At 27.3% G+C, this 57,671-nt stretch carries 58 protein-coding genes, 1 other RNA gene and 1 other annotated feature (1 of these 60 running past the window's edge); of the genes, 57 read left to right on the forward strand and 2 right to left on the reverse strand.

The window, feature by feature from the left end:
- The 16 genes from dnaA (at position 1) to SCULI_RS00075 (ending at position 18,585) form a co-directional block, all read left to right on the forward strand.
- Positions 1-1,329: a chromosomal replication initiator protein DnaA gene (gene dnaA / locus SCULI_RS00005; protein WP_025362591.1), complete on the forward strand. Its 1,329-nt coding sequence runs from the start codon at positions 1-3 to the stop codon at positions 1,327-1,329.
- A gap of 137 nt (positions 1,330-1,466) precedes the next feature.
- The gene (gene dnaN, locus SCULI_RS00010) at positions 1,467-2,591 is read left to right on the forward strand and encodes a DNA polymerase III subunit beta (protein ID WP_025362592.1); all 1,125 of its coding nucleotides are present in this window, start codon (positions 1,467-1,469) and stop codon (positions 2,589-2,591) included.
- A gap of 31 nt (positions 2,592-2,622) precedes the next feature.
- Positions 2,623-4,524 carry a DNA topoisomerase (ATP-hydrolyzing) subunit B gene (gene gyrB, locus SCULI_RS00015; protein WP_025362593.1) on the forward strand — a complete coding sequence of 634 codons (1,902 nt, stop codon included), beginning with the start codon at positions 2,623-2,625 and terminating at the stop codon, positions 4,522-4,524.
- Positions 4,525-4,559: 35 nt separating this feature from the next.
- On the forward strand, positions 4,560-6,995 hold the full coding sequence (gene gyrA, locus SCULI_RS00020; RefSeq protein WP_025362594.1) for a DNA topoisomerase (ATP-hydrolyzing) subunit A: 2,436 nt from the start codon (positions 4,560-4,562) through the stop codon (positions 6,993-6,995).
- A 2-nt stretch (positions 6,996-6,997) separates the two neighbouring features.
- Positions 6,998-8,263 (forward strand): serine--tRNA ligase, encoded by a 1,266-nt coding sequence (serS, locus tag SCULI_RS00025; RefSeq protein ID WP_025362595.1) that lies wholly within the window; start codon positions 6,998-7,000, stop codon positions 8,261-8,263.
- A gap of 115 nt (positions 8,264-8,378) precedes the next feature.
- Positions 8,379-8,476, forward strand: an RNA gene (gene ffs, locus SCULI_RS05585) — signal recognition particle sRNA small type.
- Between the two features lie 14 nt (positions 8,477-8,490).
- Complete coding sequence (locus SCULI_RS00030) at positions 8,491-8,907, forward strand: nucleoside deaminase (protein ID WP_025362596.1); 417 nt, start codon at positions 8,491-8,493, stop codon at positions 8,905-8,907.
- 19 nt (positions 8,908-8,926) lie between these two features.
- Positions 8,927-10,813 (forward strand): DNA polymerase III subunit gamma/tau, encoded by a 1,887-nt coding sequence (dnaX, locus tag SCULI_RS00035; protein WP_025362597.1) that lies wholly within the window; start codon positions 8,927-8,929, stop codon positions 10,811-10,813.
- 1 nt (position 10,814) lies between these two features.
- Entirely contained in the window at positions 10,815-11,399 is a 585-nt protein-coding gene (locus SCULI_RS00040) for a toprim domain-containing protein (RefSeq protein WP_025362598.1), read from the forward strand.
- Positions 11,400-11,403: 4 nt separating this feature from the next.
- Positions 11,404-12,042, forward strand: a complete 639-nt coding sequence (tmk, locus tag SCULI_RS00045; RefSeq protein WP_038647950.1) for a dTMP kinase — start codon at positions 11,404-11,406, stop codon at positions 12,040-12,042.
- Entirely contained in the window at positions 12,035-12,781 is a 747-nt protein-coding gene (locus SCULI_RS00050; RefSeq protein ID WP_025362600.1) for a hypothetical protein, read from the forward strand. The genes tmk and SCULI_RS00050 overlap by 8 nt, the downstream gene beginning before the upstream one ends.
- A complete protein-coding gene (locus tag SCULI_RS00055; protein WP_025362601.1) occupies positions 12,781-13,509 on the forward strand; it encodes a tRNA1(Val) (adenine(37)-N6)-methyltransferase in 729 nt (242 codons plus the stop codon). Before SCULI_RS00050 ends, SCULI_RS00055 begins: the two co-directional genes overlap by 1 nt.
- The gene (tilS, locus tag SCULI_RS00060; protein ID WP_025362602.1) at positions 13,510-14,670 is read left to right on the forward strand and encodes a tRNA lysidine(34) synthetase TilS; all 1,161 of its coding nucleotides are present in this window, start codon (positions 13,510-13,512) and stop codon (positions 14,668-14,670) included. It begins immediately after the preceding gene.
- Between the two features lie 32 nt (positions 14,671-14,702).
- Positions 14,703-16,589 (forward strand): ATP-dependent zinc metalloprotease FtsH, encoded by a 1,887-nt coding sequence (gene ftsH / locus SCULI_RS00065; RefSeq protein WP_025362603.1) that lies wholly within the window; start codon positions 14,703-14,705, stop codon positions 16,587-16,589.
- A 92-nt stretch (positions 16,590-16,681) separates the two neighbouring features.
- Positions 16,682-17,542 (forward strand): Hsp33 family molecular chaperone HslO, encoded by an 861-nt coding sequence (locus tag SCULI_RS00070; protein ID WP_025362604.1) that lies wholly within the window; start codon positions 16,682-16,684, stop codon positions 17,540-17,542.
- A gap of 56 nt (positions 17,543-17,598) precedes the next feature.
- A complete protein-coding gene (locus SCULI_RS00075; protein WP_038647953.1) occupies positions 17,599-18,585 on the forward strand; it encodes an ABC transporter ATP-binding protein in 987 nt (328 codons plus the stop codon).
- A gap of 53 nt (positions 18,586-18,638) precedes the next feature.
- Here the strand turns inward: SCULI_RS00075 and SCULI_RS00080 are convergent, their stop codons facing one another.
- The gene (locus tag SCULI_RS00080) at positions 18,639-19,436 is read right to left on the reverse strand and encodes an HAD-IIB family hydrolase (RefSeq protein ID WP_025362606.1); all 798 of its coding nucleotides are present in this window, start codon (positions 19,434-19,436) and stop codon (positions 18,639-18,641) included.
- A gap of 186 nt (positions 19,437-19,622) precedes the next feature.
- Between SCULI_RS00080 and SCULI_RS00085 the strand changes: the two genes are divergently transcribed.
- The 31 genes from SCULI_RS00085 to mreB all read left to right on the forward strand — a co-directional run bounded on the left by SCULI_RS00085 (position 19,623) and on the right by mreB (position 43,490).
- Positions 19,623-19,937, forward strand: coding sequence for a DUF1904 family protein (locus SCULI_RS00085; protein ID WP_025362607.1), 315 nt, complete (start codon positions 19,623-19,625; stop codon positions 19,935-19,937).
- A gap of 2 nt (positions 19,938-19,939) precedes the next feature.
- Positions 19,940-20,923, forward strand: coding sequence for a tRNA dihydrouridine synthase DusB (dusB, locus tag SCULI_RS00090; RefSeq protein WP_025362608.1), 984 nt, complete (start codon positions 19,940-19,942; stop codon positions 20,921-20,923).
- 2 nt (positions 20,924-20,925) lie between these two features.
- The gene (lysS, locus tag SCULI_RS00095; RefSeq protein WP_025362609.1) at positions 20,926-22,434 is read left to right on the forward strand and encodes a lysine--tRNA ligase; all 1,509 of its coding nucleotides are present in this window, start codon (positions 20,926-20,928) and stop codon (positions 22,432-22,434) included.
- A 3-nt stretch (positions 22,435-22,437) separates the two neighbouring features.
- On the forward strand, positions 22,438-23,442 hold the full coding sequence (locus tag SCULI_RS00100) for a class-II aminoacyl-tRNA synthetase family protein (RefSeq protein ID WP_025362610.1): 1,005 nt from the start codon (positions 22,438-22,440) through the stop codon (positions 23,440-23,442).
- A 48-nt stretch (positions 23,443-23,490) separates the two neighbouring features.
- Entirely contained in the window at positions 23,491-24,102 is a 612-nt protein-coding gene (locus SCULI_RS00105; protein ID WP_025362611.1) for an IspD/TarI family cytidylyltransferase, read from the forward strand.
- Between the two features lie 95 nt (positions 24,103-24,197).
- On the forward strand, positions 24,198-24,746 hold the full coding sequence (rpsF, locus tag SCULI_RS00110) for a 30S ribosomal protein S6 (RefSeq protein ID WP_025362612.1): 549 nt from the start codon (positions 24,198-24,200) through the stop codon (positions 24,744-24,746).
- Positions 24,747-24,767: 21 nt separating this feature from the next.
- A complete protein-coding gene (locus SCULI_RS00115; RefSeq protein WP_025362613.1) occupies positions 24,768-25,205 on the forward strand; it encodes a single-stranded DNA-binding protein in 438 nt (145 codons plus the stop codon).
- 15 nt (positions 25,206-25,220) lie between these two features.
- Complete coding sequence (gene rpsR, locus SCULI_RS00120) at positions 25,221-25,442, forward strand: 30S ribosomal protein S18 (RefSeq protein ID WP_038647956.1); 222 nt, start codon at positions 25,221-25,223, stop codon at positions 25,440-25,442.
- A gap of 71 nt (positions 25,443-25,513) precedes the next feature.
- Positions 25,514-25,960: a 50S ribosomal protein L9 gene (gene rplI / locus SCULI_RS00125; RefSeq protein WP_025362615.1), complete on the forward strand. Its 447-nt coding sequence runs from the start codon at positions 25,514-25,516 to the stop codon at positions 25,958-25,960.
- Positions 25,960-27,312, forward strand: a complete 1,353-nt coding sequence (gene dnaB / locus SCULI_RS00130; RefSeq protein ID WP_025362616.1) for a replicative DNA helicase — start codon at positions 25,960-25,962, stop codon at positions 27,310-27,312. Before rplI ends, dnaB begins: the two co-directional genes overlap by 1 nt.
- 61 nt (positions 27,313-27,373) lie before the next feature.
- Positions 27,374-28,633 (forward strand): lipoprotein, encoded by a 1,260-nt coding sequence (locus SCULI_RS00135; RefSeq protein ID WP_025362617.1) that lies wholly within the window; start codon positions 27,374-27,376, stop codon positions 28,631-28,633.
- A 58-nt stretch (positions 28,634-28,691) separates the two neighbouring features.
- Entirely contained in the window at positions 28,692-29,927 is a 1,236-nt protein-coding gene (locus SCULI_RS00140) for a hypothetical protein (protein WP_025362618.1), read from the forward strand.
- Between the two features lies 1 nt (position 29,928).
- Positions 29,929-30,597: a uracil-DNA glycosylase gene (locus SCULI_RS00145; RefSeq protein ID WP_025362619.1), complete on the forward strand. Its 669-nt coding sequence runs from the start codon at positions 29,929-29,931 to the stop codon at positions 30,595-30,597.
- 12 nt (positions 30,598-30,609) lie between these two features.
- Positions 30,610-31,530, forward strand: coding sequence for a hypothetical protein (locus SCULI_RS00150; protein WP_025362620.1), 921 nt, complete (start codon positions 30,610-30,612; stop codon positions 31,528-31,530).
- A gap of 16 nt (positions 31,531-31,546) precedes the next feature.
- Positions 31,547-32,878, forward strand: a complete 1,332-nt coding sequence (gene cysS / locus SCULI_RS00155; RefSeq protein WP_025362621.1) for a cysteine--tRNA ligase — start codon at positions 31,547-31,549, stop codon at positions 32,876-32,878.
- Positions 32,878-33,603 carry a 23S rRNA (guanosine(2251)-2'-O)-methyltransferase RlmB gene (rlmB, locus tag SCULI_RS00160; RefSeq protein WP_025362622.1) on the forward strand — a complete coding sequence of 242 codons (726 nt, stop codon included), beginning with the start codon at positions 32,878-32,880 and terminating at the stop codon, positions 33,601-33,603. Before cysS ends, rlmB begins: the two co-directional genes overlap by 1 nt.
- Entirely contained in the window at positions 33,596-34,216 is a 621-nt protein-coding gene (locus SCULI_RS00165; protein WP_025362623.1) for a hypothetical protein, read from the forward strand. The genes rlmB and SCULI_RS00165 overlap by 8 nt, the downstream gene beginning before the upstream one ends.
- Before the next feature lie 29 nt (positions 34,217-34,245).
- Positions 34,246-34,404, forward strand: a complete 159-nt coding sequence (gene rpmG, locus SCULI_RS00170) for a 50S ribosomal protein L33 (protein ID WP_038647960.1) — start codon at positions 34,246-34,248, stop codon at positions 34,402-34,404.
- Between the two features lie 2 nt (positions 34,405-34,406).
- Complete coding sequence (gene secE, locus SCULI_RS00175) at positions 34,407-34,823, forward strand: preprotein translocase subunit SecE (RefSeq protein ID WP_053230313.1); 417 nt, start codon at positions 34,407-34,409, stop codon at positions 34,821-34,823.
- A gap of 12 nt (positions 34,824-34,835) precedes the next feature.
- Positions 34,836-35,459, forward strand: a complete 624-nt coding sequence (gene nusG / locus SCULI_RS00180; RefSeq protein ID WP_038647963.1) for a transcription termination/antitermination protein NusG — start codon at positions 34,836-34,838, stop codon at positions 35,457-35,459.
- A 68-nt stretch (positions 35,460-35,527) separates the two neighbouring features.
- On the forward strand, positions 35,528-36,040 hold the full coding sequence (locus SCULI_RS00185) for a peptidylprolyl isomerase (protein WP_025362624.1): 513 nt from the start codon (positions 35,528-35,530) through the stop codon (positions 36,038-36,040).
- A 313-nt stretch (positions 36,041-36,353) separates the two neighbouring features.
- Positions 36,354-36,788, forward strand: coding sequence for a 50S ribosomal protein L11 (gene rplK / locus SCULI_RS00190; RefSeq protein WP_025362625.1), 435 nt, complete (start codon positions 36,354-36,356; stop codon positions 36,786-36,788).
- Between the two features lie 2 nt (positions 36,789-36,790).
- Positions 36,791-37,477 (forward strand): 50S ribosomal protein L1, encoded by a 687-nt coding sequence (gene rplA / locus SCULI_RS00195; protein ID WP_025362626.1) that lies wholly within the window; start codon positions 36,791-36,793, stop codon positions 37,475-37,477.
- Between the two features lie 71 nt (positions 37,478-37,548).
- Positions 37,549-38,340, forward strand: coding sequence for a Cof-type HAD-IIB family hydrolase (locus SCULI_RS00200; protein ID WP_025362627.1), 792 nt, complete (start codon positions 37,549-37,551; stop codon positions 38,338-38,340).
- Between the two features lie 103 nt (positions 38,341-38,443).
- Entirely contained in the window at positions 38,444-39,235 is a 792-nt protein-coding gene (locus SCULI_RS00205) for an HAD-IIB family hydrolase (protein ID WP_025362628.1), read from the forward strand.
- 23 nt (positions 39,236-39,258) lie between these two features.
- Positions 39,259-39,418: a sequence feature (ribosomal protein L10 leader region), on the forward strand.
- Between the two features lie 31 nt (positions 39,419-39,449).
- Positions 39,450-39,950, forward strand: coding sequence for a 50S ribosomal protein L10 (gene rplJ / locus SCULI_RS00210; RefSeq protein ID WP_025362629.1), 501 nt, complete (start codon positions 39,450-39,452; stop codon positions 39,948-39,950).
- 67 nt (positions 39,951-40,017) lie between these two features.
- The gene (gene rplL, locus SCULI_RS00215; RefSeq protein WP_025362630.1) at positions 40,018-40,383 is read left to right on the forward strand and encodes a 50S ribosomal protein L7/L12; all 366 of its coding nucleotides are present in this window, start codon (positions 40,018-40,020) and stop codon (positions 40,381-40,383) included.
- Between the two features lie 125 nt (positions 40,384-40,508).
- A complete protein-coding gene (locus SCULI_RS00220; RefSeq protein ID WP_025362631.1) occupies positions 40,509-40,880 on the forward strand; it encodes a MerR family transcriptional regulator in 372 nt (123 codons plus the stop codon).
- Positions 40,881-40,932: 52 nt separating this feature from the next.
- Positions 40,933-41,520 carry a CatB-related O-acetyltransferase gene (locus SCULI_RS00225; RefSeq protein WP_025362632.1) on the forward strand — a complete coding sequence of 196 codons (588 nt, stop codon included), beginning with the start codon at positions 40,933-40,935 and terminating at the stop codon, positions 41,518-41,520.
- Between the two features lie 11 nt (positions 41,521-41,531).
- The gene (locus SCULI_RS00230) at positions 41,532-42,374 is read left to right on the forward strand and encodes an SPE_1075/MLC_0560 family membrane protein (protein WP_025362633.1); all 843 of its coding nucleotides are present in this window, start codon (positions 41,532-41,534) and stop codon (positions 42,372-42,374) included.
- 87 nt (positions 42,375-42,461) lie between these two features.
- A complete protein-coding gene (gene mreB, locus SCULI_RS00235) occupies positions 42,462-43,490 on the forward strand; it encodes a rod shape-determining protein (RefSeq protein ID WP_025362634.1) in 1,029 nt (342 codons plus the stop codon).
- A gap of 40 nt (positions 43,491-43,530) precedes the next feature.
- On the opposite strand, the gene SCULI_RS00240 is transcribed toward mreB, so the two are convergent.
- On the reverse strand, positions 43,531-43,968 hold the full coding sequence (locus SCULI_RS00240; protein ID WP_025362635.1) for a helix-turn-helix domain-containing protein: 438 nt from the start codon (positions 43,966-43,968) through the stop codon (positions 43,531-43,533).
- A gap of 98 nt (positions 43,969-44,066) precedes the next feature.
- Between SCULI_RS00240 and SCULI_RS00245 the strand changes: the two genes are divergently transcribed.
- The 10 genes from SCULI_RS00245 to SCULI_RS05465 all read left to right on the forward strand — a co-directional run.
- The gene (locus SCULI_RS00245; protein ID WP_025362636.1) at positions 44,067-46,031 is read left to right on the forward strand and encodes an ABC transporter ATP-binding protein; all 1,965 of its coding nucleotides are present in this window, start codon (positions 44,067-44,069) and stop codon (positions 46,029-46,031) included.
- A 115-nt stretch (positions 46,032-46,146) separates the two neighbouring features.
- The gene (rpoB, locus tag SCULI_RS00250) at positions 46,147-49,989 is read left to right on the forward strand and encodes a DNA-directed RNA polymerase subunit beta (protein WP_025362637.1); all 3,843 of its coding nucleotides are present in this window, start codon (positions 46,147-46,149) and stop codon (positions 49,987-49,989) included.
- A 21-nt stretch (positions 49,990-50,010) separates the two neighbouring features.
- Positions 50,011-53,769: a DNA-directed RNA polymerase subunit beta' gene (gene rpoC / locus SCULI_RS00255; RefSeq protein WP_025362638.1), complete on the forward strand. Its 3,759-nt coding sequence runs from the start codon at positions 50,011-50,013 to the stop codon at positions 53,767-53,769.
- Between the two features lie 91 nt (positions 53,770-53,860).
- Positions 53,861-54,289 carry a ribose 5-phosphate isomerase B gene (rpiB, locus tag SCULI_RS00260; RefSeq protein WP_025362639.1) on the forward strand — a complete coding sequence of 143 codons (429 nt, stop codon included), beginning with the start codon at positions 53,861-53,863 and terminating at the stop codon, positions 54,287-54,289.
- 23 nt (positions 54,290-54,312) lie between these two features.
- Positions 54,313-54,936: a uracil phosphoribosyltransferase gene (gene upp / locus SCULI_RS00265; RefSeq protein WP_025362640.1), complete on the forward strand. Its 624-nt coding sequence runs from the start codon at positions 54,313-54,315 to the stop codon at positions 54,934-54,936.
- 237 nt (positions 54,937-55,173) lie between these two features.
- Positions 55,174-55,509: an MG406 family protein gene (locus SCULI_RS05815; RefSeq protein ID WP_407696083.1), complete on the forward strand. Its 336-nt coding sequence runs from the start codon at positions 55,174-55,176 to the stop codon at positions 55,507-55,509.
- 55 nt (positions 55,510-55,564) lie between these two features.
- The gene (locus SCULI_RS00275; protein ID WP_025362642.1) at positions 55,565-56,419 is read left to right on the forward strand and encodes a F0F1 ATP synthase subunit A; all 855 of its coding nucleotides are present in this window, start codon (positions 55,565-55,567) and stop codon (positions 56,417-56,419) included.
- A gap of 21 nt (positions 56,420-56,440) precedes the next feature.
- Positions 56,441-56,758 (forward strand): ATP synthase F0 subunit C, encoded by a 318-nt coding sequence (locus SCULI_RS00280; RefSeq protein ID WP_025362643.1) that lies wholly within the window; start codon positions 56,441-56,443, stop codon positions 56,756-56,758.
- Between the two features lie 3 nt (positions 56,759-56,761).
- Positions 56,762-57,292 (forward strand): F0F1 ATP synthase subunit B, encoded by a 531-nt coding sequence (atpF, locus tag SCULI_RS00285; RefSeq protein ID WP_025362644.1) that lies wholly within the window; start codon positions 56,762-56,764, stop codon positions 57,290-57,292.
- Between the two features lie 2 nt (positions 57,293-57,294).
- Positions 57,295-57,671, forward strand: the 5' portion of a protein-coding gene (locus SCULI_RS05465) for a F0F1 ATP synthase subunit delta (protein WP_025362645.1). The gene runs 172 nt beyond the window's last position; only the first 377 of its 549 coding nucleotides appear in the window; it begins with the start codon at positions 57,295-57,297; its stop codon lies off the right edge, out of view.

The following is a 57,671-nucleotide window of genomic DNA, read 5'->3' on the forward strand; positions in this document are numbered from 1 at the left end:
ATGACAAATTCAACTTTGTGAAAAAAAATTAAAGAATGATTAATTTCAACCGATTTAATTGAACCTAACGTTTATGAAGATTATATTAAAAATGCTTCATTAGAATCATTATCTGAAGATCACCTTGCAATAGTTGCTTCTTCAGACTTATCTAAGTGATATTTACAAAACATTTTAAAAAACATTGAAGATCAAGCATCATTATTATTAGAAAGAGATATTCAAATTTCTTCTTTTACAACTGATGAATATAAAAAAGAAAAAAAATATCAAGATGTACTTAAAAAGAAAAAAAATGTTGTTAAAAATGAATTTTCATTCGATACATTTGTTTCTGGATCAAGTAATATTAATGCTTACAACGCATCAAAAGTTATTGTTCAATCTCCTGGAATAAAATGAAATCCATTGTTTATTCATGGAGATTCTGGATTAGGAAAAACACACCTTTTAAAAGCTATAATAAATGAAATTGATTTAAACTATTCTGATCTAAAAATTAGATATTATACTTCTTCTGATTTTAGAAAAGAAATTATTGACTCATTAAAAGATGGTTTTTCAGAAATAGAAAATACAAAAAGTGATATTTTAAAATTAGATATTTTATTAATTGATGACATTCAATTTTTGGCAAATAGTGGAAAAACAAACGAAATATTTTTTAACTTATTTAATTCACTTGTCGAAAATAATAAACAAATTGTAATTACATCCGATAAAGCTCCAGAATTATTAAATGGTTTTGACATACGTCTAGTTTCAAGATTTAATCAAGGTTTGAATGTTAAAATCAACGCATTAGACTTAGAAACTGCTATAAATATTGTTGATTTTAAAGCAAAACAACTTAATTTAACATTATCAAATGATGCAAAAAAATACATTGCATCATATTTTGGAACTGATGTTCGAAAAATTGTTGGTATTATTAATAAAATTGAATTTGCTTTAATTCAAGATAAATCAAATATTGATAAAATAATTGAACTTGATGATATAAATGGTTTTTTAGAAGAATATTCTTATGCTCCTGGAGGAGAAGTAAACATTCAAAAAATAAAAAATGTAGTTTCACAAAATTATGGTGTAACTGTTAAATCACTTGATGCAAAATTAAGAACTGGAAACGTTGTGAAAGCTCGTCATGTTGCAATGTATTTATCAATGAAAATTTTGAAAAAAAACTACAGTGAAATTGGTGTTGTATTTGGTGGAAGAGACCATACAACAGTAATGCATGGAGTTAAAAAAATAGAAGAAGAAATCTCAAAAGATAAAATATTTAAGAAAACACTTGATAAAATTAAAAAAGAAATAGGGTCATAGGTATGTTAATTATTTCTTATAAATGATATTATTAATTAGGAAATAAACAATTACTTTCCCTATTATTCTTAGTTATCCACAAATTAACGACATAATAATAATAAATAATTAAATAAATATAATATTGAGGTGATCTTGTGTATTTTAAAATAAACAGAAATTTTTTTATTGAAGAAATTAATAAATGTAGTAGAATTATCGACTATAAAATTTTAAGTCCTATTCTTACAGGAGTTTTTATAGAAGTAACTACTGATAAAATTTCTTTAATTTCTACAAATACAGTTGTTTCAATAAAAAGTGAAGTTTTTTTAGGAGAACATGATTTAGTTATTAGTGAAACTGGATCAGTTTTAATTAAAGCTAAATACTTCTTAGAAATTTTAAGAAGAATGGATGATGAGATTATTTCAGTTTCAAAAGTTGAAGATAATGTAGTTTCTTTAGCTGGAGATAAATCAGAATTTGTATTAAATGTTTTAGACGATGTTGAATATCCTATTATTGCTTTTAGAGAAAAAGGAAGTTCAATTATGGTTGATACACAAGAATTAAAAAAATCATTAAACCAAACAATTATTTCAGTTAATGAATATAATCAAAAAATTGTTCTAAGTGGTTTAAATTTTAGTGTGGAAAATGAGACATTTTATGTAACAGGAACTGATGGATATCGTGTATCAAGAAAAAAAATATTTTTACCTTACTCTGTAGAAGAAAAATTTGAAGCAAATATACCTTATAAAAGTGTTTTAGAAATTACTAAAATTTTAAGTGAAAAAAATGAAACAAAAATAAATATTCAAGATAATTTTATTTGTTTTAAAGTTAATAATACTTTTATTCAATCAACATTATTAGAAGGACAATTCCCAAATGTAAGTATGGTATTTCCAACTGATTTTAATACAACAATTTATACTGAAAATAGAAAAATTGTTAAATTAATTTCTAGAGCTGATATTCCAAGTGAAGAAACAACATCAACTGTTGTTAATTTAATATTGAATGGAGAAAGTATCTTTGTAAAATCAAATATTCAACAAATAGGAAGTTTTGAAGAAGAATTTAAAGATTTTGAAATTAGAGGATTAGATGAACAAAATATTTATTTTAATTCTAAATTTATTTTAGAATCATTAAAAAGTTTTGAAACAAAGACAATTGAAATTAATTTAATTGACGCAAAAAAACCAATTGTAATTTCTTCAAATGAAGATCAAAGTTTAAGTCAAATAATATTACCAATGTTTTCAAATTAGTAATCTTTAAAAATAGCAAGTAGGTAAAATTATGGAAAAAAAATATGGGGCTAGTCAAATTCAAGTTCTTGAAGGTTTAGAAGCTGTAAGAAAAAGACCAGGAATGTATATTGGAAATACAAACAAAAATGGTTTACATCATATGATATGAGAAATTTTAGACAATGCTGTTGATGAATCATTAGCAGGTTTTTGTGATGAAATTACAATTATTATGACAGAAGAAAATGAAATTATTATTAAAGATAATGGAAGAGGAATTCCAGTTGATCTTCATCCTAAAACAAATAAAAGTACATTAGAAACTATTTTTACTGTTTTACATGCAGGAGGAAAATTTGATGAATCTACATATAAAATTTCTGGGGGACTTCATGGAGTTGGTGCTTCTGTAGTTAATGCTTTGTCATTATATGTAGAAGCAATTATTTCAAGAGACAATGTTTTATATCATCAAAAATTTTATGATGGAGGAACTAAAGCAACTGAATTAAAAGAAATTGGAATTTCAGATTCTACTGGTTCAATAATTAAATTTAAACCAGATCCTGAAATTTTTAAAGAAACAATTGAATTTGATTTTAAAGTTGTTCAAACTAAAATTAAACAACTTGCATTTTTAAATAAGGGATTAAAAATTGAATTATATGATCAAAAAAATGATAAATTTTTATCTTATAGATTTGATGATGGAATAAAAGATTATATTAAAGAAATTAATAGTGGTAAAGAAAAAATTAATGAAGAAATTTTTTATATAAATGATACATATGAAAAAATTGAAGTTGAAGTTTCAGTTCAATATAATGATACTTATGACGAAAATATTTTTTCTTTCTGTAATAATATTTTTACAAGTGAAGGTGGATCTCATGAAGATGGATTTAAAACTTCAATTTTAAGATCATTAAATACATATACAAATGAATTAAAAAATTTTAAAGGTAATAAATTTGTTTTTGAAGATATTAAAGAAGGAATGTGTGCAGTTATTTCAATTAAACACGTTGATCCTTTATATGAAGGTCAAACAAAAGCAAAATTATCAAATCCAGATGCAAAAGATGCAGTTAATAATATTGTATTTGAATCATTTAAAGAATTTTTATTAAAGAATCCAAATGATGCAAAAAAAATAATTGATAAAATTTTAATTTCACAAAAAGCAAGAAAAGCAGCTCAAAGAGCAAGAGAAGATACAAGACGTAAATCTGCAATTGATAATTTTTCTTTACCTGGTAAATTAGCAGATTGTGAATCTAAAGATGCAAATGAATCTGAATTATATTTAGTCGAAGGAGATTCAGCTGGGGGAAGTGCCAAAACTGGTAGAAATAGAAAAACTCAAGCTATTCTTTCTTTAAAGGGAAAAGTTTTAAATGTTGAAAAAGTAAAACAATCTAAAGTTTTTGAAAACAATGAGATTCAATCAATAATTGCTGCAATTGGATCTGGGGTTAAAAATGATTTCAATATTGCAAAAATTAGATATAAAAAAATAATCATAATGACTGATGCTGATGTTGATGGTGCACATATTAGAGTTTTATTATTAACTTTCTTTTATAGATATATGAAGGAATTAATTTTAAATGGAAATATTTATATTGCTCAACCACCATTATATAAAATTGATGCTGGAAAAAATAAAGTTGACTATGCATATTCAGATCAAGAATTAGAAAAATTAAAAAATGAAAAATATAAAGATACAAAATATATAATTCAAAGATATAAAGGTCTTGGAGAAATGGATCCAATTCAATTGTGAGAAACAACAATGGATCCAACAAGAAGAACAATGTTGCAAATTAAAGTTGAAGATGCATTTATGGCAAATGAAGTATTTTCTAGCTTAATGGGTGAAAGTGCTGAATTAAGAAGAAACTTTATTACTGAAAATGCTCAATTTGTTGAGAATATTGATATTTAATTATGAAAAAAAAAAAAAAAAGTGAGGTGTACAAAATGTCTGATAATTTAGGTCTAGGAAAGATTCTTGAAATAGATATTAAAAATGAAGTTGAAAAAGATTTTTTAGAATATTCAATGAGTGTTATTGTTAGTCGTGCACTTCCAGATTTAAGAGATGGTTTAAAACCAGTTCACAGAAGAATTATTTATGCAATGAATGATTTAAAAATTACTTCAGATACTCCACACAAAAAATCTGCGCGTATTGTTGGTGAAGTAATTGGTAAGTATCATCCACATGGTGATTCATCAGTTTATGAAGCAATGGTTAGAATGTCACAAGATTTTTCATATCGTTATCCACTAGTTGAAGGACATGGTAACTTTGGATCAATTGATGGTGATGGAGCTGCTGCTATGAGATATACTGAAGCAAGATTGTCAAAAATTTCAAATATGCTATTAAAAGATATTGATATGGATACTGTTCCATATGTTGATAATTATGATGCTTCTGAACAAGAACCAAGATATTTAACTGGATATTTTCCAAATTTATTAGTAAATGGTGCAACAGGAATTGCTGTTGGTATGGCAACAAATATTCCACCACACAATTTACGTGAGGTAATTTCTGCAATAATTGCATATATTGATAATAATGAAATTACAATTGATCAAATTTTGGAATATATTAAAGGTCCTGACTTTCCAACAGGAGCATTAATGACAAATGGAAGAAGCATGATTGAAGGTTATAGAACCGGAAAAGGAAATCTTACAATCAGAGCAAAAATTGATATTGAAGATGTTAATAAAAAACAAAGAATAGTTATTAGTGAAATTCCGTATCAAACAAACAAAATTAGAATTGTTGAAAAAATTGCAGAGCTTTATAAAAATAAAATTATTACAGGAATTTCTGATATTCGTGATGAATCAAACTATGAAGGAATTAGAATTGTTTTAGATTTAACAACAAATGCAAATGCTCAATTAATAATTAAACGTTTGTATAAATATACAAGCTTACAAACAAATTTTGCAATTAACATGTTGTCATTAAATAATGGAATTCCAGTTGTTTTAAATATTAAAGAAATAATTCGTCTTTATGTAAAACATCAAATTGAAATGATTTTGAAAAGATCATTATTTGAAAAAAATAAATTAAATGCTAAGTTACATATTTTAAATGCAATTAGAAAAACTTTAGATCATATTGATGAAGTTATTAAAATTATTCGTGAATCTAAAACTACAGAAATTGCACATCAAAAATTAAATGAAACTTTTGGATTCGATGAAAAACAATCTAAAGCAATTTTAGATATGAGATTGCAAAGATTGGTTGGTCTTGAAAGAGAAAAAATTGAACAAGATATTTCAAATATTGAAATTAGAATTGCAGAACTTGAAAAAATTATTAATTCAAGAGAAGAACAAAATATTGTTTTAAAAGATCAATTGACAAGTATTTTTGAAAAATTTGGAGATGACAGAAGAACAAAAATCATTCAAGAAGAACAAACACAAATTGATGAAGAAGAATTAATTCAAGACACTCAAATGATTTTAACTCTGACTGAAAATGGATATATTAGAAGATTAACTCCAGAGGAATTTAAAACTCAAAAACGTGGTGGAAAAGGAATTATTATTAATTCATATCCAGAAGATAATATTGTAATTTCAAAAATGGGAAAAACAAAAGATGATATTTTATTTTTTTCAAATGAAGGTAAAGTTTATAAAATTAAAGGTTATAACATTACTCAATTTACAAGAACATCAAGAGGTTTACCAATTATTAATTTTATAGGAATTAATTCTTCTGAAGAAATTACTTCAGTTCTTCCTATTAAAAATAAAAATAAAAAATTCAAATACCTTGTCTTTATTACAATGAATGGTGTTGTTAAAAAAGTTGAGATTAATGAATTTGATAGAATTAACAATTATGGAAAAATTGCAATTCACCTTGATAAAGGTGATAAGTTAGTTTCAGTTGTTCCTTCATCAGGAGATAATCATATTTTAATTGCTTCTAATAAAGGAAAAATTATTAAAGTACATGAAAATGAATTTAGAGCAATGTCAAGATCATCTCGTGGTGTTAAAGGTATGACTTTAGATAAAGATGATAAAGTTATGACAGCTGTAAGCGATTATGGGAATGATAGTATTGCAACAATTTCAGAATATGGAATTATGAAAAAAACACTTATAAGTGAATACAATACTTTTGGTCGTGGAGCTAAAGGTGTTGTTGGTATGAAACTAAATGACAAGACTGGTAAGTTTAAATCTATGCTTGCAATCCGTGATTCTGATGAAATTTTAATGATTTCATCTCAAGGGAAAGTAATTAAAATTCAGGTTAAAGATATCAATTTACAATCAAGAAATTCAACTGGTGTAATTGGATTCAACTTAGAACAAGACGAATATATTACAGCAACAGCACTTGAATTTAATAAAGGAGAATAAGTATGTTAGATATAAATAGAATTGAAAGTGATTTTGATTTTGTTTGTGAACAATTGAATAAACGTCAAAAAGATTTTACAAATGATCTTAAAATAGTTTTAGATTTGAATAATAAAAGAAAAGAATTAATAAAAGAAGTTGAAGAGTTAAAAGCACAAAAAAATAAAATTTCAAAAGAAATTGGAATTTTAGCAAGAGAAAATAAAACTGATGAAATTGAAAAAATAAAAACTGAAGTTACAAATACTGGAAATAAAATTGATTCATTAGATGAACAATTAAAAAATATAGTTGAACAATTAAATTCTAAATTAGCAGAAATACCAAATGTTCCAAATGAAAATATGCCAGTTGGTAAAGATGATCAAGACAATCCAGAAATTAGAAGATGAGAAGAACCAGGATTAAAGAAATCTGATTTAGCTCACTGAGATATTGGACAAAAATTAAATTTAGTTAATTTTGAATTAGGAGCAAAAATTTCAGGTTCTAGATTTCTAGTTTATGAAAATAATGGTTCAAAAATGATTAGGGCTATTGCAGATATTTTATTAAATAAACATAAATCAAATGGTTACAAAGAAATGTGATTGCCATTATTAGTTAATAGTGAAAATATGTATGGTACTGGTCAACTCCCAAAATTTGAAGAAGATGCTTATAAAGTGGATGACCAATATTTAATTCCTACATCTGAAGTTCCATTAACAAATGTTGTTAGAAATGAAATTTTGGATCATAAACAACTGCCAATGTATTTAACTGCTTTTACTCAATGTTTTAGAAGAGAAGCTGGAAGTGCAGGTAGAGACACAAAAGGAATGATTAGATTACATCAATTTAATAAAGTTGAAATGGTAAAAATAGTTCATCCAAATAATTCTTATCAAGAACTTGAAAGCATGGTAAACGATGCAGAAGAATGTTTAAAAATGTTTGAAGTTCCATATAGAGTTGTTGAATTATGTACTGGAGATGTTGGTTTTTCATCACAAAAAACATATGATTTGGAAGTTTGATTTCCAGAACAAAATAAGTTTAGAGAAATATCATCTTGTTCAAATTGTGGAGATTTCCAAGCAAGAAGAATGCAAGCAAGATTTAAAAATGAAGAAGGTAAAATTGAATATTTACATACATTAAATGGATCAGGATTAGCAATTGATAGATTATTTGCAGCAATGATTGAAAACCATTTTGATGGTGAAAAATTATATTTACCAAAAGTATTAAGACCTTACTTTGATAATCAAGAATATTTAAAATAAAATGTTTCACGTGAAACATTTTTTATTTATATGTGAAATTGTTTCACGTGAAACATTTTGAACATAATTAATAGGTTAATAAAATATAACAAAATGTTTTAAAACTATGATAATATAAATATGTCATTGTAAGGGTGACGTTCGAACCTGGTCAGGACCGGAAGGTAGCAGCCATAAGAATCTAGTGCCTTGTACAGTGACTTTTTTTATTTTGGAGTGATTTTGATATGAATGAAAGTATTTTTAATAGATTAAAAACTGAAGTTATAAAATGTCAAAAAACACAGGATGTTCCTGTAGCTGCAATTCTTTTAAAAGAAGAAAAAATAGTTGCATCAGGAAGAAATATTCGTGAAGGAAAAAAAGATATATCTGGTCATGCTGAAATAAAAGTTATAAATAAGATCTTTAAAAAACAAAAAAATAAGAATTTAAGTGAATATCAAATGGTGGTGACATTAAAACCTTGCATTATGTGTATTGGTGCAATTGAGCAAGTTAATATAAAAAATGTTTATTATTATTTAGAAAACGAAAAATGTAATTATAATAAGATTGATACAAAAATTAATTTTATAAAAATTGAAAATAATGGCGAGTTTTTTAAAACTGAGATTCAACAATTTTTTAAGAGATTAAGATAAAAATAATCGAGGGAAAATTATGGAAAATAATAAATCATTATACAGAGAATATAGACCAAAAAATTTAGATGATGTTGCTGGTCATGAGGGAATGAAAGATATTTTAATTTCACAAATCAGAAGTGGACATTATAATCATGCAATGCTTTTTTCTGGCCAAAGAGGTACAGGTAAAACTTCTATTGCAAAAATTTTAGCTAAAGTTATTAATTGTGAAAATGTACAAGATTATAATCCATGTAATGAATGTACAAATTGTAAAGAATTTAATTCTAATTCACATCCAGATGTATTTGAAATGGATGCTGCGTCAAATAATGGGGTTGATGAAATTAGAAATATTAAAGCTAATGTTGCTACTTTGCCTGCATTGGGTAAATATAAAGTATATATAATTGATGAAGTTCATATGTTAACAAATTCAGCTTTTAATGCTCTATTAAAAACTTTAGAAGAACCACCAAAACATATTATTTTTATTTTAGCAACAACTGAATTTTCAAAAATTCCTCAAACAATTATTTCAAGATGTCAGACATATAATTTTAGAAAAATTAATAAATCATCTTTACAAAATAGAATTTTAAAAATTGTAACAGATAAAAATAAGTCCATTTCACAAGAAGCACTTGAAGAAATATTTTTACTATCTGAAGGTTCATTAAGAGATGCATTAAATTATGTTGAACAAACAATGCTAGTAGCAAAAAGTGAAATCACAATTGACGATCTTAAAAAAGTATTTTATATTTCAACTAAGGAAGATAAATTAAATATTATTAAAAATGTTTTTAGAAATAATCCAAAAGAAATAATTGAATATTTTGAAAGTTCTAATAATCAAGGAATAGATTTTCAAAATACAACAGTTGGAATTTTAAATGTTTTAAAAGAAATAATTGAATATAAAATGACAACTGAAACTCAATTTTTAAATATTTTAGATCAAAATGATTTACATGAATTTGATCAAATTAGTTTAAATGATTTGTTTACTTTAGCAAATAATATTTCTGATGCATATTCAAATTCAAAAAATGATTCTTCAAGTTATCAATATATTTTAATTAATATATTAAAAACAATTACTGAAATAACTACACCTATAAGTGTTTTTAAAGAAAATGAATTAGTTCAAAAAAATGAACCAAAAATTTTTAAAGAAACAATTGAAGAACAAAAAACAGTTGAAGAAGTTAAAATAGTTGAAGAAGTTGAAATACAAAAAGAAATTTTGATTGCTAAAGAAGAATTAAATATTGAAAATCAAGAAATAAAAACTGAACCAGTTATTAAAAATGATGAAGAAAATATAAATTCAAAAATCTGAAATATTATGGAATCTGAAAATGATGAAGAGAAATTTTTAAAATTACAAATGTTAATGATGGTTGATGAATTAAAAGAAAATTCTAAGTCGGTTGAATTTTCAGATGATCAAATTTTGAATGCTTTGATTAATGTTGAAAAAGAAACTAGAAAAAATTATGAAAGTATATTTTTAGAAATAATTTCAAGTAATCAAGATAATCTTGAACATTTAAAATCTGTAATATGTTTTTATAATATAAAAATAACAGCTGCAAATTTTGAATCGCTAATAATGATTGCAGAGGATCGTGGACTAGCAAATTGAATAAATCAAAAATTAAAAAATACAGAATTTAGAAGTTTTGTTTTTAATAAATTACAAAAAGAAATTGCAATATTTTGTATAGATAAAAAGAGATGAGCACATATTAAAGAAGAATATATGTTTAGAAAAAATTCAAATACACTTAGTTTAAATTACCAAAATATTAATATTGATGAATTTTATAATCAAATTGAAACTAATGAAACCAGTAATGAATATTTAAAAAGAGCTAGAGAAATTTTAAATATTAATATTAAGGTGGTTGATTAAAATGAATGAAATTTTGGAATTGATTAAACAACTTGATGGTGTTGGAAATAAAGCTGCAAAAAAAATCTTTTTTGAATTATTAACAAGTTCACAAAAAAGAGAAACATTTCAAAAGGTCATTGATACTATTTCAAAGGATTTTAAAATTTGTGAAAGATGTTATTTTTATAAAAAGAATAATCTTTGTGCTTTTTGTGATGATAAAACAAGAGAACAAAATTTAATTTGTGTAGTTTCGTATTTGAGTGACGCACAAAAGATTCTTGATAATAATTTTAAAGGATTAGTTCATGTTTTAAATGGTGAACTAAATTTTAATAAAAACATTAAACCAGAAAACTTAAAAATAGATAAATTATTTGATAGAATTAATAAAGAAATTGAAGTACTGTTGGCTCTAAATTTAACATTTGAGGGTGAAGTCACAGCTGGGTATTTAGCTAGTGAATTGAAAAATAGAGTAAAAAAAGTTTCTAGAATTGCAAGGGGTATTCCATTAGGAGGAGTCATTGATTATATTGATGATGAAACTTTATTGGACGCAATTCAAAATAGAAAATCATTAAAAAAGAAAGAGCAGGAATAAAAGTATGTTATTTATATCATTAGAAGGTGTTGACGGATCTGGGAAAACAACCATTTCAAAAATGTTAAAAGACTCATTAGTCCAAAAAGGGTATGACGTTTTACTAACAAGAGAACCAGGTGGAGAACCTTTAGCTGAATCAATTAGAAAAATCATTTTGGACACAAAAAGTGCTCCAACTCCTTGAACAGAAACATTATTATATGTTGCTGCAAGAAAACAACATTTAGATACAATAATAATTCCAGCTTTAAAAAAAGGAACAATTGTTATTTGTGATAGATTCATGGATTCAACTTCTGCATATCAAGGTTATGGAAGAAATATTGGTATTACAGATGTTGATGAATTGCAAAATATTGTATTAGGAATGACAAAACCAGATTTAACAATCTTTTTTGATATAACACCAAAAGAAGCTCAAATTAGATTAATGAATAGAAAAAGAAGTGCGGATAGACTTGAAAAAGAAGATTTAAAATTTCATGAAGCAGTTTATGAAGGTTACCAAATGTTAATTTCTGAAAACACAGAAAGAATTAAAGTAATTGATTCAAGAAAACCAATCAATGAAGTTTTACAACAAGTTGACTTTTTAGTTGAAAACGCAATTAACGAAAGAATGAAAATGCGCAATGAATAAACAAGAAATATTTAGAACAGTAAGAGAATTAATTTTAAGCAATAATCTATATCATTCAATGATAATTTCTTCAACAGACCAAGAACAATTAAATCTTGTAGTTGATGATGTAGTAAGAATTATTTTATGTGAAAATAATTCAATTGAATTTGATGGATGTATTTGATGTAAAAAAATGAATTCTAAGAATGCTCTAAATATTTTTTTTATTGGTGATGGAATTAATAAAATTAAAAAAGAATCGATAAAAGAATTAATTTTAACTTTTTCACTTTCAAATGTTGAAGATAGTGACAAAAAAATTTACATAATTAGAAATGCAGAAAATTTAGGAGATTCAGCTTCAAATGCACTTTTAAAATTTCTTGAAGAACCACCAAAAAATGTTTTTGCCATTTTGCAAACAAATGATCAAAATCAAATTATTAAAACAATTAAATCAAGGTGTAAATTTTTAAATTTAGAAAGTATTAAAACAAATGAAGTTAGAGATAATGATTTAATTAGATTAATAAATTTGAAAACTAAAAATGATATTTTGTTATATGCAAATGATTTTAAAAAACTTGAAAAAGATGAGCAAATTAAAATTTTAGAGGAAACTTATTCACAGATTATTATTAATCAATATATAAATTTAGCTGAAAAATTTATAAATACAATTCAAGAAATTAAAAATTCATCATATACTGCATTAGCTATTGATAATTTATTTATAAATATTTATGAGGTGTTTTAATGAAAATTTTAAATGAAATTGTTGGCATTAAGAATAAAAAAATATATCAAGATACAGAAATGTTTAATTTTTGTTTGGATTCTATTCTTCTTGCTAAGTTTTATGTTCCAAAAAAATATGAAAAAAATGTTTGTGATTTTGGAACAAATAATGCAATTATTCCTATAATTATTTCTGAACGTTTTTCAAATGATGTAAAAATATTTGGAATTGAAATTCAAGAACAAGCTGTGCAATCTGCAATTGAAAATATTGAAATGAATCAGTTAAGTAAAACTATAACAATTATTAATCAAGATATTAAAGAATATATCAAAGATAAAAATAATTTTTTTGATGTAATTTATTCAAATCCTCCGTATTTCAAAATTAATGAAGGATCTAAATTAAATAAAAAATCAGAACATCTGATTGCTGCACGACATGAAAAATTTATTACACTTGAAGAAATAATTTATAGTGCAAAGGTTGGTTTAAAAAATGGTGGAAAGTTTTTATTAGTACATTTAGCAGAAAGAATTGATGAGATAATTTTTCTTCTTAGAAAACACAATTTTACAGTTAAAAAAATACAATTTGTACATTTTAAAAAAAATAAAAAAGCTGAGAGAGTATTAATTGAAGCTGTTAATGATGGAAATGATGGTGCAGAAATAATAATGCCATTAATTATTCATGAAGATAATGGTGAATATACTTTAGAAGCTAAACAAATATTGGGTGATTAAATGAAAATATGTAATCAAAAAAAATATATAGCTGGTTTATCTGGTGGAACAGATAGCATTTTTATGTTATCTAAATTAGTTGCTAAAGTTAAACCAAACAAGATAATTGCATGTCATGTTAATTATAATTATCGAAGTGATTCAAGTATTGATCAAAAAATTTGTGAAGAGTTTTGTAAAAAAAATAATATAAAGTTAGAAATTTTAAATGTAACACAAAATTATAAAGAGTTAAGACAGAATTTTGAATCATGAGCACGTAAAATAAGATATGATTTTTTTGTTGAAAATTTGAATAAATATGAATTTGATAAAATTTTAATTGCCCATAATATGAATGATGATATTGAAACATTTATAATGCAAAAACAAAAACAAACTATTGTGCAATATTGAGGAATTGAAAAAAAGACCTTTTATAAAGACGCAATGATTTATCGTCCAATTATTGAATATAAGCGTTCACAAATTTTAGAATACTTAAATGAAAATGAAATAGTCTATGCAAATGACTCAACTAATTTAGATTTAAAGTATACAAGAAATAAAATTAGAGATAGTTTAGATGAAAATAATTTTGAAAAGATATCAGAAGAAAAAAAAGTTTTAAATCAAAAATTAAAAAGAACAATAAATACAGTTTTAAAATTAGTTGAAAATATTAAAGATAAACAGTTAGATTTAAAAAGTTTAAGACATGATCAGTTATATGATCAAATATTAATTTTTAAATTTTTAGAAACTAATGGTTTTGGTAATTTATTTTATGGTAGAAAAAAAGCTACAATTAAAGAGATTATTAAAGAATTGTATTCAAATAAATCTTTTATAAAAATAGAAATTAATAATTTAATTCTTTTAAAAGATAGAAATATTTTAAAAATTATTGATAAATCTGATTTATGTATCATTAACAAACCAATTGTTGAACTTTCAAAAGAAGAAATTGACTATTTTAATTGCAAGGAAGAAATCTCAAAATATAATAAAACAAATATTTGAGTGACAAATGATTGAGAAAGAACTTTTAAATTTTTAAAAGTTAATAATAAACCTTTAAATAAAGTATTAACAAAACAAAAAAAGTCATATTTTAGTAGATGATTTGACTTGGTTATATATAATGAAAGTGATAAAAATATATTAAATATCAATATATAAATGATAAAATTATAGCGATATTTTAGAAAACGGTGAAAAAAATGAAAAATAAAAAGACCATATGACTATGATTATTATTCGTAGCGGTTTTAATTATAATAGGTATTGTAATTTATCAATTTTCAGCAGGAACAGTTGAAACTTGATCAGTAAAACAATTTCAGGAAAATGTAGGAGTTGTTCAAACTGCAACAGCTCAAAAAACTTCTAATGGATCATATATTATTCAAGGTATATATAATTCAGGAGACAAAATGTTGAAATTTGTTGTATATGCTAGTAATGATGAAGAATATGGTAAACTTACTAATGCATTTGAAGGAATGCAGTTTATTATTCAACAATCATCGATTTGATTAACACTACTTTCTAGTTTCTTACCAATGATTATTTTAATCGGATTCTATATTTGAATGTTTTCAAGCATGTCAAAAGGTGGAATGGGTGGAGGAATGTTTGGGCCAAGCAAACAAAGACCACGTGAAACTAAATCAGATGTTAAATTCAAAGATGTAGCAGGAATTAATGAAGAGAAACAAGAATTAGTAGAATTAGTAGACTACTTAAAAAATCCAAATAAATATGCTCAAATGGGAGCAAGAATACCAAAAGGTGTTATGATGGAAGGTCCTCCTGGGACAGGAAAAACTTTATTAGCAAAAGCAGTTGCTGGAGAAGCTGGCGTTGCGTTCTTCTCAATGGCGGGATCTGAGTTCGAAGAAATGTTTGTTGGACTTGGAGCAAGTAGAGTTAGAGATTTATTCACTGATGCTAAAAAATCTGCACCATGTATTATTTTTATTGATGAAATTGATGCTGTTGGTAGAAAACGTAACTCATCAATGGGATCTGGAACAACTGAACAGACATTAAACCAGTTATTGGTTGAAATGGATGGATTTGGAACTAACTCAGGAGTTATAGTTATGGCTGCAACTAACAGAGTTGACGTATTAGATCCTGCTCTGTTAAGACCAGGAAGATTTGATAGAACAATTCAAATTTCACTTCCAGATATTAGAGAAAGAGAAGCAATCTTAAAATTACATGCAAGAAACAAAACAGTTTCACCAGAAATTGATTGAAAACGTATTGCAGAAAGAACTCCAGGTTTCTCTGGAGCACAATTGGAAAACGTATTAAATGAAGCTGCAATTTTAGTTGTTAGAGATAAAAGAAAAATGATTACAATTTTAGATATCGATGAAGCTATTGATAGAGTTGTAGGGGGTCCTGCTAAAAAATCTCGTGCAATGACTTTACAAGATAAACAAGTTGTTTCATATCACGAAGCTGGTCATGCTTTAATTGGATTAAAATTAAAATCAGCTTCTAAAGTACAAAAAGTTACAATTATTCCTCGTGGAAATGCTGGGGGTTATACAATTATGACTCCAAAAGATGAATCTAACTTCTCATCAAAAGAAGATCTATTTGCATCAATTGCTGGATATCTTGGAGGAAGAGCTGCAGAAGAAATTATGTTTGGAAAAGACCATGTTACAACTGGAGCACATGATGACTTAGATAAAGCAACAAACATTGCAAGAAGAATGGTTACCCAATTTGGGATGTCTAAATTAGGATTAACAAAATACTTAACAATGGCAGAAGAATCATATGGACAAACTAAAGGAGTTTATTCAGATGAAATTGCATTTAAAATTGATACAGAAATAAATGATATTCTTGATGATTGTTATAAAATTTCAATCAAAACAATTAATGAAAATAAAGATCTTCTTGAATTAATTGCAGAATCATTAAGAGTTCTTGAAACTATTACTGCAGAACAAATTGATTACATTGAGAAAAATAATAAATTACCAAATGAAGTTATTTTTGAAAAAGAACGTAAAGAAAAAGAAGATAAGAAAAAAGAATCTGGAGAAATTTTAGAATTCGAACCAGAAGACTAATAAATGAGGCACAACAATTAAGAGATTGTTGTGTTTTTATTTGAGAAAAATAAGTATAATTAGATAAGTTAAAACAAGGGGGACAACTTTTTATGGATATGGAAATTAGAGCTATTAGTGATAGTAAAAGTGTCAAAATGGCAATCATAGATATAAGTGAATCACTAAATGAAATTATTAAATTACAAAAAACAAATCCATTAACAACTGTGGCTTTAGGAAGAACAATTCTTGCAAATGGTCTTTTAAGTTTAAGTATTAAAGATGGTAGCAAAATGACTACAAATATTAGTGGTATGGGACTTGGAGGAAGCATTATTGCTGAATTTCAAAATAATGCAGTAAGAGGATATATTGAAAATCCAAACTTCAAAATAGAAGAAATTGATGAAGCAGAAGGAAGCGCTTTATCTCAAGTAGTTGGTAAAAATGGATATTTACAAGTTTCAAGAGATAATGGAACTAAAGAGCCTTATACATCAAGAGTTGAATTAATTTCTGGAGAAATTAACATGGACTTTATGTATTATTTACAACAATCAGATCAAGTTAATTCTTTAATAACTACAACTGTTGAATTAGAAGATAATGGTGAAATTAAAAAAGCTTGTGGAATCATTATTCAGTTATTACCAGGATACAAAGAAGAAGATATTGACTTTATTGAAGAAAAAATTGGTTCATTAGAGCATTTAAAATCAACATTAGTAAGTAGTACAAATTATGAATCTTTATTAAAAGACATTTGTGATGATGCAAAGATTTTAGGAGTAAATGAATTACGATTTGAATGTACTTGTACAGAAGAAAAAGTAATGGATTCAATTAAAATGTTAGGCCAAGAAGAAATTCAAAAAGCTTATAGTGATGGTGAAGTGGTTGAAGTAATTTGTGACTTTTGTAAAAAACAATACAACATTAAACCTGAGCAACTAAAAACTCTTTTAAACTAAAAGTGTGCTATAATTTTTTTGACGTTATTTTTATTTCCATGAAAGGAAGACTTTAAATGGAAGATATCAAAAAGCCAGAAGTTCAAGAAGTTGAAGCTAAAGAAGCAAAAATTAAAGAACCTAAGGCACCAAAAGAGAAAAAAAATAAAATAGTTGAAGTAGTAAAAGAAAGAGAATTTTTAGAAATTGACTTTCCACATCCAAGTGAAGAAGGAGTTAAAGGTTTCAAACAAAGAAATAAATCTTTAAAACAACTAACTTCAAAACATTCTAAAGGTATTTTAGAGGGTGACATTATTACTACAACAAATAATAAACCAGATATTAATAAGTATGTTATTGAACTATTTGGTGTTAAAAAATGATATGTTACTGGAGATGTTTTAACTCCAGTATTAAAAGGAATTGATCTTAAAATTGAAAAAGGTAAATTTATTGTTATATTAGGACCATCAGGTTCAGGTAAAACTACTTTACTTAATGCAATTTCAGGGTTAGATAAAGTTAATGAAGGTGACGTTTTTGTTTTAGGAAGCAACCTAACTTTATTAAAAGATTCACATTTAACAAAATTTAGAAGAGATAATGTTGGGTTTATTTTCCAACAATATAATTTACTTTCAAACTTAACTGCAAGAGAAAATGCAGAAGTTGGAGAAAACTTAAGTAAATCAAAAGAAGATGCTATGAGTATTGAAGATATTTTCAAAACAATTGGTATGGAAGAACAAATGAATAAATATCCTCACCAAATGTCAGGGGGACAACAACAAAGGGTTTCAATCGCTAGAGCTTTAGCAAAAAACCCAGAAATTCTATTTGGAGATGAACCAACTGGAGCGCTTGATGAAGAAATGGGTAGAAAAGTTCTTGAAATTTTAGTTGATGTAAAACAGAAATACAATACAACTGTAATTGTTGTTACTCACAACCCTAATATTTCAGAAATTGGAGATACAGTTATTCATGTAAGAAATGGTTTAATTGATGAAATTAAACATAATGCTAAACCAAAAAAACCATCAGAAATTGATTGATCATAGTATTAATATTATTATCTTGTTTAATATCATTAAACAAGATTTTTTTATTTACATTAAAATTTAATATCTGAAATTTTATCAATTTGAAATTTAGCTTTATCTTGGATTGATTTGTTTTCAGGATGACAAACAATATATGAATGTTCATAAAAATCTTTAAACATTGTTAAATCATTAAAATCATCTCCAGCTACTAATAAATCATTGCCACTAATATTAAAATTTTCTTTCATCCAATGAATTGCGTTAGCCTTTGAAATACCTTTTTTGATAATTTCTGGGTAAAAAATATCACCAATTTGGGCTTGAGAATAATCCATGTTTAATTCAGCAATAGAATTTTGAACCTCACTTCAAAGTTCTTTGGACATGAAAAATTTAAAATTAATAATTTCTTCATTAATAATTTCTTTAAATTCTCTATCTTCATTATAAGGAATCATCATTTGTTCAAATAATTGACTATGTCCAACATTATCAATAATACATTTTTCAATTTTAGGAGTTGTAACAAACATCACATTAAAATCTGGGCGATTTGTAAAAGGTTTTAGTTTATTTAAAATTAAAACCTTTTTGTTTTCTTCAATTGAATAAGAAAAAAGAATCTTTTCATCACTTGAGTGAATAGTTGAACCTGTACTTGAAATAAAAAAATCAGGTGTAAAATTATATAAATCCTTTAAAGGTTTTTTAATTCTTAAAAAAGAACGCCCACTAATCAAAACTATTTTATTACCTTTTGATTGAAATTCATTAATCCATTTTAAATCATATTCATTGATATCCTTATCATCTTTCTTTAATGGATTTTTTAAAGTACCATCATAATCAGTAAATAATCATTTCATAAATATAATCTCCTATCACTAATATATTAAGACTTATATTTAATAAAGTACTTTTTAGAAGTGAAAGTAGAAATAAAATATAGTAAGTTATCATAGTATTAATAAAAAATATTGGTTTTTGTTTTCAATACTATAAAAAAACTATATAATTTAGTTATGTTTGAAAAAAGGTAGGAGAAAAACAATATGCCAGTTTTTAGTTTTAGAGGAGTATCTGAAAAAAGGATACAAGAATATTTTAAAAAAATAGGAGAATTAGCACAACTTATCAATGCAGAAGTTGAGCAATTTGTTTTTTGAAATGAACCAGTTACATTAATTGGAAATGGTTATGAAAAAGACGCAATTTTAATTACAATCGATTGATTAGGAAGACCATTAAAGCAAGATGCTGTAACTAAGCACATTCAAGAATTTTTTGGATCTGACTCAAAAAATATCTATGTTAAATTTACAGAAGTTAACAGTTTCTTATACTTAAATGGGGAAGTTATAGGTTAATAATGAAAATTAAAAATGTAGAAATTAAAGGTAAAGTATTTTTAGGTCCTATGGCAGGTACTACAAATGCAGCCTTTAGAATTATTTGTAAGGAAAAAGGGGCATCTCTAGTTTATGCAGAGATGGTAAGTACTGAAGGTCTTGTCCATAACAATCAAAAGACAAAGACAATGATCGAAGTTTCAGAACTTGAGCACCCAATTACCTTACAAATTTTTGGTTTTGATGTAAATTCATTTGTTGAAGGAGCCAAAATCGTTGAACAATTTTCTGAATGTGACATTATAGATATTAATATGGGTTGTCCAGCACCAAAAGTGGCTTTAAGAAGTCAAGCGGGTGCGAATTTATTAAAGTATCCAGAAAGAGTTGGAGAAGTAATTAAAGCTGTTGTTGAAAATACATCAAAACCAGTTACTGTTAAAATGAGAATTGGTTGAGATGATCAAAATAAAAATGTAGTTGAACTTGCAAAGATTGCAGAACAAAACGGAGCTGCAGCAATTGCAGTTCATGGTAGAACTAGAAGTCAATTTTATACTGGAAATGCAGATTGAAGTTGAATTAAAAAAGTTAAAGAAGCAGTTTCGATTCCAGTAATTGGAAATGGTGATGTAACTGATGGACCAACTGCTAAAAAAATGATTGAAGAAACTGGTTGTGATGGAATTATGATTGCAAGAGCAGCTCAAGGAAATCCATGAGTTTTTCGTGAAATTCAACATTACTTAGATACAGGTGAACAACTTGAAAAACCTAGTTATCAAGAATGAAAAGAAACAGTATTAAGACATGCAAACATTTTGACAGAAATGCGTGGCGAAGAATTTGCAATGCGTGAAATGAGAAAACAATTATTGTGATATATTGCTGTACTGGGCAAAAGTGAAGTTACAATAAGTATGAAAAAGAAAGCAACTGATTTAAATACAATTAAAGATATTGAAGAAATATTTGCAATGTATGAAGAGCAAGGAGAACAATAAAAATGAACGATAATTTTGAAAGAGATTTTAGCGAACAAGAACTTGTTAGACGTGAAAAATATTATGGTCTTGTTGAAAAAGGAAGAGATCCTTATGTTGAAACTCACTTTGAAAGAACACATAATACACAACAATTAGTTGAGCAATTCAATGATTTTTCAAAAGAAGAATTGACAACAAAAACTGAAACACAAATTAAAGTTGCAGGAAGAATAAGATTGTTTAGAGAAGCTGGGAAAAAAGCTATCTTTGCAAATATTCAAGACCAATATGGAATGATTCAAATTTATGTTAGACAAGATGAACTTGGTGATGAAGAATTTGAATATTTTAGAGATCTAGATTTAGGCGATATTATTGGTGTTGAAGGAATTATGATGAAAACAGATCATGGTGAATTAACAATTAGAGTTAAAAAAGCAACTTTATTAACAAAGGCTTTAAAACCATTACCAGATAAACATGCTGGAATTACTGATATTGAAGAGAGATATCGTAGAAGATATGTTGATTTAATTGTTAATCCCGAAACTCGTAAAGTATTTATGGATAGAACAAAAATTATTAGAACTATTCAAAACACTTTAGATGCAAAAGGTTATATGGAAGTTGAAACTCCAATCCTACATTCAATTAATGGGGGAGCTGCTGCTAAACCATTTGTAACACATTACAATGCACTAGATAGTGATTTCTATTTAAGAATTGCCACTGAATTACATTTAAAAAGATGTATTGTTGGGGGATTTGAGGGAGTTTATGAAATTGGACGTTTATTCAGAAATGAAGGAATCAGTACAAGACATAATCCTGAATTTACTTCAATTGAAATTTATGTTGCCTATAAAAATATGGAATTTGTAATGGACTTATGTGAAGAATTATTTAGAGAATGTGCACTAGCTGTTAATGGAAGAACAACTTTAACATATGGAGGTCATGATTTAGATTTAGGAAAATCATTTAAAAGATGACACATGGTTGATGCAATTAAAGAAATTACAGGAATTGATTTTTGACAACCAATGACTCGTGAACAAGCTGTTAAACTTGCAACAGAAAAAGGAATTAAAGTTGAAGAACATCATTTATCTGTTGGACATATTATCAATTTATTCTTTGAAGAATTTGTTGAATCAACAATTATTGAACCAACATTTATTTTTGGTCACCCAACTGAGATCTCACCGCTTTCTAAAAAGAATGCAATTGATGGAAGATTTACAGATAGATTTGAATTATTTATCATTGGAAGAGAATATTCAAATGCTTTTGCTGAATTAAATAATCCAATTGATCAATTTGATAGATTTTTAGATCAATTAAAAGAAGCAAATGCGGGAAATGATGAAGCTACAGGTATGGATATTGATTTTATTGAAGCTTTAGAATATGGAATGCCTCCAACTGGAGGAATTGGAATTGGAATTGATAGACTTGTAATGTTATTAACAAATTCTGAGTCAATTAAAGATGTTCTATTATTCCCACAATTAAAACAAAGGGGCTAAAAAATGAAATACGGTATTACATTAGGTTATGTTTCTAAATTAAATCAAATCGATACATTAAAAGGTATTGAAAAAGCTAAAAGTGAATTAAAAAAAGTCATTAAAAAAGAATATAAGTTAATTGAAGTTTCAAGTGCAATTGTGACTGAAAAAAATCTTTGATTAAATGATGACTTTCAACAATCACGAAGACCAATTGATTTTGATATTTCTTCAACTCTTTCTTATGGAGAAATTATGCAATCAAATAATAAATGAAGACGTTTTTTCTTAATGAAAAATGATTTATCAAAAAATAATATGGGAATTATGACAGAGTTTAATTCAATTCAAAGAGATATGGAAATGGACAATACTAGTTCAATAACTTTTCAAGAATTGGGAATTGAAATTGTTAAAGATGAATATGATATTAATTATGTAAATGAAATGGTTATTAAATTATTTGAACATATTGTTAGTGTTGATAAAAAGGTTGCAAGTGAATTTGAAGAACTACAAGAATCTCATTTTGGAAATACAATTATTTTTATAACTTTCAAAAAATTAAAAGAACTATATCCATTATTAACTTTTAAAGAAAGATTAAATAAATTTGGAAGAGAAAATGGATCATTTGTGCTTCAAGATTATGTTGAAAAAATGTTTAATCAAACAAAAATTCAACAGTTTTCAAGTGATATTTTTGATTTTAAAACTTATTCAAGAATTTACTACTACAATAAAAGTGTGGAAAAAGTTTTAAGTTTAGGATATGTTTCTTATCAAGTTGATCGTGAAATGTTAAAAATTCAAAATAATATCTTGAAAGAAAATACAAAAACCCAATCGGGATATCAACATTTATTAAAATCAAATAAATTACCTTTAACAATTAGCGGGGGAATTTATCTTGATAGATTAACAATGGCTATTTTAGAAAAACAACATATTGCCGAAGTCCACTCAACGATTTGAGATGATGAGTTTGTTGATTATTGTGAAACTAACAAAATTAAAATACTGTAAAACACCTTTCGAGGTGTTTTTTATTTATAATAAATAAAGGTGATAAGAATGTTTGATTTAATAATTGTAGCTAATGGCAAATCATTGCGTTTTGGAGAAAATAAAATGTTAATCAAAATTAATGATCAATATTTAATTAACAAAACTGTTAGCCAATTTATAGATAATAAAATGTTAAATAAAATAATTGTAGTTTCAGATATAGGCATGTCAGAGTACATTGATAAAAAATATTTAGACAAAATTGATTTTGTAAATGGTGGTTCTACAAGAAGTTTGAGTGTCCAAAAAGGTTTGGAAGTAGTTGAAAGTGAGTATGTTTTAATTCATGATGGAGCAAGACCATTTACTTCAAAACAATTAATTGCAAAAATTGTTGATAATTTAAAAGACAATCAAGTTGTTATACCAATTTTAAAAGTTTCAAATTGTTTAAAGTATGTTAATGGAGAAATTAAAACAGTTAATCGTGATGATTATGTAATGTCACAAACTCCTCAAGGTTTTAGAAGTGAGATTATAAAAAAAGCTTATAGCAATGTGGATCCAAATTGAATTGATGATTGTCAGGCTGTTGAAAATAAAAATATTGAAATTAAATTTATTGAAGGTGAAATTAAAAATATCAAAATCACTTATAAAGAAGATACAAAAATCTAATAAAATATTTTGTTTTCATATATAATTATATGGCGAGTTAATTAACGTTAACTCCTTGCCGATTAAGGCCAAAAGACCATAAGGAGAATTTATACATGATTAGAAAATACGAAATAATGTATATTATTGATCAAGACACTACTGATGTAAAAGCTGTTCAAACTAAATTGAATGATACTCTTACAGCAAACGGTGGAAAAATTCTAGCTTCAGAAGACTGAGGTTTAAAAGATTTCGCTTATGAAATAAATAAAAAGAAAAAAGGACACTACACAGTGTTAATCGTTGAAACTGATTCAAGTAATATTTTAGAATTCCAACGTGTATCAAAAATTGATAAAAACGTTGTAAGAGAATTAGTAATCAATACTGAAAACGAAAAGAAATATATTCAATCAACAAAATTAGCAAAAACAGATATGTCAAAATTCAAAGAAGAAAAAAGACCTTCAAGAGGATTTGACAGAAAACCTGGTGGACCTGCAAGAAGACCTGCAGAAGATAGACCAGCACCTGTTAAAGAAGAAGTTAAAACAGATAAACCAGCTGCAGCAAAAACTGAAAAACCAGTTGAAGCTAAAGTTGAAAAACCAGCAGTTGAAAAAAAGCCAGCTGCTAAAAAAGCTACTAAAGAAGAAGCTTAATAATTTTAGAGGAGAATTAAAATGAATTCAGTTAATTTAATAGGAAGAATAACAAAAGATCCTGAACTTAGAAAATCATCAGGAGGTAAAGACTATGTTGCCTTTACTCTTGCTGTGAATGAATTTTCAGGAGGAAACCAATTTACACAATTTGTACCATGTTTTGCTTGAGAAAAAACAGCAGAAAATATGGCTAAGTATGTTAAAAAAGGTGCACAAATTGCAGTTGAAGGAAGTTTAAATGTTAGACAAGATAACAACAATGGGCAATTTTCAACAGTTATTTCTGTTAGAGCAAATAGGGTTCAATTTTTAGGTGGTCAAGGACAAACTGGTGGTTCAAATTTTGAACAACCAAAATCTGCTCCGAGCCAATCATCACCAACAAATTATGATTTTGATTTAATGGATGATGCAAGTTCTTCAAATAATGACGACTCAATTTTATGAGAAGATTAAGAGAGGTAGTTAAATATGAAAAAATTTGTTAGAAGAAAAAAAATTAACTTCTTTGCTAAAAACAATATTGAATATATCGATTACAAAGACATCGATTTATTAAAAAAATTTATTTCAAATAATGGACAAATCTTACCAAGAAGAATTACTGGTACTTCACCAAAGCACCAAAGAATGCTTTCAACAGCAATCAAAAGAGCTAGAATCATGGGATTATTACCATTCGTAAATCAATAATTTATTAAAATTAGAGCACTTATTTATAAGTGCTTTTTTAATACTTTGTTATAATATGTTTGGTGATAATAATGAAAGTTATACTGTTACAAGATGTAAAAAATTATGGGAAAAAAGATCAAATAGTAGAAGTATCTGATGGATATGCAAAAAACTATTTGATTCCTAAAAAATTAGCAACTATTGCTTCACAAAATCAAGTAAGTCATTTAAATGTAAAATTAAAAAATGAAAAAATTGAAACTGAAAATAAAAAACATGAAGTTGAAAAGTTAAAAGAACAAATTGAAGTTTTAAACTTAAATTTTGCTTTAACTATTAAAGACAACAAACCATTTGGTTCAGTTTCATTAGTACAAATTTGTGACAGACTAAAAAAAGAACATAATATAATAATTGATAAAAGAAAATTTGAAAAACATGATAATTTAAATCAGATTGGTCTTTTCTATTTAAAGATTAAATTAGATTTTAAAATTGTAGCAACTTTAAAAGTAAATGTGGAAGGTAAAAAATAATGGAATTTAATTTAGATACAAATCAAGAATTAGTTTTAATTGACTCAGAAAAAGCAGTTTTGGCAGTTGCGATGCATTCTCCTAAAGCTAGTTTTGATATTTTAACTCAATTACAAGATGAAGATTTTTCACTTGAAAGTCACAGAGTAATTTTTGATGCTGTAAATCAACTAAGTCAAAATGGACAAGCGCCAACTGTTACAAAAGTAGCTGATTATTTGCAAGAAAAAAAACAATTAGATAAGGTTGGGGGAATTGAATATATTTCAGATATTTCAAGTTACTTTTATACTGATGAAGGTTTTGAAGATTATGTACAAATTGTATTTAAAAATTCAATTGGAAGACAACTTGATCGTATTTTAGTTCATATTAAACAATTACGTGAAAGTAAATCTCCAATTGAAGAAGTATTTTTTGTTGCACAACAAAAAATTTTAAATATTAGAACAGAAATTAAAAAAGATGATGCAGTTCCTGTAAAGAGTACTGTTGTTGAAGTTATTAAAAAAATTGAGGATTTAGAAAAAAATGGAGGAGTTGTAACAGGAGTTCCTTCAGGTTTTACAGATATTGATCAAATTACAAATGGATGACAAAAAGGTGATTTTATTATTTTAGCTGCTAGACCCTCAATGGGAAAAACCGCTTTTGCTTTAAACTTAGCAGTTAATGCAGCAGAAAGAAAAAAAGGAGTAGCTTTCTTTTCTTTAGAGATGCCCAAAGAACAATTAGTTCAACGTATTTTATCTTCAGTTTCAGGAATTGATTCAGGAGCATTAAGAAATGCTCAAGGATTGACAACAGAAAAATGAACCAGAATTACATCTGGAGGAGAGCAAATTAAACAAATGAATATTGTTATTGATGATTCTCCAGGAATTACAGTCTTACAATTACAATCAAAACTAAGAAAAATGAAACGTGATTTTGATATTGAAGTATGTTTTATTGACTACTTACAATTAATTTCTGCAATGCAAGGTCGATTTGAAAGTCGTCAAAATGAAGTTGCAGCAATTTCAAGACAATTGAAAAAAATTGCTCGTGAATTGAACATTCCAATTATTTGTCTTTCACAGTTATCTCGTAGTGTTGAAAAAAGAGAAGAAAAAACACCTTTGATGTCAGATTTACGTGATTCAGGAGCGATTGAACAAGATGCCGATATTATTATGTTCCTATATAGAGATGCATATTATAAAGCAAAAGAATATAATATGGGTGATGATAACCCCACTGATGAAACTGATGTTATTATTTCAAAACACCGTAACGGAGCAACTGGAGTTGTAAAAGTTAACTTCATGAGAAATTATGGTAAGTTTGTTGATCAGTCAAAAAATTCATAATAAATTAATTTAAAAAATAAGGTAGAATATTAGATAGATATTACAAAGAGGTCGAAACAAAATGAAAAGATTATTAGCAGGTTTAGCAGCAGTTACTTTAACTACTTCATCAGTTGCAAGTGTTGTTGCTTGTCAAACAAAAGCAATTCCATTAGAAATTAAAATTGATGGATTCAAATATTGAGATAAAGAAACTGGACAATTAGTTAATGAATCGAATGAAAATACAGAGGCTGCTACTTCAATATATGATAATGCCTTTACAGGAAAAATTGCAAGTGTTGGCTATCAGTTACTTAATGCAATTACTTTTAGTGATTTAAAATATGCAGATCAAAGTAAACTAGCAGAAGCCAAAGAGACTATTGGTGAAGCTGGACTTAAATTATCATTAGATAATTTAAAAGACATTGAAACTGCAGAAGGAGATTTAGAAGAATTTTTAGCATCTTATACTGCACCAAGAAATACTAATTTTACAGCAATTGATTTTAAAACAAAATCAAATAACACATTTAATATTGGAGACACACCAGTATTTTTAGTCGATAGAACTTATAAAGAAAATAAACTTGTTGAAGATAAAATAGTTGATGGATTTGATTATGAATCACCAGAGGGAGGAGATTGGTTTTCAAAATTAGAAGATCAAAATTCCGAATTAGTAACTCCTTTAAATAATTTAAAAACTGGAAGTAAAGTATCTGAATGAAAGGATGCATTAGGATTAACAGAAGAAGAATTTAAAGAAAAATTAGAAAAAACAAATTCTGGAGATGACAAATTAACTGATGCAGAAACAACACAAGCAAAATCATTTTTTACAAAAATGAAAGATGTATCTGAAAAAGAAGTTAAATTAATGGGAAGTTTTAGTATTCCAACAACAATTAATAAAACTATTGTGCCTGCTGATGAAGAAGGACAAAAAAATGCTGATGAAATCTCAAATGAATGATCTCTTTATTCATCAACAACAGGTGAAGGTGAAGATAATGGTATTAAAATAAATACTGCAAATACATTTGTTTATAATAAAGGTGGCAGCTTTGCAGATCTTGAATTAACATTTACAGATGAAGAAAAAGAATTTTCTATTACTTATTCTGGATTAAATAATATCGTTTTAAGCTATGCACTTAATGGTTTTGCTTTAAAAACTGGAAGTGGAAAAGAAGAAAGAACAGATAAATATGTTTATTGATATGAACCATATACATATTCATTTGATGCGCAAAAAAGTGCAGCAGGAAATAAAGATATTTTTAATGAATTAGCAGGATTTGATCCAACAACTAATATTACAATTTCCAAAAAATAAAGAGCAATAAAAGTGGGTAAAATATGAGATAATATATAATGAGAATCGAGGGCTAACGATGAATTGTTACATACGTCTGAATAATGGCAATTACGAAGTTGTTGATGGAAACACCAACAAAACTATAGCAACTTTTGTGAGTGAATTTGATGCTCACAAATTTTTGCAGTCTTATTTAAATAGTGTGTATGGAGCACAGCCACCAATTCAACCACAGCAATTTGTACCAATGCCAATGTATTCAGTTCCAATGGTTTCATATGGTATGCCAATGATGATGCCACAATCTGGATATGCACCTCAACAAGCATATGGTCAACCAGGTATGCCAACAAATTATGGTCAACCAAATAATGGAATGATGATGCAACAAGGCAATAATATGGCACAACAACCACAACAAAATAATGGTTATCCAATTGCTGGAATGGGAAATGGTCAATTTAACAATAGTTCAGCGGGATATCAACAATATCCACAAGACGATTCTAATAATGGACACAAAAAACAGGGTGTAGATATTTTTGATGATACTACTTTAACTTTTGACATGAGTGCATTTGATGAAGATAAAATTGGGGCAATTATTCAAGATAATTCTTTGATGATAAATAATACAGATGATGATAGCTTAGGTGAAGTTTCTCTTTATAGTAAAAAAGACAAACTACAAGGAGAAAAGAAATCAAAAAAAATAGAGGACGAAACTCTCGTTAATGTAAGTTTTAGAAAAGAAGACGACCTTTACAACATTGACAGGTTACAATTGAAAAAGGCAGAGGCTCAAATGGATGTTATTGATGATTATGATCTAGATAACATGAGTTCGATTGTAGTGAGTGAAAGTCCTAATGAAGATGTTTGAGCACAAAACATAAAACAAACTAGTGACGTTAACAAACATAACAAACAAAATTCACATTTTGAAAAAGAAAAAAATAGTAATTCTGCTTTAGATATAAATTCTAAAGTTCAACCTTTAAATGAAAATGTTAAAGTTGAAACAAATGAATCTCAGAACAGATATAATGAAGAACCAAATAATGCATCAATTACTTCATTATATGAAAAAAACTTAATTCCTGATGATATCGTTGTTCCTAAAAAAGATGATAATTTAATTGACTTGGGACCAGTTGAAGAGGATGACGAAGTTTTTTCAACTCCAAGAAGAGATGCAGAACAAGATGATTTTGAGAACTTTTCTTTATCAAAAGGTGATAAAAAAGCATTAAAAAAACGCAAAAAGGCTGAAGAAGCAAGCAGAAAGAAATATAGTAAGCTATTGAAATAATATGAATGCAATTTTTAAGGGCATATACCCAGAATGAATTAAATTATTTGAAGAAAATAATATTTTAATTGATATTCAAAACACATTGGATAAAATAACAGATTTTAATAATGTTTTTCCTCCTAAAGAAAACATCTTTAGGATTTTTACTTTAATTAAACCAGAAGATGTTAAAATAGTTATTATTGGTCAAGACCCATATCACACTAAAGGAAGTGCAAATGGAATTGCTTTTAGTGTTTCAAATAATGTAAAAACTCCTCCAAGTTTAAAAAATATATTTAAGGAATTAAAAAATGATCTAAATATTGATCATTTTGATAATAATGATTTATCACAATGAGTTAAACAAGGAGTATTGCTAATAAATACAATCTTTACAGTCAAAGAATCTCAACCAGGTTCTCATAAAAATATTGGATGAGAACAAATTGTTGTTAAAATTCTAAATTGCATAAATAAAATAAACACTAATATTATTTATTGTTTGTGGGGAAATTATGCAAAAAACTTATATAATAATCTTGATACAAAAAGTGAATATTGCATTATTTCAATGCATCCTTCACCTTTTAGTTACAAAAATGGATTTGAAAATTCAAAACCTTTTTCCAAGATTAATGGTATTCTTAATGAAATGAGAATTAGGACTATTGATTGACAAAAGTAGAGGAGTATTAACATGCAAACAATTGCAGAATATTTATTAAATGGCAATAATTTAGCCTATATTGCTTCAGGGGCAATGGGAATATTAATTGTTGCATATATAATTTATAATTCTCTTTCTTTTTTAATTTTAAAAGAACGTTATCATGGAATTAGATTTACAACTAAAAACATTGCCTATATTACAATGTTTACAGCAGTTTCAGTTAGTGTGACTGTTGTTATTTCATTAACTGTTCCAATTACAGTCTTTCCCCCAATTAGAATTGCTTTTGAGGGGGTTATGGTAAAAATTACTGGATTTATTTTTGGTCCAATCGTTGGAGTAATTGTTGGTTTAATTACAGAAATTTTGGTTATGATTTTTGTGCCTTCATTTATTCATCCAGCATTTATTATTGTAATTATATGTTATGGTTTTGTTGCTGGAATTGGTTCAAGTTTCTTAAGAGTTGGAAAAGGAAATAATTGAGTTATTATTGCTTTAATCAATATCTTTTTAATTGGTTTTGCATTGGTAATGGTATTTTTAATTGATTCATTACCAGAATTAAATGCAAAAGGTGAACCATATGATATTGGTGGATTTAGTCCAACAGTTTTTAAATGAATTTTTCTTGCTTCAATTTTCTTATGTATTTTTGTTGTATGAGCTTTAACGATCTTTATGGCTGCAAAAGGTCATAAAAAAACACTAAATATTTTATTGCCAATTATTTTATTTGCAACAGCATCTGAATATTTAGTAACTTCAATTATTTCTGCTTGGGGAGATTATGGATTCTTAGGTTTAGAACAAGATGCTGACTTAAATGGATATTTTATAATGTTATTAAGTAGGCTAATTCAAGCACCACTAAAAATATTATTTAATTCTACGGTTTTATATTATACATATAAAGCTGTTTCGCCACTAATCAAAAGAGATAGATAGGTAAAGGGTTAAGTTTATGAAAATATATGATTCATTATCAACTGAATATAAAGAAATTGATGTTCCTAAAGTATGTATTTACAATTGTGGTCCAACAGTATACAACTATATTCATATTGGCAATGCAAGACCATTGATTCTAAGTGACCTAGTAATAAGATTTTTAGAATATAGAAATATAAAATATAAATATTTATTAAATATTACAGATATTGATGACAAAATTATTGATCGTGCAGAAATTGAAAAGATTGAAGAAGAAGAATTAACAAAATTCTATACTAAAGCTTTTCTTGACGATTTAGATGGTTTAAATATTAATAGACCAACTGCAATTATTCCAATATCTGAAAGAATAAATGAAATTATTGATTTTATTGATGCTTTAATTAATGATGAATTTGCTTATGAAGTTGATGGAAATGTTTATTTTGATGTAAATAAAATGGAAAACAAATATGGTAATCTTTCAAAACAGAAACTAGAAGAGTTAGAAGTTGGAAATAGAGTTGAAGAGGATTTAAACAAAAGAAATCCTTTTGATTTTGTTTTATGAAAAAAAACAGAAAAAGGAAAAAAATGATTATCAAAATGAAGTCTAGGAAGACCTGGATGGCATACTGAATGTGCTTTACTAATTGATTCATTCTTTAAATATCCAATTGATATTCACGTTGGGGGAATTGATTTAAAATTTCCTCACCATGAAAACGAAAGAATTCAATACTTAGCAAAAAATTCACGTGAGATCACTAATGTGTGAATGCACAATGGTCACCTTTCAATTGATAATGTAAAAATGTCTAAATCTTTAAATAATACAATTCTTGTTAAGGACTTTATTGAAGAGTATGGAAACAATACCTTAAGGTATATGTTTTTAAATACTAATTACAAACAACCATTAAATATAACAAAAGATTTAATTGAACATTCACAAGAGTGATGTCAAAAAATCCAAAATATTTTAAAACAAGTAAACTGAATGCAACGTGTTGGAGATATTAGTTTTAATAATCAAACACCAATTGATGATGATTTTAATTCATACAAATACATGACAAAATTTAGAACTTATTTTAAAGATGATTTAAATACACCGATGATTATTACTTTAATTGATGAGATGTCAAAAAACTTAAATAAACAAATTAGGTCAAAAGTTGTTGATTTAACTTATGAAAAACTAATCAAAATTTTAAGAGTATTGGGATTTAAATTTGAAATTAAAGATATTGATAATAAAACAGTTAAAAAAATAACTGAGTGAAAAAAACTAGTGGCTGAAAAAAACTTTGAAAAAGCTGATAAATTAAGAGATGAATTGAAAAAGGAAAATATAATCTAATGAAAAAAAATATAATTTATGGAAAGAACCCAGTTCAAAATACAATTTTACATTTTAGTCATGAGATTAAAGAAATATATATCCAAAAAGGATTTGCTTTTGATAATGAAGTTTTTAACGTAATTAAAAATAATAACATCAAGTGAACTTCACTTGAAAAACAAGAATTTAATAATTTAATTCAAGAAAAAATAAACCATCAAGGGATATTTGCAGAAATTAAAGATTATAAATATAGTGATTTAAAAGATATTATAAGCAAAAATGAAACTAAAAGCACAATTTTAGTATTAGATAGAATTCAAGATCCAAATAACTTTGGTGCAATTATTCGAACAGCTACTTTATTTGGAGTTAATGGAATAATTATTCTTGATCACAATCAAGTTGAAGTTACTCCTGCAGTTATTAAAGCATCAGCAGGAACTATCTATAATATTGCAATTGTCAAGGTTTCTAATTTAAGTAATGCTTTAAATACTTTAAAAAGTTATGGTTATTGAACATATTGTTCAAACATTTCTGATGAATCACAAGATATAACAAAAATAGCTTTTGATAATAAAAGCGCAATAATATTAGGAAATGAAGGAGAAGGTGTTATGAAAAAACTTATTTCACAATCTGACTTCAACTTTATTATTCCAACCAATAATACAATTGATTCTTTAAATGTTTCGGTTGCAACAGGAATTATCTTATTTGCTCGAAGTTTAAATGAGTAATAGATTAAACGATATTATTTATCATGTTGTTCACAATGAATTTCCTGAATTAGGAGATGAACAATATCTTATGGTTATAAATTCAATTAGATCGGAAATATTTAGATATATTTTTGCTAATGGTGATCTAAATATTGAACCAGAGGAATTATTAACAACAACATATTTGGCTTTAAAAGAAGTTAAAGCTAAATTTAATAATATGAGGGGTACTAAATTAACCTCCTATATCATTTATATTGTAAAAAGAAGACTTGCAGATTTTGTAAGAACTTTTCGTCGAAAGGAAAAGTTAGAATATATAGCAAAAATTTGTGGTTATAAAGATAGTAGCGAACAACAATTGAATCCATTTGAATTAATGGCAGATTTTCATGTAAGTCGCAATTACCAATCATTTGAAATGATGAAAAATATTTTAGATTCAATTGTTATTTATATACAACAATTGGATAATCCAATTGAAAAAGAAGCACTGAAATATGTTTGTGCTGGAGAAAGTAAAACTTTTGTTTGTTGCACATTAAATATAACAAGAAGACAACTTGAGAGATACATTAATCATTTAAAAAATTACTTAATTAGTTTAATAAATGGGTCAAGTAATATATAATTATGTGGTAAGAAAAGAGTTGTTTTATTATGTCGCAAAGTAAGAAAAAAATTATTTTGGTTTGTGAAGATTGTTTATCTAGAAATTACAGTATTCAAAAAAGTACGCTTTCTCAAAGAGAAAGATTAGTTATTAAGAAATTTTGTAGAACTTGTAATGCTCACACAACCCATAAGGAGACACGATAGTAATGGATAACAAAGCTGAAAAAAAAGCTAAAGAGAAATTAGATAAAATTGCCCAAAAGCAAGCTTTAAAAGAACAAAAGAAACTTGAAAAAGATAGCAAGAAAAAACAAATTGAAGAGCTTTATAAACAACTTGATGGAGACAAAGGTCTTACAAAAGAAGAAAAAATAAAAAAAGCTAAAGAAAAGAAAATTAAAAAGGAAAAAGAAAAAATTAACTATAAATTAGCAATTAAAGAAATGCCTGTTAAAATGCTAAAAGAAGTTAATAAAATTAAATGATCTGATCGTAAAAATTTAGGTCAAAAATTTACATGAGTTATTGTTTTCCTATTAATATTTGGTATATTCTTTTATGCAGTTGATTTAGGTCTACAATATTTATTTGATTTACTAAAAATTGTAGATCTAACAGGTTAGGAGGAAATAAAAATGGAAGATAATTTAATGCAATTAGAAGATGAACTAAGTTCATACAAAGGACAATGATTTGTAATCAATTGTAATAGTGGACACGAAGAAAGAGTTAGAGGAGACTTATTACAAAAAGTTGAAACTTCTTCTTTAGAAGATCGTATTTTTGATATAAGAATTTCAAAAGCTCCAGTTGTTGGAAAAAACAATAAGATTACAGATAAAAATAAATATCCTGGTTATATTTTTATTAATATGTTAATGACAGATGAAACATGATTTATTGTTAGAAATACTCCTGGAGTTACAGGATTTATTGGATCATCTGGAAAAGGTGCAAAACCTTTCCCATTAACAATTGAAGAAGTTTCAAGAATGCTTGCACCAACTGTTGATGAAAGTACAAAGAAATCAAAATCAGGACAAGGACAACAACAAAAAAAAGAAAAAGTACTATATACTGCAGATTACAAATTAAAAGATGTAGTGCTTGTAAAAGATGGTCCATTTGCACAAGTTGAAGGACAAGTTATGGATATGGATTATGAAAAAGGAATTGCTGTTGTAAACATTGAATTATTTGGACGTATTACTCCAACTGAATTTGAATTTTCAAACTTAGAATTAGCTTATAAACTATAATTTTAAATAACTTTGTAAATCAAAGTTATTTTTTTTATGTATTATCAATAAAGAAGGAGAAAGCATAGATGAAAACAGTAAAAATTAAAATTATTTTAAATGATGGAAGAATAATGAATGCAGATTTATTTCCAGAATATGCCCCAATTAGTGTTGAAAACTTTATTAATTTAATAAAAAATAAATATTTTGATGGATTAATTTTTCACAGAGTTATAAAAGGATTTATGATTCAAGGTGGAGGAATGAATTTAGAAATGCAAGAAAAAAGTGGATTGACTCCAATTAAAGGTGAATTTTCAATTAATGGATGAAATAAAAATGCTACAACTTTAAAACATGAACCAGGTGTTCTATCAATGGCAAGAACTAATGTAATGGATAGTGCAACAAGTCAATTTTTTATTGTAACTGGTGATGCAAAATTCTTAGATGGACAATATGCTTCATTTGGAAAACTTGCAGATCAAGAAAGCTTAAATGTGGCTTTAGAAATTGAAAATGTTCCAACAACTAACAAGGGATATCATGATGATGTTCCAGTGGAGCCAATTATTATTAAAACTATTGAATTGGTTTAATAATTTTTTCCAAAAATTTATAAAAAAAGTGGAAATTATTAAATTATAAGTTATAATAATTATGGGTATAAAGCCCACATAATAATGTCTTAAAAGTAATGAATTTTTCAAAAGGATGTTGGATCCTCAAGAGGACGATACGACTAATAATTTTATAATGAGTGATGAATAATTAACTAACCTTAGGGTTAGTTTTTTTATCTTTAAATTAAAAAATGTGATATTATTATTTATGGCAGATTTTAATTGTGGAAGTAAAGACGAGAATTCGTTTATTACGTTAGGACCACAGCGAAAACAGGAGGTGTTGTTCGTGGCAAAGAAAATCACACGTATAGCTAAATTAGAATTTATGGCAATGCAAGCAAAACCAGGAGCAGAGCTAGCTTCATTGGGAATTAATATGCCTCAATTCACACAACAATTTAATGACGCCACTAAAGACAGAGCAGGAGAAGTAGTACCTGTTGTTATTACAGCATATGATGACAAATCATTTGACTTTGTATTAAAAACTACACCAGCTGCATTTATGTTAAAAAAAGCAGCAGGAATACAAAAAGGTTCAAAAACTTCGGGTAAAGAAGTTGTTGCAACTATTAGTGCTGAAGAAATTAAAAAAATCGCAGAATACAAAATGGTTGATTTAAATGCAAATACAATTGAAGCAGCAATGAGAATAATTGAAGGAACAGCTAGAAATATGGGTATTAAAGTAACAGGAATGCCTGAAAAAGAAGGTAAATAGTTATGGCAAAAGTAAGTAAAAAATTACAAGCAGTTAATGCTAAAGTTGACAAAACTAAATTATACCCAATTGCAGAAGCAATCAAATTAGCTAAAGAAACTTCAATTACAAAATTCGACTCAACTGTTGAAATTGCATTTAATTTAAATGTTGATCCAAGACATGCCGATCAACAAATCAGAGGAGCACTAGTATTACCTGGAGGAACAGGAAAAAGTCAAAAAGTTTTAGTGTTAACAAAAACTAAAGCAAAAGAAGCGCAAGAAGCTGGAGCAGATTTTGTTGGAGCAGAAGATTTAATTCAAAAAATCCAAAAAGAAAACTGATTTGAATATGACGTAATTGTTGCTACACCAGAAATGATGGCAGAATTAGGAAAAATTGGTAAAATCTTAGGACCAAAAGGATTAATGCCTAACCCAAAAACTGGAACAGTTACTCCAGATGTTAAAAAAGCTTTAGACGAAATTAAAAAAGGTAAAGTTGAATATAGAACTGATAAAGAAGGAAACATCCATTCAATTTTAGGAAAAGTTTCATTTACAGAAGACAACTTACTAAAAAACTACTCAGCTATTTTAGAAGTAATTAAAAAAGCTAAACCAGCTGCAGTTAAAGGAACTTATATTAAAAATATTTCAGTAACTACTACAATGGGTCCTGGAATTAAAGTTTTAATTGAAAATTAATAAAAATAACCGCAAGGTTATTTTTTTATTTAATTGATATAATTATGGTGTTAAGGAAGGATATTAATAATATGAAGTGATGATTTTCAGACTATGATGGAACTATTAATTTGCAACACAATGATTATATTGATCCAAGAGACATGGAATTTATTAACAAATGAATTGAGGAAGGAAATTCATTTGCAATTGCAACAGGAAGAATGCATCATGAAATTGAACGTGTATTGGATAAAGTAAAAATACCTTATAATTACATGATTTGTAATAATGGAGCAATTGTTTTTGAAAAAGGAAATGGAATAATTGCAAATACAATTATTCCATTTGAAGAAAGAGAAGAAATAGTTAAAATTTTTAATGAATTAAAAGATAGACACATTCTTGCATATTGTCTTTTAGATCAAAGAATGGATTATTCAAGAGTAGCTGTTAAAGAGGTTGATGAAAGTGAATTTTTAACAACTTATGCACCAAAAGCAAATAATTATGATGAAGGAAATCACGATATTTTGACTTCAACTGATTTAAATTTATTATATGTTTATTTGAATCAAGCAGAAATTGAAAATGTTCAAAATATCTTTAATAGTCGTTTAAAATCTTGTAAAGCTGTAAGAACTCATAAAAATGTCATTGAAATTATGCATAAAGATGTTTCAAAAGCTCATGGTATTTTAAAAATTAAAGAAATTAAAGGTTTTTCTTTAGATGATGTTTATACTTCAGGAGATGGTGAAAATGATATTGAAATGTTAGATTTAACAAAAAATTCATTTACAATGAGAGAACATCAACCAAAAGTTAAGGGGCATGCAAAACACGTGATTGATAATGTGTTTGAAATTGGAAAATACTTATAAAGTATTTTTTTTTTTTTTTTCTTGACTTCAAGTAACTTGAAGTCAATATACTAAATTATGTAGGGTAAAGAACCTACTCAAAAGATAGGAATTTGGATTATATATGAAGTGATGATTTTCAGACTATGATGGAACAATTCAATTACATAATGAGCCCAAAATTAAGAATGAAGATATGGACTTTATTAATAAATGAATTGGCGCAGATAATAAATTAATTATTACAACAGGGAGAAATAAATTTGAAGCATTAGAAAAAATTCAAGAATATAAACTTGATTATGAGTATTTAATTACAAATAATGGAGCTATGGTACATGATAAAAATAATAAAACACTAATGCATTCAACAATTAGTTTAGATATTCGCAAAAAATTGGTTGAGAAATTAGATATTATGGTTGGAAGATGTGGAATTGCTTTTACATCTAATAATGATAAAAAAATTTTATGTGGTTTTGATAAACCTAAAAAAAATGAAACAGAACCAGTTCTAGAATATTGATTTAATCAAGAAAATGTTTATGAACAATATCGCAATCAATTATTAACTGATAAAAATGTTAATAATATAGCATTTTATTGTTATATTGAAGATATAAATTTTATTAAAGAACTTTTTAAAGATATTAAAAGTATTAAAATTTTGCAAACATTTACCTTTGTAGTTGAAATAATGGATGAACATGTTTCTAAAAAGGCAGGAATTGAATTTATTCAAAAGATCCACAATTTTAATGATAGTGATATTTATACTTCAGGAGATGGCGAAAATGATATTGAAATGTTAGAAGGATATCAAAATTCATTTGCTATTAACAGTGGTTTAGAAATAGTTAAACAAAAAGCAAATTACATTATTGATTCAGTTAAAGATATTGAAAAATATTTATAGCTTAAAAATTAAAATATGATATTATATATATGCTATTCGTACCGAAGAAAGTAACTGGGAATTATCCCTTAATTTGTTACCGAGGAATGAAATTACATAGATAGGCTATTATTTAAATAATAGTATTTAGTGTATTTTTAATTAACCTCGGAAATAATATTTTCGAGGTTTTATTTTGATCTTAATTGAATAGTAAAAAAGGAGGGCGTTAGAAGTGTCAGTTTCAAGACCAGCTCACAATCAAAAAGGTGAAGTAGTTAAAGATATCGTTGATAGAATTAAAAACTGTAAAGGTTTAGCTATCGCTGAATATAAAAACCTTTCTGTTACTCAAATGACAGAATTAAGAGACAAAGCTCGTGAACAAGGAATCTTTATTAAAGTTTATAAAGACTCATTAGTTAGAAGAGCCGTTGAAGAACTAAAAATCCAAGGATTAGATGCGTACTTAACACAACAAAATGTTTACATTTTCTCAGATGAAGAAGCATTATATCCACCAAAATTAGTAGCTGAATTTGCAAAAGCAAATCCAGATTTAAAACTAAAAGCAGGTATTTATGAAGGAAACGTTATGGATACAGCTGCAATCAATGAGATTGCATCTCTTCCATCAAAAGATGAACTATACTCAATGTTTGCTTCATCACTTATCTACCCATTACGTCAATTTATGTTGACAGTAAAAGAATTAGCAAAAACAAGATCAGAATAATTTAAGTAAAAGTGTACTAATAGCAAAACAATAATTAGAATAGAAAATTTTAAAGGAGAAAAAAATCATGGCAATTACAAAAGATGATATTATCAAAGCATTAGAAGAAATGAAATTAACAGAATTAAACGATTTAGTTAAAGCAATCGAAGATCACTTCGGTGTTGTTGCTGCTGCAGCTGTTGCTGCACCAGCTGCTGGAGGAGCTGCAGCTGCTCCAACTGAAGTTAACGTTATGTTAACAAACCCAGGTGGAAACAAAGTTTCAGTTATTAAAATCGTTAAAGAAATTACAGGATTAGGATTAATGGATGCTAAAAAATTAGTTGATGGAGAATTACCTGTAGCTATTAAAGAAAATGTAAAAGTTGAAGAAGCAGAAGAAATTAAAAAACAATTAATGGAAGCTGGAGCTTCAGTTGATTTAAAATAATAAATTATTAAAATAAAAAAGTTCACACTAATTGGTGTGAACTTTTTTATTTTATATCTAAAAGCACTTGACTTAAACATACTTTAATCTTTTATAATCTATATTGTAATGATAAGGATGGAGAAATGAAGAAAATATATTTAAAGGAGTTAGCCTCGAGGTTTAATCTAAATGAATCAACAATTAGATTCTATGATTCCAAAGGCTTATTTCCAATGATTTATAGAGATGTTAACAAATATAGATATATACATGAATCAGATTTAAACTGAATTCAAACAGTTATTTGCCTTAAAAAAACTGGAATGAGTTTGAAAGAAATCAAACATTACTTAGATTTGGTTCAAATAGGTGAATCAACTATTAAAGATCGTTATAATATGATTCTAAAACAAGAAAAAGTTGCTTGTAAAATTAGAACAGAAATTGAAGATCAAATAAAATACATAAAATGAAAAAAGACAGAATATGAAAATATTTTGAAAGAAATGAAATAACTATATAAAAAGTTATTTTTTTTATTTAAAATTTAACAAGTAGGTGAAAAAAATGGCTAAATCTAATAAAGTATTGCTTTTAAAAAACTACATAACAAACAAAAATATTAAAGTGGGAAACTATTCATATTTCTATGGATTTGAAGGAGAACAATCATTAAAAGAATTTCAAAATCGAAATGTACTTTATCATTTTCCAGAAATTCACGATGATTGATTAATTATTGGCAATTATTGTGCAATTGCAGCTGATACTAAAATAATTATGAATGGGGCAAATCATAGAATAAATTCAATATCAACTTATCCTTTTGAAATTTTTAATGAATTTAATGTTCAAAAAGATAAAATTCCAGCTCCAGTTAATAAAGGAAATACTGTCATTGGAAATGACGTATGAATTGGATATGGATCAATTATAATGCCAGGAGTAACGATTGGAAACGGTTCAATTATTGCAGCTGGAAGTGTTATAGTCAAAGATGTTGAACCCTATACAATAGTTGGGGGCAATCCAGCAAAATTAATTAGAAAAAGATTTTGCAAATCTACAATTGATAAAATTGAAGAGACAAAATGGTGAGATCAAGATATTGAAGAAGTTAAAAAATTAATACCTTGATTAATGAGTAGTGAATAATAAGGAGAAACATGAAATCTTGATTTAAAGAACAAACGGGATATATCAAAAAAGATTGAAGAGTGCTTTTAGTTAAAGCATCATTATTAATTGCAGGAATGTTTATAATGGCTTTGGGAATAAGATTGTACATTCCTACGGGAATTGGAAAGAGTCAAGTTGATTTTACAATTTTTACATTGATTGGCTTAAAATTGGGAAATGGTGATGTAACTTCAGCAGCAGCATATGACTCTTATTCAGGAATGCTATTATATTTTTATTTAGTAATTGCTTTAATAAGTGCATCGATGTCACTTGTAAATTCTATTAAAAAATATAGAGAAGCAAAAGATAAAGGAATATGAGTAAATTTTAGTTTTAAAATTATGGCTGATATATTTGTATCACTTATGTTGCCATTAATTGTATTAATGTTTCAAAAAATAATTAATGAAGATAGCATTGTCAATTTAATAAAAAGTGATTCTACATCAACAGATGTAAATCCAGGAAAAGCAAGTTGATTTTTTGCACTTGCATTTCTAATTTATGCTTTAGGTATTGCTTTATGAGTTAAGTCTGGTTGAATTCTTGGACCTTACAATAGTATCTGTCAAGAATTTATTACATTAACAAAAATTCAATATGGTACAGGAAGAATAATTATGGATCTATTAATGGCTGCTCCTGGATTAATTCTATTTTGAATTATTCCAAGTGGTGATGTATCAACAATGGATTTCTTATTTACAAACTTTTCAATCGCAACAATGGTGTTCTTGTTTTGCACAGGACCATTAGTAGCTCAAATTATTAAAATATTAAATAAAGCTGTTGATTATGAAAAACTAAAAGTAATTTCAACAAATTAATAAATAAAAAAGTGGTGTTGTTAGGCACCACTTTTGTGTGTTGTGAGTGTATAATTTAGGTGGCAAGATTAATCTTGTTGGAGAGTGATGAAAGTGAAGAAAAATGAAAGAAAGTTTGTTTCAATAGACTTGGGAACAGCCTATACATTAGTTTATGCTGAAGGCCAAGGCATCATTTATAATGAACCCTCAATTGTGGCATATAAGATTAAAGAAAACAGAATTGTTGCTGTTGGGGAAGAAGCATACAAAATGATTGGAAAAGGAAACAAAACAATTCGTGTTGTAAGACCTATGGTTGATGGAGTTATTACTGATATAAGAACAACAACAGCTCAACTTAGATATATTTTTACAAAATTAAGAATGGAAAAATATTTAAAAGGTTCAATTATGTTGTTGGCATGTCCTTCAGTTATTACTGAATTGGAAAAAACAGCGTTAAAAAAAATTGCTCATAATTTTGGAGCAGAAAAAGTATTTATTGAAGAAGAGGTTAAAATGGCAGCACTTGGTGGGGGAGTAAATATTTTTGCTCCAACAGGAAGACTTGTTGTTGATAGTGGTGGAGGAACTACTGATGTTGCAGTTCTTTCATCAGGAGATATTGTTATTTCTAAATCAACAAAAGTAGCTGGAAATGTTTTAAATGAAGAAATTCAAAAATTCATACGATCACAATATGGTATGGATATAGGATTAAAAACTTCCGAAATGATCAAAATTAACATTGGATCATTGGCAAAATACTCAGATGAAAGACGCATGAAGGTTTATGGACGTGATGTTGTTTCTGGATTACCAAGAGAAATCCAAATATCACCTGAAGAAATAAGAGAAGTTTTAAAAGTACCTGTTTCAAGAATCATTGATTTAATTGTACAAGTACTAGAAGATACACCACCAGAATTAGCTGGGGATATCTTTAGAAGTGGAATAATAATTTGTGGTGGGGGTGCCTTAATTAAAGGAATTGACAAATACATCGCAGATACACTACAACTTCCAACAAAAATTGGTGAGCAACCTTTATTAGCAGTAATAAATGGAACTAAAAAGTTTGAATCAAATGTTTATGACATGATAAAAAGTGAAGCAAGACAAGTAAGTTATTAAAATTTACTTATCTAACGATAACTAATATAGTTATCGTTTTTTATTTTGGCAGGTACATAAAAATTACTTTTAATATTTCTAAATTTATTTTTTCTTTTATATTTTGATCTAAATTAAACAATTGTTCGTACTCTTCAATAAATTCTATAATTTTATCAACAGCTTTTTCACCTTTAGTACTTAAATAAATTTCATTTTCATTTGCTCTTGAAGAAGTTTTTTTGATTATATAATTTGCTTTGCTTAAAATATTAATATTTCTAAATAATGTACTTTTATTAGTGTTGGTTAAGTCTGCCAATTCAGCTTGACTAATACCAGTTACATTTTTAATAAACATTAAATGAATAAAAGCATTGTCATATAAGTCATTAAAAACCTCTTTGCTTTTTTTATTTAAATCCTTTATTAAAAATTCAATCATGACATAGTTTTTCAATAAGAAACTTAAGTCAACAATATTATAATTCTTTTTCACTTTTTACCTCACAGTGCTATAATCATTTCAAATGAAACAACTTATTTTAATTGAAACAATTAATTATGAAATTATTATATCAAAAAGGGAGCATTATAATGAATAACAGTCAAGATTTTATTACTAAGAGTAAAAGAAAACTATTTAATCATCTTTTAACAGCATTAAGAGACAGGTGATTTCTAAGTTCACTTATGTTTTTAATAACTGTGACAATGGCAATTGTTTTGATGATAAATATTAAGGCAATTGAATATGTAACAGCATTATTAATTTCAAAAAGTTTAAGCGATGCATTTTTGACTTTAGATGCAGACCAAATTATTACAGCTTATCCAGAATTGGCACCTTTTCGTGAAATCATTGTTCAAATTATTACTAATTTAAATGATCCTGCAAGTGAACAATACATTGAACAATTTTTGCAAACTTTCTTTTATGATTATGTGCATTATAGTGAAGGAATAGTTTATGTTATTCTTTTCAATCAGCACTTAAATTTATATAGTTTAGTCACAATCATGATTATTGATATATCAATTGTTGTTGTTCTGGCATATTTTGTTTATATAATTAGTGGTTTTATTGCATCAAGTTATGAGCAAAAACTGCGAGTTAATTTAATAGCAAAATTAATTGATCAAGATTTACACTACTTTAGTGAAAATAAAACTGGAGAATTAATTTCTGCTTTAATCAAAGAATCACAAGTATTGTCACGTTATATTAAAGAAGCACCCGTCAATTATTGTTTATCGATTACAACAATTATTGTTTCTTCAATTATGATGTTTAGTATCGATTGAAAATTAGCTTTATATGTTTTTGGTTTATTGATAATTTGTTTATTTTTGGTTTATTTATTTACATTAATTACTATTAAATCTACTAAAAATACTGAAAAACTAAATACGATTGTAAATAATGATTTAAATGAAAAGGTATATAGCATGCGTTTAATTAAAGCAAGTGGAACATATCAAGAAGAAAAAGAACAATTTAATAAGGCTTTAAAAAATGTAGCCACAAAAAATAAACAAAAATTGTTTATATCAGAAATTCCAGGTGCTTTAATTGTTGGGGGAATTGGAAGTTTTTCAATGGCTTCAGTTATTTTTGGTGTTATTTTATATTACAACGATACTCAAAGTTTAATAAGTATTTTAACTGCATTTACAACTGGAGTTATTGTAATGGTTATGCCAATTTTACAGTTAAGACAAGTGATTGCAAACCAACCACTTGCAACTGAAAGTGCTAAAAATATTTCTAAAATACTTGAAAGTAAAATAACAATTAATAAACATGAAACAAAAATATTCGATGAAAAAGTGAAGTCAATAGAATTTCAAGATGCTTCATTTGCTTATCCAAATAGTGATAAAGTTATTTTGAATAAATTAAGTTTGAAATTAGAAGTTGGTAAAAAATATGCATTTGTAGGTCCAACTGGTAGTGGAAAATCTACAATAGCTAAATTGTTGTTAAGATTTTATGATTTAACAACAGGAAATATTTGTATTAATAATCAATTTGATTTAAAACAATTAAATTTAAAAAGTTGATTAGATACAATTGGTTATGTTGATCAAGAACCACAAATTCTAAGTGGAACAGTTATGAACAATATTAAATATGGTTTAGAAAATGCAACAAATGAACAAGCCATAGAAGCTGCTAAAAAAGCAAAATTACATGATTTAATAATGACTTGACCTGATGGTTATGACACTATTTTATTTGAAAGAGGAAGTCAATTAAGTGGGGGACAAAAACAAAGACTTGTAATTGCAAGGTTAATATTGAAAGATCCCCAGATTTTGATTTTAGATGAGGCTACAAGTGCACTTGATAATATTGTTGAAAAAGAAATTCAAATGGAATTAGAAAAATTAATGATAGGAAGAACAACCATTTCAATTGCTCATAGATTAAGCACAATCAAATCATTTGATAAAATATTCGTTTTAGAACCAAATGTGGGGATTATTCAATCAGGAACTTATGAACAATTAATTAAAACTCCAGGATTATTTAAAACTTTATATGAAATTTCAAAATAGTAATCTGTACTATTTAAATGTTTTTTTCTTTAAAATAACGTAAAAAACTATTGATTTTAAGAATAATTTCATATAGAATTTGTTTGCGTATGTTTTACTTGAACGGAGGCCAGTCATGAGTTATAAAATAAAAAATGTAAATGCATTAGTACAAAGACGTGATTATACTAAGGTTTCTGGTGATTTACCATTACCTAATTTAATCGAACTACAAACTGACACATTCGAGTGATTCTTAAAGGAAGGTATCAACGAAGTATTTGGAGAGGTGTTCCCGGTAATTTCTGCCGATGGGGATATCGTTTTAGAGTTAAGTGATTGAGAGTTTAGAGAACCTAGAATGTCAATCATTAAAGCTAAAGAGGAATCAAAGATTTTTGATGCTCCAATTTATGCAAACCTTTCTTTAACAATTCACCAAGAAAATGTGGAGATCTTTAAAGAAGAGATCTCAGGGGACATGCAAACTTTCTTAAAAGGATGATTGCAAGAAAAAATTGAATCAACTGGAGTTGAAATGAAAAATAGCCAAGGACAGCTATACTTTTTTGAATACAAATCAAAAGCTGGAGATAAAGATTCAATTCAAATAGAAATCATTGAAGAAAAAGATGAATTCTACCTAGCAAATATTGATATTTATAAAACTGGAGAAGTTTTCTTTGGAGAATTCCCATTAATGACAGATAGAGGTACTTTCATTATCAATGGTAGTGAAAAAGTTGTTGTTTCACAACTTGTAAGATCACCAGGAAGTTACTTTAAAAAAGAAATGAACCGTAAAAATGGAGAAATGATTTTCTTTGCAGACATCATTCCTTCAAGAGGGACATGATTAGAGTTTGAATTAGATGCTAAAAAAACTTTAGATAACAAAGTATCAAATATTTTTTATGTAAAAATAGATAAATCAAGAAAAACAACAGCTACAAGTTTATTAACAGCATTTAAAATGGATCAAAATATGATTGTTGATCTTTTTGACAATGATGAGATTATTACTTCAAGTTATGAACTTGATGGCTTAACTGGTGACATTGACACTGATTTTGAACATCAAGTACAAGAAATTTATAAAAAAATCCGTCAAGGAGAAACTGCTACAGCTGATGGGGCAAGTAAATACTTATATGGATTATTATTTGATAAAAGAAAATATGATTTAACAAAAGCTGGAAGATTTAAATTACAACAAAAACTAGCTGTAAAAAACAGATTAGTTGGAAGAATAATTGCAGAAGATCTAGTGGATGTTAATGGTAAAGTTGTAATTAAAAAAGATACAGAAATTACAAAAGACATGTTTGCATTAATTGAAGAAACTTTCGATGCAGGGGCAATGATTCAAACAATTAATTTTAATGATGCAATTGAATCTGGAAATGAAATTCAAAAAATTAAGGTATATAAAGATAATGATTTACGTGATCAAACTACATCTGTAATTGGGGTTACTGGAAAATCAAAAGATGAATTCTTAAATGTACCAGATATTATTTCTTCAATCTCATATGCAATTAACTTAATGGATGATATTGGAGAAGTTGATGATATCGATCACTTAGGAAACAGAAGAGTTAGAACTGTTGGAGAATTATTACAAAATCAATTTAGAATCGGTATGATGCGTATTGAAAAAAATATTAAAGAAAAATTAGCAACATCAAACCCATTCAAAATGAAACCATCAAGTATTATTAACAATAAACCATTAACTGCTATTATTGGGGAATTCTTTAACTTGTCACAATTGTCACAATTTATGGATCAAACAAATCCATTAGCAGAATTGACAAATAAACGTCGTCTAACAGCTTTAGGACCTGGGGGACTAAGCCGTGATAGAGCTGCACTTGAAGTTCGTGACGTTCACCCGTCTCACTATGGAAGAATTTGTCCAATTGAAACTCCTGAGGGACCAAATATTGGATTGATTAACAACTTATCAACTTATGCAAGAATTAATGAATTTGGATTTATCGAAACTCCATATAGAAAAGTTAAGTCAGGAAAAGTTATTCTTGGACAATATGAATACTTAACAGCTGATAGAGAAAAAGATTATATTGTGGCTCAGGCCAATATCCAAATTGCAGAAGATGGAACAATCTTAGATGAAAGCGTGATTGCACGTTATAGAGGAGATGACATTATGGCAGCTCCAATTGACGTTGATTTTGTTGACGTTTCACCAAAACAAATTGTTTCAATCGCAACATCATGTATTCCATTCTTGGAAAACGATGATGCCAACCGTGCTTTGATGGGTGCCAACATGCAACGTCAAGCTGTACCATTAATTAATCCAGAATCTCCAATCGTAGGAACTGGTGTAGAACATGAAGCTGCACGTGACTCAGGAGATGCTGTTGTTGCTACTGAAGATGGAATCGTAAAATATGTTGATGCTAAATTGATTTCAATTGAAGGATCAAAAGGAATTAAAAATTACGATTTAAATGACTTTAATAGATCAAATAACGGAACTGCATTAACTCATTTACCAATTGTTAAAGTTGGAGATAAAGTTAAAGCAAGAGATATCTTAGCTGATGGTCCAAGTATGGAAAAAGGAGAATTAGCTTTAGGACAAAACGTTGTTGTTGCCTTTACAACTTGAAATGGTTACAACTATGAGGATGCTGTAATTGTGTCTGAAAGAATTGTAATCGATGATAGATTTACATCAATTCATATTGATGAATATACAATTGAAAGAAGACAAACAAAACAAGGTCCAGAAGAAATCACAAGAGAAATTCCAAACATTAGTGAAGCTAGCAAAAAACACCTTGATGAAGAAGGAATTGTTGCTATTGGAACTGAAGTAAAAGTTGGAGATATTTTAGTTGGTAAAGTTACTCCAAAATCACAAACACAATTATCACCAGAAGATAAATTATTACATGCAATCTTTGGTGAAAAATCAAGAAACGTTAAAGATAATTCATTAAGAGTACCAAATGGTGGAGAAGGAATTATTAAATCAATTAAACGTTTTAGTAGAGCTGATGGTTATGATTTACCAGCAGATATTTTAGAAATTATTAAAATCTATGTTGTTCAAAAACGTAAAATCCAAGAAGGAGATAAAATGGCTGGACGACATGGTAATAAAGGGGTTATTTCAAAAATCTTACCAATTGAAGATATGCCACATATGGAAGATGGAACACCAGTTGACATTATGTTAAATCCACAAGGGGTTCCAAGTCGTATGAATATTGGACAAGTATTAGAAATTCACTTGGGAATGGCTGCTAAAAAACTTGGACTTAAAGTTAACACACCTGTATTTGAAGGGGTTAAAGAAAATGAGTTACAAGAAATTATGGAAGAAGCTGGAATGACAAATTATGGTAAAGTGACTTTAGTTGATGGAAGAACTGGAGAAGCATTTGATAAACCAATTTCTGTTGGAGTTATGTATATGCTAAAACTTTCTCACATGGTTGATGACAAGTTACATACAAGAAACATAGGACCATACTCATTAATTACTCAACAACCATTAGGAGGAAAAGCTCAAAATGGGGGTCAAAGATTTGGAGAAATGGAAGTATGAGCACTTGAAGCATATGGTGCAGCTTACACATTGAGAGAAATCTTGACTATTAAATCTGATGATATTAAAGGTCGTATTAAAACTTATGAATCAATTGTTAGATCAAAACCAATTCCAAAACCAGGAATTCCAGAATCATTTAATGTTCTTACAAAAGAAATTATGGGTCTTGGATTTGACATGCACATGATTGATGAAGAAGGAAACAAAGTACAAATTAATGCTTATGAAGATGAAATTATTGAAACAGAATTTGATGATATTGAAATTCCAGGATTAAATGATTCATTTGATAGCAAAGATATTAAAGACTATAGTGAACCAGATGATGAAGCTGTTAGTGAAGATGACGATGACATCTTTGGTGGCGACTTTGATGATTTAGACGATTAATTAGGAAAGGAAGTTAAATAGATGGCAAATAAAAGAATGATTAAAATTGAACTAGCTTCTCCTGATGTAATCAGAAGCTGATCTCGTGGTGAAGTTACTAAACCTGAGACTATTAACTATAAAACTTTAAAAACTGAAAAAGAAGGTCTATTTGATGAAAGAATCTTTGGACCAACTAAAAACTACGAATGTAGTTGTGGAAAATATAAAAAAGTAAAAAACAAAGGAAAAGTTTGTGAACGTTGTGGAGTTGAAATTACTGAATCAATCGTGAGACGTGAAAGAATGGGTCACATTGAATTAGAAGAACCTGTAACTCACATTTGAATGTTAAAAGTTGCACCAAGTAGAATTGCTTCAATTTTAGATTTAAAAACTAAAGAAGTAGAAGAAGTAGTTTACTTTGTTAGTCACATTGTTTTAGATCCAGGAAATTCAAAACACCTTAAAAAAGGAATGGTTTTAGATTTAGGAAATGCTAAAGCAAGTTTAAAAACAAGAGAAAAATTATTAAAAACTCTTGAAGATATTAAAGAGGAATTAGAACCAGATTCATTCCAATGAAAAAGAGCTGACAACTTAATTGCTCAGTTAAAATCTTCTTCAACTCCATTCTCAATGGATGAAGCCGCAACTTTTATTGCAAGAAACATTAATGCAAAATTTGGAATTGGTGCAAGTGCAATTGAAGAATTATTACAAAACATTAATTTAGATGCAGAAATTGAAAAAATTAAAGAAGATTTAAAAGAGCGTAAAGGTTCAACAGAACAAAATAAAATGATGAAACGTTTAGAAGTTTTAGATTCATTAAAAAAATCTAATTCTAAACCTGAATGAATGATCTTACGTGTAATTCCAGTTATTCCTCCAGACATTAGACCAATTATTCAATTGGATGGTGGAAGATTTACAACTAGTGAAATTAACGACTTATACAGAAGAATTATTATTAGAAATGAGCGTCTAAAAAAAGTTAAATCAATGGGTGCTCCAAGTATTATTGTTAACAATGAAAAACGTATGCTTCAAGAAGCAGTTGATGCTTTATTGGACAACGAACGTAAACCAAGACCAGTTACTGGTAAAGATAAACGTGCATTAAAATCATTAACTTCAATCTTAAAAGGAAAACAAGGTAGATTTAGACAAAACTTACTTGGAAAACGTGTTGACTATTCAGGACGTTCAGTTATTGCAATTGGTCCAGACTTAAAAATGTATCAAGCTGGAATTCCAAGAGACATGGCAATTACATTGTTTAAACCATTTGTAATCAAAAGATTACAAGAAAAAGAACTTGCAGAAAACGTAAAAGTTGCAGAAAAAATGATTTTATCAAATGATGCAAAAGTTTGAGATATTTTAGAAGAAGTAATTAAAGATAGACCAGTTTTATTAAACCGTGCTCCAACTCTTCACCGTTTAGGAATTCAAGCATTTGAACCTAAATTGGTTAAAGGAAAAGCAATTCGTTTACACCCATTAGTAACAACAGCATTTAACGCCGACTTTGACGGGGACCAAATGGCTGTTCACTTACCGATTAGTGATGAAGCAGTTGCTGAAGCTAGAGCTTTAATGTTAGGAAGTAAAGCAATTTTGGGACCAAAAGATGGTAAACCAATTGTTACTCCAACTCAAGATATGATTCTTGGAAACTACTACATTACTACTGAAGAAAAAGAAACTGAAACTAATGGTATCAAAGGTCAAGCAACATTATTTGCAAGTTATCAAGAAGTTAAAATTGCATATGAAACACAATCTGTTTCATTAAATGCAATTGTGGCAATGCCTGTAAGTGAATTAAAAAACAAAATGTTTGCAGAAGAAGATCAAGATAAATACTTGATTACAACTGTTGGAAAAATCTTTTTCAACCAAATGTTTGTTGAACAATTCCCATGAATTGTTAACCACAATATCTTAAATGCAGAAACAGAAATTAAAAACTTCTTAGTTGATTCAAATACAGACTTAAATGCTTATATTGAAAATGAATATACAATTCAACAACCAATTAAGAAAAAAGAACTTTCATTAATTATTGAAAGATACTTTAAAGTATATGGTGCACAAAAAACAGCACAAATGTTAGATAACATGAAGGATTTAGGATTTAAATTCTCTTCAAAATCTGGAACAACAATTAGTGCTGCTGACGTTGTTGCCTATACTCAAAAATTTGATGATTTCAAAATTGCAGATGAAAAAGTTAACCAAATTACTGAATTCTATAACATGGGAATGCTTACAAAAGCTGAGAAAAAACGTCGTGTTATTGCAATTTGATCATCAGTTAAAGATAAAATCCAATCAAAACTTGAAGGTGTTCTAAAACAAGATCCAAAAAACCCTGTATTTGTTATGGCCGATTCAGGAGCTCGTGGTAACGTATCTAACTTTACACAGCTTGTAGGTATGAGGGGTCTGATGAATGACCCTAAAGGGGACATTAAAGAAATTCCAATTAAATCAAGTTTTAGAGAAGGATTAACTGTGTCTGAATACTTTATTTCTACTCACGGTGCCAGAAAAGGGATGGCCGACGTTGCCTTAAAAACTGCCGATTCAGGGTACTTAACTCGTAGACTTGTAGATATTTCACAAGAAATTATTGTAACAGAAGAAGATTGTGGATCTAAAAATGGATTTAACGTTTATTCAATTATTGAAACAAAACACAATAACATTATTGTGCCATTAAAAGATAGATTAACAGGAAGATACACATTCCAAGAAGTTGTTGATAAAAACAACAAAGTGATTGCACAAGCAAATACTTTAATTACTGCAGAACTTGCTGATGCAATTGTTGGTGCTGGAGTTGAAGACGTTCTAATTAGAACAGTATTAACTTGCAACACAAATCGTGGAGTATGTAGAAAATGTTATGGAATCAACTTAGCAACAGGACATGAAGTTGCACTGGGTGAACCAGTTGGAGTTGTGGCTGCTCAATCAATTGGAGAGCCAGGAACTCAGCTTACAATGCGTACTTTCCATACTGGAGGGGTTGCTGGGGGAGCAGATATTACTCAAGGATTACCTCGTATTAAGGAATTACTTGACGTAACTACTCCTAAAGGTTCAATTGCAATTATTTCACAAATTGATGGAACTGTAAAAGAAGTTAAAGAAGAAGATGGAATCTTAAGTATTCTTGTTGCATCTGACCAAGACGAAAGAAAATACAAATCACAATATGGAGCGATTGCTCGTGTTCAAGTTGGAGACTTTGTAAAACGTGGTAAAAAACTTACTGAAGGTGCAATTAACATTAAAGAACTACTTGAAGTTGCAAAAATTGAAGATGTACAAAACTACATCTTAAAAGAAGTTCAAAAAGTTTATCGTTTACAAGGGATTGAAATTTCTGATAAATATATTGAAATTATTGTTAAACAAATGTTAAACAAAGTTAAAATTATTGATTCAGGAGAAACAAACTTGTTACCAGGAGAAATTATTTCTTCAAGAACTTACAAAAATGAAGTATTGACTTCAATTACTGCTGGTAAAAAACCACCATTGGCAAAACATGTTATCTTTGGTATTAAAAAAGCACCACTTGAATCTGATTCATGATTATCAAGTGCTTCATTCCAAGATACAGCACGTGTTCTTGTAAAAGCAGTTATTAAAGGAAAAGTTGATAAACTAGAAGGATTAAAAGAAAACATTATGTTAGGAAACTTAATCCCAGCAGGAACAGGTTTAACTGGATCTGCAGATATCATTCAAAAAGGAAAAGAAACTTACGAATCTGAGTACTAGAAATTAAACATCTCATTAAAGAGATGTTTTTTTATTTTTCAATACAATACTTTAATTTTTAGTGTATATTTTTAAAAGGGAGAAATGAAAAATGAAGATATATATTGGAAATGATCATACGGGAGTGGAAATGAAAGATTTCATTAAAAATCACTTAGTTAACAATGGTTATGAAGTTATTGATTTAGGAACAAATACTCAACAATCTGTTGATTATCCTAATTTTGGTAAAGATGTTGCACAAAAGACAGTTGCAGATCCAGGAAGTTTTGGAATTGTAATTTGTGGAACTGGAATTGGTATATCAATCGCTGCTAACAAAGTTAAAGGTGCAAGAGCTGCGCTTTGTTATGAACAAGAAACAGCAAAACTTTCAAGAGAACATAATAATGCAAATATTTTAGCTCTTGGAGCTCGTGTTATTGCAAATCATAAAGCAATCGGTTTAGTAGATATTTTTCTTTCTACTGAATTTGAAGGTGACAGACACTCAAAAAGAGTGGACATGTTAAACGATTAAAACAATAAGAGGAGAAAATTTATATGGCATTTACTGTAATTAAACATCCACTTATCTTAGATAAGTTAACAAGAATGAGAAAAACAGAAACAAGTTCAAAAGACTTTAGAGAAAATTTAAATGAAATTGGTCAATTAATGGCTTATGAAGTTTTTAGAGATGTTCCTCTAAAAGAAATTGAAATTGAAACTCCAGTTACAAAAACTACTGGATACACTGTTGATATTCCTGTTGTCTTAATTCCAATTATTAGAGCGGGATTAGGAATGACAGAAGGAATTCAACGTTTAGTTCCCACTTCAAGAATTGCTCACATTGGTTTATATAGAAATGAAGAAACATTAACTCCAGTTCAATATTTTGCAAAAAAAACTGAAGATATTGATAAGAGTTATGTTTTAGTAGTTGACCCAATGTTGGCAACGGGAGGAAGTGCAGCTAAAGCAATTGAAATTGCTAAAGGTTGAGGAGCAAAAAATATCAAATTCGTATGTTTGGTCGCAGTACAAGAGGGTGTTGACAAAATATTAAGTGAACATCCAGACGTAGAAATTTATACAGCAAGTTTAGATCCAATTTTAAATAATGACGGGTACATCGTACCTGGTTTAGGAGATGCTGGAGACAGAATCTTTGGAACAAAATAATCACTTTTTAGTGATTATTTTTTTATCTAAATTTAAGAGAATTAATTTCTAAAAATCTTGTAAGTAATTGTAGTAAAAAAACCTTAATAAAGGATTTTTTGAATTCACAATTTTAAATTTGTTTTTTTAGCAAACACAAAAATTTAATAGACATATTATATTTTTGGTAGTATTATTTATTAGATGGAACCTTTAAGAGGGTGAAATATGTTTAAAACGTTTTTTATAAATAACAAAATGAGAATTATATCAATTTTAGTACCAATTTACATGTCCATAACAATAACTTTTTTTGTATTGGCTATAGTTGGTATTATTGATTATTCTTGACTGTTTGGATATTTTTTATCAACAGCCTTTGGGTTCACGTCATTTATATGCTTGAAGATTTCAGTTGAAAAGTTAAAAGATAATCAAAATTATTTTTTATTTCTATTCTTTTCAATTTTAAGATTTGGGATATATTTGGTTCCATTCCTTATAAGTGTCTATTTGCCAGACGCCTTTAATTTATTTGGCGTTTTGATTGGATTTTTATACTCACTAGTATTACTAGTTGTATTTAAAAACTAATGCAAATAAATTTTTATATGGTATTTTTTAAAACAACTTTTTAAGGGGGGATACTATGCTATTTGCATTAGATCAAGTACTTGAATCCTGAAAAGATATAACCCCGCAATTAACTTCTATAGTTCTAACTTTTATTATTATCTGTACATTTTGTATTGTCTATAATGTAAAGGTTAGAAATCTAAAAGAGGGTCAAGAACTAAGTGGATTTTTAGTATTAACAGAGTCATTTATTATGACAATGGAAAATATGGTTGTTAATGTTATGGGAAAAAAATTCAAACATTTAACACCTTATGCTATGTATCTATTTATGTACATTATTGTTTCATCTGTGATTGCTCTTTTAGGTTTTGAACCATTAACAAGTTCACTAACAGTTACTTTATCGATGGCTTTGATATCATTTATTGGTATCTATTATTATGGATTGCGATATCAAAGATTTTTATTCTTTCAAAGATATCTATATAATCCAATCGATATAATAACTCAGTTTGTGCCAATCCTATCTTTATCATTTAGGTTATTTGGAAATATCTTGGCTGGTTCAATTGTCTTGGGATTATTATATGGAACATTAATAAATGCACAAGGAGCTATATTTGGCTTTAGTGGAATCGCTCAAGAAATCTTTGATGAAGGCGATTTTAGTGCACAATTCACTTATTGATGATCTGGATTTAACTTTTTATCAGTGGCATTATTGCCGTGATTACATCTATACTTTGATTTATTTGATGGATTAATCCAAGCAATCGTGTTTACAATGTTGACATTATCTTATTGAGCAAATGCTAAAAACGGAGAACATGAAGTTTCAAATGAGCCGGTTGAAAGAGATAATATCAAAAAACTTAAAATTAGAATGAAAAAAAATAAAACTAAAAAAGTAGAAATTATTAAATAAAATGAAGAGGAGAAATTTATTATGTTTGCAGAAATGTTTTCAAACTTTTATATGACTTTTGCTGGTAACTTAATCTCAGTTTATTCTGTATTTTTAGCAGAAGATACAATCGAAACTGGTAAAGGATTATTAGCAATCGGTGCTGGATTAACTGGTATCGGAATGATCGGTGCATCAATCGGACAAGGAATGGTTGGTTATGGTGCATGTTTAGCAATCGGAAGAAATCCAGAAGTAGCTTCAAAAATTACTTCAACTTTAATTATTACTGCTGGTTTCTGTGAATCTGGTGCAATTTACGCTTTAGTTATTGCTCTATTAATTCTGTTTGTTCTTTAATAGATGTTAAATTTATTAGCAAGCACACCAGGTATACCGGAAATTACTAAAGCGTTATTTCCAAATTTACCAAATTTTATAGCTCACGTATTATCAACAATAATTATTATTATTTTCTTATCAAAACTTGTTTATAAACCATTTAAAAAATTGGTAGCGGAACGTAGAAGAAAAATTAATGAATTATTAGATGATGCTTCATCAAAACAAGCTTTAGCAAATAAAGATAAAAAAGATGCTGCAAAATTGCTAATTAAGGCAAGAGAAGAATCAAAAGAAATTTTGGTGCAAGCAAAAAGCGAAGCTGATGTTTTGAAGTTTGATATTATTGATACAGCCAAAGAAGAGGCTCAAAATATTCACGAACATGCAAAACAAGCTATAGAATTTGAAAAAGACGAAGCACAAGAAAATATTAGACAAGAAATTATAGATCTTGCTTTTATGGCTGCTGAAAAAATCATGGCCACAAATGTAAATGAAGATGTTAATAAAAAATTGATAGAAGAATTTTTAAATAAAATTGACGATTAATTATGTTTGCAAAACAAAGTTTAATTAAAAGTTGAGCAATTGCAATTAGTGACATTGCTTTAGAAACAAACAACGTTGAGCAATTTTTAAAAACATCATCAGATCTATCACATATCTTTTTAGATAACCAAGATTTAAATGATCTTTTATCTAATAAGTTTGTTCCATTAGAAACAAGAAATAAAGTTTTAGAGAATATCTTTTCAAAAGAAATAGATATAACTCTTTTAAACACTTTGAAATTAATTGTTGAAAGAGATTTAATCTCTGCAACACCTTACATTTTTAGAGAAGTTGAAAAAAAATTATTGCAAGAAACAAATACAGTTAAAGGAATTGTTTATTCAATTAATAAATTAGACAAAAGTTTAATTGATTT

This window comes from Spiroplasma culicicola AES-1, from assembly GCF_000565175.1.
GTDB classification, from domain to species: Bacteria; Bacillota_I; Bacilli_A; order Mycoplasmatales; family Mycoplasmataceae; genus Spiroplasma_A; species Spiroplasma_A culicicola.